This is a genomic window from Capnocytophaga catalasegens, from assembly GCF_026005215.1.
Lineage (GTDB): Bacteria > Bacteroidota > Bacteroidia > Flavobacteriales > Flavobacteriaceae > Capnocytophaga > Capnocytophaga catalasegens.
Map to the genome: position 1 here is coordinate 15295 of NZ_BPMA01000036.1, position 56002 is coordinate 71296.

At 34.5% G+C, this 56002-nt stretch carries 44 protein-coding genes and 1 tRNA gene; 14 read left to right on the forward strand and 31 right to left on the reverse strand.

Going from position 1 to position 56002, the window contains the following annotated elements:
• Nucleotides 1-31 precede the first annotated feature (31 nt).
• The 15 genes from OO775_RS09855 to sucC form a co-directional block, all read right to left on the reverse strand.
• Nucleotides 32-115: transfer RNA gene (locus tag OO775_RS09855), tRNA-Ser, on the reverse strand.
• A gap of 127 nt (nucleotides 116-242) precedes the next feature.
• The gene (locus OO775_RS09860) at nucleotides 243-2282 is read right to left on the reverse strand and encodes an HD family phosphohydrolase (RefSeq protein ID WP_264846913.1); all 2040 of its coding nucleotides are present in this window, start codon (nucleotides 2280-2282) and stop codon (nucleotides 243-245) included.
• Between the two features lie 11 nt (nucleotides 2283-2293).
• Complete coding sequence (locus tag OO775_RS09865) at nucleotides 2294-2680, reverse strand: methylglyoxal synthase (protein WP_264846914.1); 387 nt, start codon at nucleotides 2678-2680, stop codon at nucleotides 2294-2296.
• Nucleotides 2681-2718: 38 nt separating this feature from the next.
• Nucleotides 2719-3270 (reverse strand): DUF8465 domain-containing protein, encoded by a 552-nt coding sequence (locus tag OO775_RS09870; protein ID WP_373874569.1) that lies wholly within the window; start codon nucleotides 3268-3270, stop codon nucleotides 2719-2721.
• The gene (locus tag OO775_RS09875) at nucleotides 3270-3506 is read right to left on the reverse strand and encodes a hypothetical protein (RefSeq protein ID WP_264846916.1); all 237 of its coding nucleotides are present in this window, start codon (nucleotides 3504-3506) and stop codon (nucleotides 3270-3272) included. Before OO775_RS09875 ends, OO775_RS09870 begins: the two co-directional genes overlap by 1 nt.
• 29 nt (nucleotides 3507-3535) lie before the next feature.
• The gene (gene pncB, locus OO775_RS09880) at nucleotides 3536-4720 is read right to left on the reverse strand and encodes a nicotinate phosphoribosyltransferase (RefSeq protein ID WP_264846917.1); all 1185 of its coding nucleotides are present in this window, start codon (nucleotides 4718-4720) and stop codon (nucleotides 3536-3538) included.
• Nucleotides 4721-4845: 125 nt separating this feature from the next.
• Nucleotides 4846-7125, reverse strand: a complete 2280-nt coding sequence (gene bglX, locus OO775_RS09885; protein ID WP_264846918.1) for a beta-glucosidase BglX — start codon at nucleotides 7123-7125, stop codon at nucleotides 4846-4848.
• A gap of 497 nt (nucleotides 7126-7622) precedes the next feature.
• Nucleotides 7623-9032 (reverse strand): glucoamylase family protein, encoded by a 1410-nt coding sequence (locus OO775_RS09890; RefSeq protein ID WP_264846919.1) that lies wholly within the window; start codon nucleotides 9030-9032, stop codon nucleotides 7623-7625.
• A 96-nt stretch (nucleotides 9033-9128) separates the two neighbouring features.
• Complete coding sequence (locus OO775_RS09895; protein ID WP_264846920.1) at nucleotides 9129-9965, reverse strand: LamG-like jellyroll fold domain-containing protein; 837 nt, start codon at nucleotides 9963-9965, stop codon at nucleotides 9129-9131.
• Nucleotides 9966-9981: 16 nt separating this feature from the next.
• Complete coding sequence (locus OO775_RS09900; RefSeq protein ID WP_264846921.1) at nucleotides 9982-11514, reverse strand: RagB/SusD family nutrient uptake outer membrane protein; 1533 nt, start codon at nucleotides 11512-11514, stop codon at nucleotides 9982-9984.
• A gap of 11 nt (nucleotides 11515-11525) precedes the next feature.
• A complete protein-coding gene (locus OO775_RS09905; RefSeq protein ID WP_264846923.1) occupies nucleotides 11526-14561 on the reverse strand; it encodes a SusC/RagA family TonB-linked outer membrane protein in 3036 nt (1011 codons plus the stop codon).
• Between the two features lie 332 nt (nucleotides 14562-14893).
• Nucleotides 14894-17509 (reverse strand): alanine--tRNA ligase, encoded by a 2616-nt coding sequence (alaS, locus tag OO775_RS09910; RefSeq protein ID WP_264846924.1) that lies wholly within the window; start codon nucleotides 17507-17509, stop codon nucleotides 14894-14896.
• 95 nt (nucleotides 17510-17604) lie between these two features.
• Nucleotides 17605-18729, reverse strand: a complete 1125-nt coding sequence (locus tag OO775_RS09915) for an N-acetyltransferase (protein WP_264846925.1) — start codon at nucleotides 18727-18729, stop codon at nucleotides 17605-17607.
• Between the two features lie 26 nt (nucleotides 18730-18755).
• Entirely contained in the window at nucleotides 18756-19697 is a 942-nt protein-coding gene (locus OO775_RS09920) for a transporter (protein WP_264846926.1), read from the reverse strand.
• Between the two features lie 218 nt (nucleotides 19698-19915).
• Entirely contained in the window at nucleotides 19916-21106 is a 1191-nt protein-coding gene (gene sucC, locus OO775_RS09925) for an ADP-forming succinate--CoA ligase subunit beta (protein ID WP_264846927.1), read from the reverse strand.
• A 238-nt stretch (nucleotides 21107-21344) separates the two neighbouring features.
• Here sucC and OO775_RS09930 point away from each other — a divergent pair, with 238 nt between their 5' ends.
• The gene (locus OO775_RS09930) at nucleotides 21345-21794 is read left to right on the forward strand and encodes a hypothetical protein (RefSeq protein WP_264846929.1); all 450 of its coding nucleotides are present in this window, start codon (nucleotides 21345-21347) and stop codon (nucleotides 21792-21794) included.
• Nucleotides 21795-21805: 11 nt separating this feature from the next.
• Nucleotides 21806-22198 carry a hypothetical protein gene (locus tag OO775_RS09935; RefSeq protein WP_264846930.1) on the forward strand — a complete coding sequence of 131 codons (393 nt, stop codon included), beginning with the start codon at nucleotides 21806-21808 and terminating at the stop codon, nucleotides 22196-22198.
• A gap of 73 nt (nucleotides 22199-22271) precedes the next feature.
• Here OO775_RS09935 and OO775_RS09940 read toward each other — a convergent pair whose 3' ends face one another.
• Nucleotides 22272-23561: an acetyl-CoA hydrolase/transferase family protein gene (locus tag OO775_RS09940; RefSeq protein WP_264846931.1), complete on the reverse strand. Its 1290-nt coding sequence runs from the start codon at nucleotides 23559-23561 to the stop codon at nucleotides 22272-22274.
• A gap of 16 nt (nucleotides 23562-23577) precedes the next feature.
• The gene (hisS, locus tag OO775_RS09945) at nucleotides 23578-24948 is read right to left on the reverse strand and encodes a histidine--tRNA ligase (protein ID WP_264846932.1); all 1371 of its coding nucleotides are present in this window, start codon (nucleotides 24946-24948) and stop codon (nucleotides 23578-23580) included.
• A gap of 171 nt (nucleotides 24949-25119) precedes the next feature.
• On the opposite strand from hisS, the gene bioD reads away from it, so the two are divergent.
• The 5 genes from bioD (at nucleotide 25120) to rlmH (ending at nucleotide 29641) form a co-directional block, all read left to right on the forward strand.
• Nucleotides 25120-25755, forward strand: coding sequence for a dethiobiotin synthase (bioD, locus tag OO775_RS09950; RefSeq protein ID WP_264846933.1), 636 nt, complete (start codon nucleotides 25120-25122; stop codon nucleotides 25753-25755).
• Nucleotides 25756-25769: 14 nt separating this feature from the next.
• A complete protein-coding gene (kdsA, locus tag OO775_RS09955; RefSeq protein WP_264846934.1) occupies nucleotides 25770-26588 on the forward strand; it encodes a 3-deoxy-8-phosphooctulonate synthase in 819 nt (272 codons plus the stop codon).
• A 462-nt stretch (nucleotides 26589-27050) separates the two neighbouring features.
• The gene (locus OO775_RS09960; protein ID WP_264846936.1) at nucleotides 27051-28022 is read left to right on the forward strand and encodes a type I phosphomannose isomerase catalytic subunit; all 972 of its coding nucleotides are present in this window, start codon (nucleotides 27051-27053) and stop codon (nucleotides 28020-28022) included.
• Between the two features lie 96 nt (nucleotides 28023-28118).
• Entirely contained in the window at nucleotides 28119-29093 is a 975-nt protein-coding gene (locus OO775_RS09965; RefSeq protein ID WP_264846937.1) for a glycoside hydrolase family 130 protein, read from the forward strand.
• Between the two features lie 74 nt (nucleotides 29094-29167).
• The gene (rlmH, locus tag OO775_RS09970) at nucleotides 29168-29641 is read left to right on the forward strand and encodes a 23S rRNA (pseudouridine(1915)-N(3))-methyltransferase RlmH (protein WP_264846939.1); all 474 of its coding nucleotides are present in this window, start codon (nucleotides 29168-29170) and stop codon (nucleotides 29639-29641) included.
• 65 nt (nucleotides 29642-29706) lie between these two features.
• Here the strand turns inward: rlmH and purL are convergent, their stop codons facing one another.
• The 5 genes from purL to rplM form a co-directional block, all read right to left on the reverse strand.
• Nucleotides 29707-33369, reverse strand: coding sequence for a phosphoribosylformylglycinamidine synthase (gene purL, locus OO775_RS09975; protein WP_264846940.1), 3663 nt, complete (start codon nucleotides 33367-33369; stop codon nucleotides 29707-29709).
• A gap of 137 nt (nucleotides 33370-33506) precedes the next feature.
• A complete protein-coding gene (gene tsf / locus OO775_RS09980; protein ID WP_264846941.1) occupies nucleotides 33507-34478 on the reverse strand; it encodes a translation elongation factor Ts in 972 nt (323 codons plus the stop codon).
• Nucleotides 34479-34561: 83 nt separating this feature from the next.
• Nucleotides 34562-35284, reverse strand: coding sequence for a 30S ribosomal protein S2 (rpsB, locus tag OO775_RS09985; protein WP_264846943.1), 723 nt, complete (start codon nucleotides 35282-35284; stop codon nucleotides 34562-34564).
• A gap of 148 nt (nucleotides 35285-35432) precedes the next feature.
• Complete coding sequence (gene rpsI, locus OO775_RS09990; RefSeq protein ID WP_264846944.1) at nucleotides 35433-35819, reverse strand: 30S ribosomal protein S9; 387 nt, start codon at nucleotides 35817-35819, stop codon at nucleotides 35433-35435.
• Entirely contained in the window at nucleotides 35819-36274 is a 456-nt protein-coding gene (gene rplM, locus OO775_RS09995; RefSeq protein WP_264846945.1) for a 50S ribosomal protein L13, read from the reverse strand. Before rplM ends, rpsI begins: the two co-directional genes overlap by 1 nt.
• 244 nt (nucleotides 36275-36518) lie before the next feature.
• Here rplM and OO775_RS10000 point away from each other — a divergent pair, with 244 nt between their 5' ends.
• On the forward strand, nucleotides 36519-37037 hold the full coding sequence (locus tag OO775_RS10000) for a DUF7935 family protein (RefSeq protein ID WP_373874568.1): 519 nt from the start codon (nucleotides 36519-36521) through the stop codon (nucleotides 37035-37037).
• A gap of 77 nt (nucleotides 37038-37114) precedes the next feature.
• Here the strand turns inward: OO775_RS10000 and aroB are convergent, their stop codons facing one another.
• On the reverse strand, nucleotides 37115-38176 hold the full coding sequence (gene aroB, locus OO775_RS10005) for a 3-dehydroquinate synthase (RefSeq protein WP_264846946.1): 1062 nt from the start codon (nucleotides 38174-38176) through the stop codon (nucleotides 37115-37117).
• A gap of 209 nt (nucleotides 38177-38385) precedes the next feature.
• Between aroB and OO775_RS10010 the strand changes: the two genes are divergently transcribed.
• Genes OO775_RS10010 through OO775_RS10020 form a run of 3 tightly spaced genes read left to right on the forward strand, consistent with a single transcriptional unit; the run spans nucleotide 38386 to nucleotide 40369 of the window.
• Entirely contained in the window at nucleotides 38386-39081 is a 696-nt protein-coding gene (locus OO775_RS10010; protein ID WP_264846947.1) for a MotA/TolQ/ExbB proton channel family protein, read from the forward strand.
• Nucleotides 39082-39093: 12 nt separating this feature from the next.
• Nucleotides 39094-39486, forward strand: coding sequence for an ExbD/TolR family protein (locus OO775_RS10015; RefSeq protein WP_264846948.1), 393 nt, complete (start codon nucleotides 39094-39096; stop codon nucleotides 39484-39486).
• Nucleotides 39487-39526: 40 nt separating this feature from the next.
• Nucleotides 39527-40369 carry an energy transducer TonB gene (locus OO775_RS10020; protein WP_264846949.1) on the forward strand — a complete coding sequence of 281 codons (843 nt, stop codon included), beginning with the start codon at nucleotides 39527-39529 and terminating at the stop codon, nucleotides 40367-40369.
• A 37-nt stretch (nucleotides 40370-40406) separates the two neighbouring features.
• Here OO775_RS10020 and ligA read toward each other — a convergent pair whose 3' ends face one another.
• The 6 genes from ligA to OO775_RS10050 form a co-directional block, all read right to left on the reverse strand.
• Complete coding sequence (gene ligA / locus OO775_RS10025) at nucleotides 40407-42428, reverse strand: NAD-dependent DNA ligase LigA (RefSeq protein WP_264846950.1); 2022 nt, start codon at nucleotides 42426-42428, stop codon at nucleotides 40407-40409.
• An 83-nt stretch (nucleotides 42429-42511) separates the two neighbouring features.
• Nucleotides 42512-43486 (reverse strand): deoxyhypusine synthase family protein, encoded by a 975-nt coding sequence (locus OO775_RS10030; protein WP_264846951.1) that lies wholly within the window; start codon nucleotides 43484-43486, stop codon nucleotides 42512-42514.
• A gap of 344 nt (nucleotides 43487-43830) precedes the next feature.
• Nucleotides 43831-45600, reverse strand: a complete 1770-nt coding sequence (locus OO775_RS10035) for an aminopeptidase P family protein (protein ID WP_264846952.1) — start codon at nucleotides 45598-45600, stop codon at nucleotides 43831-43833.
• A gap of 38 nt (nucleotides 45601-45638) precedes the next feature.
• Nucleotides 45639-46409 carry a DUF6261 family protein gene (locus OO775_RS10040; RefSeq protein WP_264846953.1) on the reverse strand — a complete coding sequence of 257 codons (771 nt, stop codon included), beginning with the start codon at nucleotides 46407-46409 and terminating at the stop codon, nucleotides 45639-45641.
• A gap of 582 nt (nucleotides 46410-46991) precedes the next feature.
• The gene (locus OO775_RS10045; RefSeq protein WP_264846954.1) at nucleotides 46992-48887 is read right to left on the reverse strand and encodes a S9 family peptidase; all 1896 of its coding nucleotides are present in this window, start codon (nucleotides 48885-48887) and stop codon (nucleotides 46992-46994) included.
• A gap of 23 nt (nucleotides 48888-48910) precedes the next feature.
• The gene (locus OO775_RS10050) at nucleotides 48911-49405 is read right to left on the reverse strand and encodes a hydrolase (RefSeq protein ID WP_264846956.1); all 495 of its coding nucleotides are present in this window, start codon (nucleotides 49403-49405) and stop codon (nucleotides 48911-48913) included.
• A gap of 151 nt (nucleotides 49406-49556) precedes the next feature.
• On the opposite strand from OO775_RS10050, the gene brnQ reads away from it, so the two are divergent.
• Nucleotides 49557-50846, forward strand: coding sequence for a branched-chain amino acid transport system II carrier protein (gene brnQ, locus OO775_RS10055; RefSeq protein WP_264846957.1), 1290 nt, complete (start codon nucleotides 49557-49559; stop codon nucleotides 50844-50846).
• Nucleotides 50847-51992 (forward strand): aminotransferase class I/II-fold pyridoxal phosphate-dependent enzyme, encoded by a 1146-nt coding sequence (locus OO775_RS10060; RefSeq protein WP_264846959.1) that lies wholly within the window; start codon nucleotides 50847-50849, stop codon nucleotides 51990-51992. It begins immediately after the preceding gene.
• A gap of 42 nt (nucleotides 51993-52034) precedes the next feature.
• Here the strand turns inward: OO775_RS10060 and OO775_RS10065 are convergent, their stop codons facing one another.
• Nucleotides 52035-52406, reverse strand: a complete 372-nt coding sequence (locus OO775_RS10065) for a DUF4293 domain-containing protein (protein ID WP_264846960.1) — start codon at nucleotides 52404-52406, stop codon at nucleotides 52035-52037.
• Nucleotides 52407-52670: 264 nt separating this feature from the next.
• On the opposite strand from OO775_RS10065, the gene rho reads away from it, so the two are divergent.
• Nucleotides 52671-54425 carry a transcription termination factor Rho gene (rho, locus tag OO775_RS10070; protein ID WP_264846961.1) on the forward strand — a complete coding sequence of 585 codons (1755 nt, stop codon included), beginning with the start codon at nucleotides 52671-52673 and terminating at the stop codon, nucleotides 54423-54425.
• Nucleotides 54426-54494: 69 nt separating this feature from the next.
• On the opposite strand, the gene OO775_RS10075 is transcribed toward rho, so the two are convergent.
• Nucleotides 54495-55793, reverse strand: coding sequence for a hypothetical protein (locus tag OO775_RS10075; RefSeq protein WP_264846962.1), 1299 nt, complete (start codon nucleotides 55791-55793; stop codon nucleotides 54495-54497).
• Nucleotides 55794-56002: the final 209 nt, after the last annotated feature.

Here is a 56002-nt window from a genome sequence, read left to right on the forward strand (position 1 = left end):
CCGGGCTACGCTACACCCCGAATAAAAAAAGCGGAGAGACAGGGATTCGAACCCTGGCGACAGTTACCCGCCGACAGATTAGCAATCTGCTCCGTTACCACTCCGGCACCTCTCCTTAAAACTTTATTTCAATTGTATATGAACTTTCTTTTGCGAGTGCAAATTTACAACTCTTTTGCAAATACAGCAACTTTTTACAAAGTTTTTTTTTCTTTTTTTTTTAAATTAAATATAATTACCTGTTATTCAGGATATTCTATACGTAAATGATAAATATTGACTAATTTTTCTTTAAGAATTTTTTTTATTTTTTCTATTTCTTTAAGCGTAATATCTGTATTCATATATTGTTTTTCCTCGTATTGCTTTCTAATAATAGATTCTACAAAATTTTCAATAGCTTCGTATGTAGGATTTTTTAAACTTTTAGAAGCAGCTTCTATAGAGTCAGCCATCATTAGTATTACGGTTTCTTTTGAAAAAGGGATGGGACCTTTGTAATGAAAATCGGCTTCATCAAAAGGTTCTCCACTATCGAGTTGTTGTTTGTAAAAATAATAAACTAAACTATTTCCGTGATGTGTACGAATAAAATCAATTATCCTATCTGGTATATTGTTTTGTCGAGCCATTTCTATTCCTTCAATAACATGATTGATAATGATTTTAGCACTTTCTAACGGAGTAAGTTCATCATGTGGATTAACCGAAGTTTTCTGATTTTCAGTAAAATACATTGGATTATTCATTTTTCCTATATCATGATACAAAGCCCCGACTCGCACCAACATTGTATTGGCTCCTATTTCTGATGCAGCTGCTTCTGCTAAATTGGCAACTTGCAATGAATGATGAAAAGTACCTGGTGCTTTTTCTGAAAGTTCTCGAAGTAATTTAAAATTCGTATCCGAAAGTTCTAACAGAGAAACATTTGATACTAATCCGAAAAGTTTCTCATAAATATACGTAAGAGGTTGCACAAACAACGTTAGAAAACCATTGAGTATAAAAAAACCGATGATTTTTGTATCAAAACTTAGCCAACTACCTTCAGAAAGAGCGCTGTATATTATATAAGTAAGCACATAAACCAATGTGATGTGTCCAGCAGTCAGAAAAAGATTCACTCTGTAGTGTAATTCTCTGATATTGAGCATTGAAAAACTTCCTGCAACAATACTTATAAAAATAAATTGAAAACTATTAGGAACGACAAATCCTATAATAAGTACCGTCATCGTATAAATAAATATTCCCAATCGGATATCAAAAAAAGCTCTACAAAGCAATGGCAAAATACAAATAGGCGTTGCATACATATAATTTATATCTATTTTCAATGCCAAACTGGTCAAAACAACCATCAATAACACATTGGTCAAAATAAACGTTAGCGATGTATTATTGTGATATATTTCTGGATAGAAACGATTCAAATACAATACAATGATAAAAAGAGTGACTGCTACCAGTAGTAAATATCCTATATAAGTTGGTGTATTATCTTCTGTATTCCAATGCTCTGATTCGTATTCTGTTTGTAAGGATTGCAACATCTCTAATTTTTCTGCTTGTACAATTTCCCCCTTAGTTATTATAAGCTGATTCTTTTTAACAATTCCACGCGAATAAACAAGCTGATCTAAGTTTTGTTCAAGTGTTTTTTTGGTAAAATATTCATTAACAGCTATATTGGGTTTCATTACTTCAAAGAAAACAGCATGATATACATCAATATAATCCGAATAAGGTTTTGTTTTGAAATAGGCTAAAATTTCATTTTTAAGATTTCGAATTGAAAATAATTCATCTACTTTTTGTTCAACAATTTCATTTCCTTCAATCAAAGCCATATTCTTATTTTCTATTTCATCGGCTGATGTAATAACGCCTTTTTGATATGTATTAAACAAAAATTGCTTTCCTTTTTCTATCAAACGCGTTCGTAAATCGACAGGAAGTTCATTTACATACACAAGAATTTCTCGTTGGTAATTATCCAATACATTTTGATAAGCCGTAGTATCTTTGGAATAATATACCAACGATTGGTCTTTGATTGCTTGTTTTTCTTTGGCAATTTGTTCTGCTGATTTTTTGAGAGAAAACTCAAAAGGAGCATACAACGTTTCATATTGCCACAATTTGCCCTGTTGAAATTCGTATTTGAATTTAACACCTTTTGGAAAAAAATAGACAATCGAACACGTAATTGCTACACAAAGTAATATTTTATAGAAAAAAGATTGCTTTGCGTATAATTTATGCCAAAAATTTTTCATTATTTAAAATTTTATTTTTTTTCTACTTTCGAGAAAACCAAACCTTTCAGAACCAGTTCGGCAGTAGCACGATTGGTTGCGATTGGTACATTATGTACATCACAAATACGTAATAACATATTAATATCTGGTTCGTGAGGGTGTTTATCCATTGGATCTTTAAAGAAAAAAACTGCCTGTATTTTACCTTCTGCAACTTGCGCCGCAATCTGAGCATCACCTCCAAGAGGTCCAGAAAGTACTCTTTCTACTTGTAAACCAGCATCTTGTGCATGTTTTCCTGTTGTTCCTGTGGCAATAATTTGAATATTTGCCGAATGCAAAAACTCAATATGTTTATTGAGAAAAGATACCATTTCTGCTTTTTTTCCATCGTGTGCAATAACTGCTAATTTCATATGATATTGATTATTAAATAGTTTTATAAAATAATTTTTCAATCCTCTTTTAAAGTTTTGGATTGGTAAATATAAACTTCGGTTGCTCCAAATCCATATTTAGAATATTCTGCATCATAAAAGGTTACATTTTCGTATCTTCCGAACAAATATTCGAGTTCTGTTCGTAGTACCCCCTCACCTACTCCATGGATAAATACTATGCGTTGTATTCGGTTGGCTATGGCAAATTCCAATTGCTTACGAGCGGTTTCTATTTGTAGTGTAAGCATATCGTAATTAGTCATATTGTGCATACTATCAATTAGTTGCCCGATATGCAAATCTATTTCTAAACGAACTTGATTTTTTTCTTTACTCTTGGGAACTATTCGTCTTCTACGATGTTTTGTTTCTTTTTCTTTTATAGCTTGAAGCGAATCTTGATAATTCACACGTATTTCGTCAGAACTCACATTAACTACCTGATTTATAGGAAATTTCAACGAAAACCCATCTTCTGTTTGTAGGGTACAGTTCGTTTTATCTACTTGGATTACTTTTCCTTGCAAAGTCTCGTCAATTACTTCAACAATATCGCCTATTTGTATCATTTTTCGCTATCTTTTTTGGTACGTACCAAAGGCTCTTTGTAATCTTCGGCTCGTTTTGAAGACAGCTTTTTGGCTAATTGATAAATTCCTATAATCAAAAATGCCAATCCTGTAATAAGTACATACTGATTGTTATCTTCTTTCGTAATTTCAAACCAAAAAAGAAATAAAACTCCAATCATCATAAACAAATATGATATTAAATTCGTGCTTTTCAGAATATTTTTCAACATTTTTATTTAGATTTTTCTATTGAATATTTTTATTTTACTTGCAAAAGTTCTTTAGCAAGCTCTATCATTCGTAGATTTCCTGTATGTTTATTAGGTTCGTCAGAAAGTTTAACAGTAGGAATCCATTCATTATCACTGGTTAAAACTTCTGTTAGCTTCATTACAATATTCATCGGACGAAGCCCCACATCATTGGTCAAATTAGTACCAATACCAAAAGAAATTCCGATTCTCCCTTTGCAAGCCTCTGCGATAGATTTTACTTTTTCAGGATTTAGCCCATCTGAGAAAATAATATATTTTGATAACGGGTTGATACCAAATTTTTTATAATGTGTAATAGTTTTATTAGCAAAAACAATCGGGTCTCCGCTATCGTGCCGTACCCCGTCAAAAAGTTTGGCAAATTTCGTATCAAATTGCTTGAAAAACACATCAGTCGTATAAGTATCTGAAAGTGCCACGCCTAAGTCTCCTCGATAAACATCTACCCAGTGTTCAAGCGACATTGCGTTCGACATCTTAAATCCGTATTCAGCAGCGTGAAACATAAACCATTCGTGTGCGTGCGTACCAATAGGTTTTACCTGATACTTCATCGCCATATGTACATTGCTCGACCCCGAAAAATTATACTTTTGTGACTTGGTAAGAGTTCGCATTACTACATCATGTACATGATACGAATGGCGTCTTCGCGTACCAAATTCAGCAAAGACAACCCCTAACTCTTCATACATTTTTACTTTTTCTATCGTATTATCTACAATTTGGTCATCTGTCCATTGTTTGGCATTAGTAAGTCGATAATAAAGCTCACTAATCATCGCAAGTAAAGGGACTTCCCAAAGGATTGTTCGATACCAATATCCTTCTACCTCAACCTCCAAATCAGTTCCGTTTTGAGTAATTTTTACCTCCGAAGGGTCGTAACGATATCCTTCCAAAAAGTCAATATACGCAGGGTTCAGATACGGACAAGAACCTCTTAGAAATTGTTTTTCTTCTTTGGTTAATTTTAATTGTGCCATATCATCAACTGATTTTTTCATTACCTCGGCAAATCCTTGCGGAAATTCATGCTTACCTCGATTGATAAACTTATATCTTCCTTTTACATTAGGAAACAACTTAACTACTGCACACTGCATAGTGAATTTGTAGAAATCATTATCTAATATCGAATTAAACACATTATAATTATGTAACGCCATACTTTTCTATTTTTTGTAAAATCAATTTACGGCAAAGGTACAACATTTTTTAGTATAATCCTTTTTATATACTAAAAAAAGCACAAAGTCTCCTTTGTGCTTCTCAAACAAAATAACCCCAAATATTATTTCAACTCAAAATCCAGTTCGTTACTATTGTCGGCCGAGTGTTGGGCAATCCAAAGTTTGAATTTACCTGTTTCGGTTATTTTTTTCATTGTTTGCTGGTAGAAAGCAAGGTCATTTTCGGTAATTTCAAAGGAAATATCTTTGCTTTCTCCAGCTTTTAGAGCTATTTTTTGGAATTTTTTTAGCTCTTTTACAGGTCGAGTTACACTTCCTACCAAATCACGAACATAAACCTGTACGACAATCTCACCATCTGTACTTCCAGTATTGGTAACTTTGGCAGTGGCGGTTATTTTTTCGCCCTTAGAGAAGGTGTTTTTGTCTAATTTGGCATTGTTTATCGCAAATGTAGTATAGCTAAGCCCATAACCAAAAGGATAAAGAGCCGTGATAGGAGCATCTTCGTATTTGGTTCTGTAATCGCCTTGCGGATTGTCAGGCATTACGGGACGTCCTGTATTTTTTTGGTTATAATATACGGGAACTTGCCCCACATTTCGAGGGAAAGACATTACCAAACGCCCCGACGGATTATAATCTCCAGTGATGACATCAGCAAGACCGTATCCGGCTTGTGTGCCAGGGAACCACGCTTGTAAAATAGCATCAATGTTTTCGTCTTCCCAGCTTAAATCTAACGGGCGACCGCTGAAAATCACCAAGGCAATCGGTTTTCCAGTTTGTTTTAACGCTGCAAGTAATTCACGTTGAGCTTTGTGCAAACGAATGTCAGTCAGACAGGCCGCTTCCCCCGACCAATTAAAATCTTCGCCCAAAGCAAGTAATACCATATCTGCGTTTTTGGCTACTGAAACGGCTTGTTGTATGCCTTGCGAAGTAGTCTCAGTAAGTGAGCAACCTTGTGCGTAGGTAAATTGTACGTTGCTATCCTTGTAGGCTTCTTGCAATCCTTTGTAAAGTGATACGCTTTGGTTTCGGTTACCTCGTCCTTGCCATTCTCCGTTTAGGTTGATAGAATCTTTCATCATAGCACCAATTAGAGCTACTTTTTTGCTAACATCTCTTCGGATAGGAAATAAATTACTATTATTTTTTAACAAAACAACTGATTCAGCGACTGCTTTACGAGCGGTTTGCATAAATTCGGGTTTTTGAAGTGTAGATTTGGCTCTGTTTTCGTCCAGATAACGATACGGGTCGTCAAATAATCCGAGTAAGAATTTCATTTCCAATATTCTACGAGTAGCCGTGTCGATAGTAGCTTCGGATACTTTTCCTTCTTTTACCAATTCAGTCAGATATTTAATGAAAGTAGCTCCCGTCATATCCATATCAATTCCTGCATTGGCGGCTAACTCAGCGGCGTGTTTGTCATCGGAGGCAATTCCGTGTGGAACAAGTTCGTTAATGCCTGTGTAATCAGATACGACGAAGCCTTTAAAATCCCATTCCTCCCGCAGAATATCGGTCATAAGCCACTTGCTTGCCGTAGCAGGAATTCCATTTACTTCATTAAAAGAAGCCATAAAAGTGGCTACACCTGCTTCTTTGGCGGCTAAATACGGAGGCAGGTAGAAATTGCGAAGCGTATGCTCCGAAAGCTCGGCTGTATTGTAGTCTCGGCCTGATTCGGCAGCTCCGTAAGCGGCAAAATGTTTGGCACAAGCCAAAAGAGTATGTTTTTCTTTGAGTGATTTCCAGTCGGTTCCTCCTTGAAAGCCGATAACACGTGCTTTGGCGATTTCGCTACCCAAATAAGGGTCTTCGCCAGCACCTTCCATTACACGCCCCCAGCGAGGGTCTCTTGCGATGTCTACCATCGGAGCAAAAGTCCAATGTTGCCCATCGGCAGCGGCTTCTTCGGCTGCAATTTCGGCAGAACGCTTCATAAGTTCCAAGTTCCACGAGCAAGATTCTGCAAGAGGTATGGGGAAAATAGTTTCGTATCCGTGAATGACGTCGTAGCCAAATAAAATAGGAATCCCCAAACGCGTTTTTTCTACTGCGACTTTCTGCATATTGCGAAGCCCTTCCACCGTAGCGGCATTGAAGACACTTCCTACCAAGCCTTTTTTCAAATACGGCAGAAAATCATCTGCTACAGACGGTCCTGTGGTAGTCCAGCTGGAAGCAAATTGGGTCATTTGCCCGATTTTTTCTTCCAAAGTCATCAGTTTCAGAACAGAATCTACTTTCCGCTCAATAGTTTTGTCACCACTGAAACTTTTCCAGTTAGATGATGCTTGTCTGTTGGAAGTTGTACAACCTATCAAAAGGATTGTCGTACCTAAATAAATACTATTTTTTATTTTCATAAATTGTTATTTTTATTCAATATGTATTATTTTATAGATGTTTTTGTTAGAAAACATTTTTGAATGATTGTTTTTACATTTTTCTATATTGCTTAACAGAAAATTAGTTTTTTGTATAAATATGATTTTTTTTATTAAAAATATTTGCAAAAAAATTTAAAAATATTCCAATTACAAGACCAATTAAGATGTAAATCAATGTATTTTTGTTAAAAAAATGATTTGAAACTACATTACTAAATGTTTTTATTATAGATTCATCAGGAGGAGCTATGTCATTGTATGATACCAATCCTTCCCAGAATGAGAATGAAATGCCTACAAATACTCCTAAAAACAATAATATGTAATTTATTTTTATCATTATCTTGAAATAACGTACATTTATTGCAATTAAATCATAGATACAATTATAACCTCTCAAAAAATTTCGTTTATAGAGAAGGCTCCAGATTAAATTTTGTTCCTAGTAAATTGCTTTACAAAAGTACAAAAAACTATAAAGAGTTTGTATAAAAATTTAATTTTTTTAATCCGTTTTGCACTTCAGGACAACTCATAAAGAGCCTCCAAAGCAGTCCTGTACGGTGGTTTTCTATCATCGGAGCGATTGTAAGCTGGTCAATAGCTAAATAACGCTGAGGATACCATATATATTGCTCACTAAAAGCATCGTAAAAGCCATATTTCCCCCAAATAATATCACCCAAATCGTAATAAAAATGTTTTAGTGCTGTTATTGATTCGTTGGGAGTGTACGGAAAACTCGAAAGTGAGGCTGTTGGTACAATTACTCCGAAATCATTGGTTGGTGAATGTGCCGCATAACCTTTCACGGAATAACTTGCGGTAAGTCCCCAACTATTTGACCCATAACCTTTATAACCTTTGGGATTTTCTACGCAATATTTATAATTTATTAAGGTATGATTTTTATTCAATACCCAATAATCAGCATATTGATCTGTAAGTCCTTTAGGATTCAATCCAATGAACGAATAATGAGCCCAAAAAAGTGGCCCTCCATATCGTTCAGCTCCATTGTGTTTGAGAACAAGTGGCAATCCGTAAGTAACTTGACTACTTTTGATAGCTCCATTTCGTGCCCAACCCTTATGATATGCCGATGCAGGTATCGGGTGCGTAGGCGATGATGCTCCAAGAATATAAGCGATGAAACACTCATTATATCCTTCCAAAGGAAAATTCATCTGCCATTCATACTGCGGGCTCCAATGCCAATACAGTACATCTTGTCCATTTAAGTACCAATCCCACTCCATTTCTTTCCACAAATTATCAATGCGAGTGGCTATTTCCTTTTCTTTGGTGTCTCCATTTTGGAAGTATTGACGAGCGCAAAGTAGTCCTTGTATCAAAAAAGCACTCTCTACGATATCTCCTCCATTATCTTTCTGCCCAAAAGGCTTGGTTTTACCTGTTTTTCCATCAATCCAGTGCGACCACATTCCGTGATAACGATCAGCTTTTTCTAGAAATGTTATAATTTTTTCGAAGCGTGCTACAGCTTCTGTTCTATCTATAAAACCTCGTTCTATAGCTACAAGCAATCCAGCTATACCAAAACCACTTCCACCAGTAGTAATGATGTCTTGATCATTTAGTGGATAGTTTCCATCAATATGAATACGTTCACGCGCCAGTCCTGAATTAGATTCTGCTCCTTCCCACATATAATTAAAATGGGCTTTTTGAATAAAATCAAGAAACATATCATCATTATCAAAACTTGTAGGTCTGTTATGAAATGTTTGTATTGGTTTTTGTGGTGTAATAGGCGTTTTTTCTTGCGAATTTTTATCTTTCGAACATCCACAGGCGGTAAATGATAGTCCAATAAGAGTAACTACCAAAGTATACAGATTATGAATGATATTCTTATTCATTTTGATATTAATTTTATTGATTTTCTGATGTAAGGCTTCTATCTATAATGAAATCTCCCAAAATTTTTTACATTATTTTTTGTATGATAGCATTTTTTATTCGCCTCCGTTAGCAAGTTCTTTTATTTTTGCATTACTCAATGCTTTGTTATAAAAGAAAAATTGGTCTAACAATCCACTATAATTTGTTGCCCATGTCTGTGCTTTGGCACTAGCGGTAAGACTAGGCTGAGTCTGGAATTGTAATGCTCCGATAACAAACTGTCCCATATTGTCAAAACGAATATTATTATCAAAGTTTAACTCTTTGGAAACCACTTGTTCTCCTTCTCTGAGAATAGAGAATGTTTTGGTTGTAGCATCATAACGGAAAGCCATATGCACCCATAGGTCTATGGTATTAGGAATTTTTTCTTCTATCCAAATTTCTTTTGTTCCGTTATAAAGATGTACTTTGAAACGCCCTTCTCCAGCTACATTATGAGAATCTAAAAAAATATCTAGATTCCCCCAAAATTTCAATGTATTTGAAATGGAAAATATCCCTGTGGCTTTACTTGCCTGCTCTGATTTCATAAAGAAAGCCACGGTAAAACTGCCCAAGTTGGCAATAGTATCTTTTATTGAAACATCACCTGCAAATTCGGGTGTGGTAGGCGTAATAAGTATATACGATTTTTCACTACCTTTGTAAGCTTCCCCTACTTTACCTTCTTGATAAGTGATTGCCCCATTGGTAGTTACTAAAAATAAATAATCTGTTTTATTTCGTGGGTCATGTTCAAATGTAAAAGATAACTTCTTAGCGTTGTATTCTGGTGCTTTTGATTCAGGATAGTTAAAGCTGGGAGTATTATCTAAATCTTGATAGCAAGAAGATATAAGTAATACTCCTGCTAAGATTGTTCCATATTGTAAAAATATTTTTTTCATTGCTATTTGTTTTTTATTAGTAATCAGGATTTTGTTTTAACACACCATTAGAGTTATCAATAGCTGTTTGGGGCAAAGGCAAATACCGATGTCTATCTTGATAACCTGTTTTGCCTGCGGCGTGCAATACTTGTAGAGCAATTCCCCAGCGTACCAAATCATAAAATCGATCAAATTCCATAGCAAGTTCTATACGACGTTCGTGGCGAATAGCTGTTTGCAAATCGACAGGATTCGTAGTGGTTATTGTAGGTAAAGCGTTAGGTGCTTCACGTCGAGCTCTGGCACGTACTTGTTCTAAAAAATTAAGTGCATCATTTGAATTTCCAAGTTCATTAGCAGCTTCGGCTGCCATCAGAAGTACATCAGCATAACGAATCATTCGTACATTGTACCAATACCCTTGTCTATGCCCATATGAAGTTCTTAATGCAGGATTTGTATAGGCTTTTTTGTTATAATATACATTGACAACATTACTTTGAGCTATTGGCTTTTCATTATAAGGTTTGTTAGTAGGAGTAGCTGCAATAGTTGCTGCATCAGCTCCTTGTTTATAGAAATAAAGTAAGGTTTCATCTTTACGAGGATCATCTGCTTCAAAAGCATTTGCTAAAATTTGTGTAGGTGTATTCCAACCCCAACCTAAATCCCATTGCCCCGTACCACGAACTCCTTGTACTTGAGCATATTGACAACCTATATCAGTCGATGCATTTTGCGATTCTGTAGCCGTAGCTTGTAATTCCCATACAGATTCTGAGCTATTTTCACCATCTTCTCGGAATATTTTGGAGAAATCAGTATTAAGATTATAAAGTCCCGAGTTGATAACATCTGTGGTAGCTGTGTAAGTATTCATCCAATCGTTACGCATTAGATAAGTTTTGGCGTGCAAAGAACGAGCAGCTCCCCAAGTAAGACGCCCTACATAAGCACTTGCCCAAGTACGTGGTAAATTTTCTTCGGCTACCTTCAAGTCATCATCAATCAAAGTATAGATTTTATCAATGGTTGATTTTGGTACATTTGCTTGATCAGCAGTTTTGATAGGAAAGTTAATCAACGGAACTTCTCCAAAAGCCCGTACTAAATTAAAATAGGCATATGCTCTGAAAAAATGTGCTTCTCCTTTGTTGATTTTATCTCCGTCGGTTATGGCACTTCCCAGAGAATCTATCTTACTGATAGCCATGTTAGTCGTATGGATTATCTCATAATTTTTGTTGTAGTAAGACAATATCAATCCATTGGTAGCTACATAATTGAAATTATCAAACATATCAGCTTGAGAAGCACCATCTGAGGCATTCGATCCTTTTTCAGCGTCTTCGCTACGGAAGCTATGAATTGCCAATCCTGGTAGTGCTACAAGGTCATAGTGTCGAACTTTGGCATAAAGAGTTAATACATCACTCTCTACACTTCCAGAAGCTTGGTCTCCATCAACCCATTCTCCTTGAGGTTCTTGATCTAGAAATTTGGAACAACTCGTTGTAAATATTCCAAATGAAATTATGGTTGCGATGAGTAAAATATACTTTTTCATTATTTTAATTATTAAAAGGTTAAATTAACTCCATAAGTAAATATTGTAGGCATTGGGTATCCACCATTATCTATACCAAAACTGGTAGCTCCTCCACCTATTTCAGGGGTATATCCGCTGTTTTTACTCCAAGTTTTTAAATTTTGTACATTGGCATACAAACGTATTTTTTTCACTTTGAATCGATTAGTTACTTCTTCGGGGAAAGTGTAACCAAGTTGTACGTTTCGGATACGGAAGAAACTACCATCTTCTATATAATAAGAAGAGTTCATACGATTGATGGCTCTTGTTCCATCAAGGATTGGTTCCCAGTTCGATGTTCCTTCTCCGTTCCATCTTCCGATTCTGTCAGAAAGATAATTGAGCTGAGCGAAAGACCCTTCACCAAAATTTCTATAAACTTCATTTCCATACACTCCCATAAATTCGACTCCGATATCAACACCTCGGTAACCAAGATTGATATTAAATCCGTAAGTAACATCGGGGGTTGGATTCCCAATCATTTCGCGGTCATCAGTTGTGATTCTTCCATCATTATTTATATCAGCAAACTTCAAATCACCAGGTTTTACAGTAGTAAGTGTATTGAGTGGTGATTTGTTAATATCTCGATTATTTTGATAAACGCCAATTACTTTATATCCATAAAAATGCCCAATAGGATAACCTTCTAATGAGCGAGATACATTACCTGTTCCGGCATAAATAGCATCATTTTTTCCACGTCCAAGCGAAATTACTTCGTTATTTATAGTAGTCAAATTCGCTGAAATGCTGTAAGTAAAATCGGTATTTTTTACTTTGTCATTCCAACCTACTGAAAATTCCCAGCCTTTGTTTTGTATTTCACCCAAGTTTTCAAGGGCATTTTTTGCTCCCGAAATACCACTTAGTAATACAATAAGGTCTTTTGTGTTTTTGTGATAATAGGTAGGTTCAATACTCAGGCGATTATTTAAGAAACGGAACTCTGCACCTACTTCCCAGGCATAGGTTTTTTCCCAACCTAAGTTTTGAACCAAATACTTGGGAGCATATCCTGTAACAATTCTGTTACCAAATACCGCACTACCCGAACTTGCCAACAGTGGATAGGTGGGATAATTATAACCTCCTGTATTTTGACTACCTAACACACCATAGGAACCTTTTATTTTCAAGTAATCAATTATTTTTTGATTTTCTAAAAAAGCCTCTTCGGTAGCCACCCAAGCAGCACCTACAGAATAGAAATTATCCCAAGCATTACCTGAATTACGAAATACAGAAGCTCCATCTCTACGAAAAGAAGCATTGAATAAGTATCTTCCATCGTAGCCATACAAAGCACGCACTAAGTACGACATTGTAGCACGTTTATATTGACTTGAACCATTCGTTGTCTTTGTATCATCAATAGATGATATCCACCATTTATCACTATTATCATTAGGAATAGAAAATATAATATCTTCATATTTCTGCGAGCGTCCTGCTTCTAATGAAGAATACTCAATATAGTTGGTTGTCATACCTGCCATTGCCGTTAGATTATGTTTGTCAAAAGCTTTTTTAAAAGTCAAAATATAATCTGTTTGTGTTGAAACTGAAGTAGATTTCTTTTGAGAAATACTTTCAGCTTCATTGAGTTTTTGGTCATTTCCTTGTGTAGCAGGGTTAATATAATCTGGATTATAAACCCAAATGATAGGACTAAATTGGCGCGATTCATTTACAACATAATCCATAGAAAGCGTTGCTCTGAAATTAAAATTTTTCAAAAAATCAACCTCTCCATAAACATTCCCCATAATGCGATAATTGGTCGCTTTATTATGATTAGCCCGAGTTTCAACCTCAATCATCGGATTCCAAACTTGCGCACTCTGAAAGTCAGGCATTACATAATAGAGTCCTGTTGGCTGGTTCATTATAGGAGCAACTGGAGCAGCTCGCAGTGAAACACTTCCCCCCTTGGCATCAACTGGAAGCGTCCGTGCTCCATTGGTTTGAAATCCAAATCGAAGAAAATCCGTTACATTATAGTCACTACTAAGATTGAGCGTAATACGTGACATTTCTTCATTTTTGATAGAACCTTCTTCTTTGAGATAACCTGCCCCAATGTAAAATTTGTTTTTCTCTCCCGAACCTGTAATACTTATATTATGGTTTGAAATCCATGCATCTCGGAAGATTTCATCTTGCCAATCGGTATTAGCTGTCCAACGTGAAAAATCAAAAGGCGGAGCTCCTTGATTTTGCAATTGCTCAGCATACAATTCACGGAATTGGTCGCCATTGGTAACTGAAATTCTGTCGTTAATGGTTTTAAGCCCCAAAGACGAATTGATATTAACTGTTGTTTGTCCTTTTTTAGCTTTTTTAGTAGATATAATAATAACTCCATTTGCTCCACGTACCCCAAAGATAGCTAGCGAAGAAGGATCTTTAAGGATTTCCATTTGTTCAATATCAGCAGGATTTAAGTGATTGATATTGTCTGTAAATAGCCCATCAACTACATACAGTGGTTTATATCCATTGATAGAGTTCGTACCTCGCACCCGTATTTCGGGGTCTTGCCCTGCCCTACCAGTATTTACTACTTGTACACCTGCTATTTTCCCTTGTACCGAAGCCAACGGATTACTTGAAGGTTTATCAGCAATTTCTTCAGCCTTAATACTTACAATAGAGCCGGTAAGGTCTCGCTTTTGAGCAGCACCATAACCAATGACTACCACCTCTTTTAGTTCTTGGGTGTCTTCTTCCATCGTTATACTAATTTGAGAACGTCCACCAATGGCAACCTCTTGTGTTTTCATACCAATGTAACTGAAAACCAAAACCCCATTAGAAGGAATATTAGAAAGCGTATATCGTCCATCGATATCGGTCATTGCACCCGTAGTCGTCCCTTTGAGTACTACATTAACTCCAATAATAGGAGCTTTACTAGTCTGTTCAGAAACGATACCACTTACGTTAATTTGTCTTTGAGCCAAAAGACTCAATGAGAACAAATAAAAACATACACATATAAAATTTCTTAGTTTCATAAAATGTCTTTTTTGGTTTGAATTTTTAATAAATAGCTACTTTTGTAGGACAAAGTACGTAATTAACATTTTTTCTTCCAAAAAAAACTCCTCTATAAAACTACTTCATAATGAAAATATAATTTTCATACACTACGTCATTACTACTACAAAAAAAATTATTTTATTGATTATCAAATATTTAAAAATGGTATTTTTTGAAATATATTTTAATAAGTTAATCATTCTATTTGAAGATTTAGTCAAAATTAGTTTGTGCCAAAAATAAAATAGAGTCGTACTTATACGACTCTATCTAAGATATTTATTTTTATGAAATTATAACCAAATTATTATTTTACATATTCGATAGCTCTTTTCAAAGCCTCATCAATTCCGTCAGTATTTTTTCCTCCTGCGGTGGCAAAAAATGGCTGTCCTCCTCCGCCTCCTTGTATGTATTTACCTAATTCGCGAACTACTTTACCTGCATCATAGCCTTTTTCTTTAACCAATTCTTTGGAAATATAACACAGAAGCATTGCTTTATTGTCTTCGGTTTGTATTCCTATTACAACGAAAATATTTTTCATTTGTTCACCAAGTTCAAATGCTATATTCTTAGCTGTTGCCATATCTGTATTTAATTTTTTTGCCAGAAAATATACATTATTCACTTGTATTGCTTCATTTTTGAATGCTTCTATCAATCTACGAGCTTGTTCACGTTTGAGTTCTTCAATTTCTTTTGTCAAACGAGCATTTTCCAATTGCAAATTGATAATTGATTTTACAGGTTCTTGGGTATTTTTGAGTGTTTGTTTAATTTCAATCAGTGTCTGTTCTTGATTTTTAAAATATTGCAAAGCTGCCTCATTGGTAATTGCTTCTATACGGCGAATACCTGCTGCTACAGCACCTTCTGAAAGAATTTTAAAATACCAAATATCGCCTGTATTCTTAACGTGCGTTCCTCCGCAAAGTTCTTTGCTTTCACCAAACTGAATCATACGAACATTTTCACCATATTTTTCACCAAAAAGTGCCATAGCACCTGCCTCTATTGCTTTTTGAATAGGAATATTGCGATGTTCTTGCAGAGCAATACGTTCAACTATTTTTTTATTAACAAAATCTTCTACTTGCATGAGCTCTTCACTTGTCATTTTTCCAAAATGAGAAAAATCAAAACGCAAAGTTTCATTATCAACTCGTGAACCTTTCTGCTCTACATGCGTTCCCAAAACGCTTCTAAGCGCCTGATGTAACAAGTGTGTAGCGGAGTGATTACTTGATGTTTTTTCTCGCAGTTTGTCTCCTACAAAGGCTTTGAAAGTTCGGTCTAAATCCTCAGGGAGAGATTCTACAATATGAATAATAACATTATTTTCTTTTTTGGTATCAAGTATATATGTAGCTTCTCCATTTGGAGCTTGAATATATCCTTTATCTCCAACCTGCCCCCCTCCTTCGGGATAAAAAGGCGTCATATTGAATACTAATTGGTATAAAGTTCCATCTTTTTGGCTTTCAATTTTGCGATAACGTGTAATACGTACTAAAGCCTCCAAAGTATCATATCCGATAAATTCTTCCTCTTCATCTTCTTTAAGTATAACCCAGTCTCCTGCTTTTACTTGTGCAGCTGCTCTGGAACGTTCTTTTTGTTTTTGTAATTCTTTTTCAAATCCTTCTTCATCTAAAGTAAATCCTTTTTCAGCAAGAATTAAAGCCGTTAAATCAAACGGAAATCCATAAGTATCATACAATTCAAAGGCTTTGGCTCCCGAAATATGCTTATTGGGAGCATTATTCATCATTGCATCAAGTAGCAAAAGTCCTTGTTCGAGAATACCTAAAAATGAATTCTCTTCTTCACGGATAACTCCCTGAACAAGAGCTTGTTGTGTTCTTATTTCAGGAAAAAAATCTCCCATCTGATGTGAAAGTACTTCAACCAACTTGTAAATAAAGGCTTCTTTCTGATTCAAAAACGTAAATCCGTACCGAATAGCACGTCTCAAAATTCTACGAATAACATATCCAGCACCTGTATTACTTGGCAATTGTCCGTCAGCGATAGCAAATGATACAGCTCGCACGTGATCAGCGATAACTCGAATTGCAATATCTATTTTTTCATTTTTGCCATAAACAGAGTGTGTAATTTCTTGAATTTTAGTAATTAAAGGGGTGAAAATATCAGTATCATAATTCGATTTTTTATTCTGTAAAACCATGCACAAACGTTCAAATCCCATTCCTGTATCTACGTGTTTGGCTGATAAACGCTCCAAAGAACCATCAGCTTTTCGGTTGAATTGCATAAAAACCAAATTCCATATTTCAACTACTTGTGGGTGGTCTTTATTGATTAAATCACGTCCTGGAATCAATTTTTTTTCATCTTCGCTTCGCAAATCTACATGAATTTCTGTACAAGGTCCACAAGGTCCTTGGTCTCCCATTTCCCAAAAATTATCTTTTTTATTACCATTTAATATACGTTCTTGTGGAAGGTATTTTTTCCAAAAATTGAACGCTTCCAAATCACGTTCCAAATTTTCTTTTTCATCACCTTCAAAAATAGTTACATAGAGTATATTTTTATCAATTTTGTAAATTTCAGTCAAGAGTTCCCACGCCCAATCAATAGCTTCTTGTTTGAAATAGTCTCCAAAAGACCAATTACCAAGCATTTCAAACATCGTATGATGATACGTATCAAAACCTACATCGTCAAGGTCATTGTGTTTACCTGAAACACGCAAACACTTTTGTGTATCGGCAATACGCTTGCTTTTGGGAGTTGCATTTCCTAAAAAATATTCTTTAAATTGAGCCATTCCCGAATTGTTAAACATCAGTGTTGGGTCATTCTTCAAAACAATAGGTGCAGAAGGAACAATAAGATGTTTTTTCGACTCAAAAAAATCTAAAAATTTTTGACGAATTTCATTAGAAGTCATATTTATATCTGTAATTTTTATTTTTGATGGGCAAAAGTAGTAAAATAATTTCGGAAAAAAATGAAAAACATTTTTTTATTCCAAAATTTTTCAGATTATTCAACATCTTTTCGATACGTTACTCTACTTCCGTAATATTTTGGATTAAAATTTTTCCATAATTTTTGTACAGCAAGATTATCTTCAAGTTCGGGAGTAACGATACATTTTTCTATTCCTTTGCGCAATAAAAGTTCATAACAATCTCTAAAAAGCATAGCAGGAACACCTTTCGATTGATATTCGGGAGAAATTCCTATCAAATAAAATTCTAATATTTTCGGATTTCTCCGAGCTTTTAGTAAATGCCAAAATCCTAAAGGAAATAATCGCCCATTGGCTTTTTGTAAGGCTTCTGAAAAAGAAGGTAACATAATAGCAAAACATACTATTTTTCCATCTTTATCAAGCATAAATTTAATATACTGAGGGTCTATGAAAGGGATATATTTTTTTTTAAAAAATTGTTTTTGTTTTTCAGTAATAGGAATAAATGTTGACAAATTAGCATACGTTTTGTTGAATAAATCAAACATTTCATCAACATATGGAACAATATCTTTGGTCGATTTGAGTGATGCATACGTAAATCCGTATCGACGTTCTACAATGTCTCCCATTTTTTTTAACGTTACGGCATCTACGTCTTTTACCAAAAAAGAAATTTCTACATAACCTTTTTCTTTTTTCCAACCAAGAGTTTCAAAATGTTCTTTGTAATAAGGAAAATTTGTCCACGTTACCATATTTCCCATATGTTCAAAACCGCTGGTTTGTACACCAACTTTGTCCATATTGGAAAACCCCATAGGACCTTCCATATAGTCCAAGTTATGCTTCCGAGCCTTTTCTTCTACTTTTTGCAAAAGTGCTTTGGTTACTTGTAAATCGTCAATTATATCAAACCAACCAAAACGAACTTTTTTAACACCTTGTACTTCTACTTCATAATGGTTGATAATAACAGCTATACGCCCTACAATTTCTTTTTGCTCATTATAAGCCAAATAGAAATCAGCTTGAGCATTTTCAAAAACAGGATTTTTCTTAGAATCCAAATAATTTAATTCTTCTTCAATAATAGGAGGTATCCATGTTTTGCTATTTTTGTATAATTTGAAAGGAAATTTGACAAAATCAATCATTTCCTTACGTGTTGTCAATTTTTTAACAATAATCATTTATTATTTTTTTATAAATTCTTTCTTTAAAAACCAAAAAGTTCTGCATCTGCTTTATTTTCTTCTTCTCGTGCTTTTAGTTTTTCTTTGAATTCAATCTCACGATGCTTGTCGTAAAAGCGGTAAGAAACCCCAACAGCACCCATATATCTTGTGGGAGTTATCTTCCAAGTTGAGCCTATCCAAGCGTTTACTTGCAAATTATCATTTACCAAAAAAGAGGCTCCTCCTCGCAAAATAACATCTTTGTAATACGAGCTAGTAATTCCTTCATTTTCAAGAAAAATACTCCATCGTTCATTGTATAAATTATGGGTCAATGTTACAATATAACTCCATTGTGCATTTTTAGAAGCAAAATTATCTCCAATTAAATTAGCTACCAAAACTACACGTGCAATAGGATGGCTCTGCAACGAAACCATTGCTTTGGGAGTAACAACAGCAGGGTCTTCATTTAGTGCCTCGTATAAAAATCTATTTTTTGAAAACAAATTGGCTCCCAAATACACCGATACCGCAGGAATTAGATTACTCCAACGAAATTCGTTATTAACCTTCCAACTATATAAACTTGATTGTTGCTGAAACTCAGGATTATAAAGCAAGTATTTTGCTCCAAGTGTATTGCGATAAAACCCTAATTTTCTCTCATTTGTACTTAAAAAACGATATGTTTCGGTATCATTATAGAGCAATGTTCCATCAAAAATTGCTTCAAATTGTTCGCGCCAAACTCCATAACGAACCTCATAATTAACCCCAAAATTGTGTTGGCGCGTATAAAGTCCTCTGTGTTCACTTTTTTCGTAAAAAAACTCACTTTCTGCCTGAATTACTTTTCGCCCTACGCTATATGCTCCAATAGATTTTCCAGGATTATTAGAATTAACTACATCGGTATATTGTCCAATTGCTAATGAACTAATATTTAATAAAATAGTTGTTAGTAATATGTTTTTTTTCATCATTAAAAAATTTTCCAAAGATACATATAAAATCAAAAGCAACAAAATTTTATTATTTTTTTTTAATAATTTTTAATTATTTGTTTTTTTTTAAAATTTGTGCTAAAATAAAATAAATCTATCAACAAACTATATCTATATAATAATCAATTATTTATATTAAAAAAAGCAAGAATTTTTTAGTCCTTGCTTTTTTGAAATAATTATACAAAAAATTTCTATTGTAAAACTTGTTTTACTTTATCGGCAGCTTCCTGAAACTGAATAGCTGAATGTACTGCCAATCCCGATTTATCAATCATTTCTTTGGCTATTTCAGCATTTGTACCTTGTAGGCGAACAATAATAGGAACTTGGATATTTCCCATATTTTTGTAAGCGTCAATAATTCCTTGTGCTACGCGGTCGCAACGAACAATTCCTCCAAAAATATTGATTAAAATAGCCTTTACATTTGGATCTTTTAGAATAATACGAAAAGCTGTTTCTACACGCGAAGCATCAGCCGTTCCTCCTACATCAAGAAAATTGGCAGGCTCTCCTCCTGCTTGTTTTATCAAATCCATCGTAGCCATTGCGAGTCCAGCTCCATTAACCATACAACCTACATTTCCGTCCAAATCTACATAATTAAGTCCCACTGCTTTTGCTTCGACTTCAATGGGATTTTCTTCACGAATATCACGCATTTGAGTATAATCATTATGGCGAAAAAGAGCATTGTCATCAAGGGTTACTTTGGCATCAACTGCCAATATTTTATTATCAGAAGTTTTCAGTAATGGATTGATTTCAAACAAATTAGCATCAGAAGTGATATATGCTTTATACAACGAAGTTACAAACTTAACCATTTCTTTAAAAGCTTCTCCTGACAATCCTAAATTGAATGCTATATTACGAGCCTGAAAAGGTAAAAGTCCTAACATTGGATCTATTTCTTCTACAAAAATAAGATGTGGAGTCTTGTCTGCAACAGTTTCAATATCCATGCCTCCTTCTGTGGAATACATAATCATATTTTTTCCTGTAGAGCGATTCAAAAGTACTGACATATAATATTCCTTAGGTTCACTTTCTCCTGGATAAAAAACATCTTCTGCAATGAGTATTTGATGAACTTTTTTTCCTTCTTTGGGTGTTTGTGGGGTAATTAAATTCATACCTATCATCTGTTCAGCAATCTCTTTCACCTGGTCAAGGTTTTTGGCTAATTTAACTCCTCCACCTTTTCCACGCCCTCCTGCATGTATTTGAGCTTTGACTACAAACCATTGTGTGCCTGTTTGTTGGGACAATTTTTTGGCTGCCATAACAGCCTCATCGGGGCTTGTAGCTACAATACCTCGTTGAGTTTGTACCCCAAAACTTGCTAATATTTCTTTGCCTTGATATTCGTGTAAATTCATAGAACAATAATTTTAATAGGACAAAAATACATCTTTTTTTGAAAAAAAACTATTTTTCTTGAAAAAAAATGAAATTTTCATATTTAAAATAACTTCTTTGTCAAAATTTCTTTCTCTTTATTTAATTCTGATATTGAATTTCTGTTAATTTTTTAAAATTATCCTCTAAGAATTTTTTTTTTTTACCAAAAAAATATTTATCTTTGCCCAAATAAATCCAATAAAAAAATTACGATTTATGACACAGCAAAAATTTGATCAATATGCCACTCAAATGGGAAATAAACTCCACGGACTTTTGTCTGTGAATTTTATAAATATTGACAATGGCTCTCTTATTCACTCTGTTTCCTTTTCAGGAATAGATTATAAGGCTACGGCTAAATTTGAAGCTGAAATTGTTAAAAATTCATTGCGAGCTATTAAATTTACAGATAGTAGTGATGAGACTTTGCATGAAATTATCATAAGTAATGATGAGCATATTCATTTTCTATATGTTGCAACAAATGCTGATTTTTTAGTACATCTTATTACAAATGCACAAAGTATAAACTATGCTCTTTTGCATATGACTCACAATGAATGCTGGCAAAGTTTGATTGCAGAATCTTTTGAAAAAGACAATTCTACAACCGAAGTATCCCACAAGAAAGTAAAACAATTTAAACAATTATTTTTTAATTAAAAAGTAAAAAAATGGTTGATTATTTGAATCATTTTGTAGAGAAAATACAAGAAAATATACCCAGTTTTATTTCAGTCTCGCTCGTTAATACGAATGATGGTACAATTCTAGCATATAAAGCAAAAAACAACGAAGATAACAGTCCAGCAAGTTCATTTCAAATAGAAATTTTCAAGGATGCCATTCGCTCGTTTGAGAATACCGAAGGACTGACTGATAAGAGAGTAAAAGATGTTTCTATTATTTACAAAAATCAGGTACATGTTACATCTATTTCAGATAACAAACAATTATTAGTACATTTGGTTTTGGACAATACAGCCAATTTGGTTCTTGCCAAAATGATAATGATTCGTTTTCGTGAAGAACTGACAATAAAGTTGGAACAAGAAAATTTTTTTTAACAATATAGATTAAACATTGAATTATTAAATTAAAAATCCTGAAAAAAACAACTATTTTCAGGATTTTTTGTATCTATAAATTATCTTTTTTCCAAGTTTCGTAAAAAGTTCGCTCAATAGCTTCTTGATGTTTCGGATGAGCAATATTAACAAGTATTTTCTGACGTTGAGCTAATGTTTTTCCTCGCAAATCAGCAATACCATATTCGGTAACTACATACTGAATATGAAAACGAGTAGTTACAACTCCTGCTCCTAAACGTAAAAACGGAACAATACGACTTTCTCCATGTCTTGTCTCAGAAGGAAGAGCTATAATAGCCTTTCCTCCAACACTTTGTGAAGCTCCACGAACAAAATCAATCTGCCCACCAATTCCTGAATACATCTTTGTCCCAATAGAGTCAGCACAAACCTGACCTGTTATATCTACCTCAATAGCAGAATTAACCGAAATCATTTGTGTATTTTGAGCGATAATAGCGGGGGCATTTGTGTATTTGCTCTCACGAACTTCAATAATTGGATTGTCGTGAGCAAAATCATACAAGCGTTTTGAACCAAACATAAAAGTACAAACTACTTTGCCTGTATTTATTGTTTTTTTCTGTCCTGTAACAACACCTTTTTCAATCAAATCAACGACACCATCAGTTAATAATTCGGTATGTACTCCTAAGTGCTTTCTATTACTCAATTTTTTAAGAACTGCATCTGGCACAGACCCTATTCCCACCTGTATAGTCGAATTGTCTTCAATAAGTTGTGCTACATTTTCAGCTATCTTTTCCTCAACACCAGAGGTTCTCTCTGCATATTCCAGACCATACAAAGGACTATTATGAGGAACCAAATAGGTAATTTCACTTATATGAATTGATGTATCTCCAAAAGTACGAGGCATATTTTCATTAACTTGCGCGATAACATAACGAGCGTGTTTGATTGCTGCCCAACAAGCCTCTACAGAAACTCCCAAAGAACAATATCCGTGGCGATCAGGAGGCGAAACACTTATAAAAACACCATCAATCGGAACTATTTTCTCATAAAAAAAACGAGGTAATTCACTTAGGAAAACAGGCGTATAAGAACCATTTCCTTCTTTTATGATATGTCTTACATTGTTTGATAGAAAAAATGAATTCACATAAAAACTCTCACGAAGCGAAGGGTCAGCATAAGCCGCATAATCAGAAGTTAAAATATGAGAAACTTCTACTCCTCTTAGTTCAGTAGCTCTTTTCGCTAAAGCATCTGTCAGAATTTTGGGAGTTGCTGCTGCTGCTTGCACGTAAATTCTATCACCCGATTGTACTATTTTTACAGCTTCGTCGGCTGTTGTGTATATGCAATTTTTCATTTATTGTACTACGTTTTTAAAATTTAAATTGGTTAATGTCTGAAAAATTATATTCGGTTTGCTGTCCCGATACCATATTTTTTAAAATAAATTGTTGCTTTTTGAGTTCATTTTCACCTATAATAATTACATAATTAGCCCCTCGCTTGTCAGCATAAGCGAGTTGTTTTTTGAGTTTGGAAGTCTCGGGATATAATTCCGTTTTGTAGCCTTTTTGTCTTAGTTGATTGATAATTCTCAAACTTTCGATAGCTTCTTCATGACCAAAATTGATAAAAAGAATGTCCAAAGCTTGGTTAATTTCCTCGGGAAATAAACCAAGCTGTTCAAGTACTAAATAAATACGGTCTAATCCGAAAGAAATTCCTACGCCACTCATATTTTTCAATCCGAAAATTCCGGTTAGGTCATCATAACGTCCTCCGCCACCAATAGAACCTAATTGTATTTGTTGAGGTGCAACTACTTCAAAAATAGCCCCCGTGTAGTAGTTCAAACCACGAGCCAATGTTACATCAAGTTCCAATGAAGCTACGGATAACGGTAGCTGTGCTATTGCGTTGCAAATGAATTCTAATTCAGTTATTCCTTGCAATCCTACTTGGCTATCTACCAAAATTTCTCGTAATTGATTTATCTTTTCGAGGAAAGTTCCGTTTAATTCAAAAATAGGATTGATTGTTTGAACATCCACAGAAGAAATTCCTCGTGAGAGCATCTCTTGAATTACTTTTTCTTTTCCTATTTTATCAAGTTTGTCCAGAGCTGTGGTAAAATCAATAAGTTTATCGCTTTGTCCGATGATTTGAGCAAAACCACTCAATATTTTTCGGTGATTTATTTTGATAGTAACTCCTTTCATATTTAATGAATTGAATACAGAATCGTATAGCTGAATCAATTCAATTTCTTGCCACAGACTTTGGCTACCAACCACGTCTGCATCACACTGAAAGAATTCTCGATAGCGTCCTTTTTGGGGTCTATCGGCTCGCCAAACGGGTTGTATTTGATATCTTTTGAAGGGTAAAGTCAGTTCATTTTGATGTTGTACTACATAGCGTGCAAAAGGAACAGTCAGGTCATAACGGAGGGCTTTTTCGCTAATTTGGGGAGTCAGCCTCTGGCTATTTTTCTCGTTTAAAAACTCATCTGAAACGTTGGTGAGGAAATCGCCCGAATTTAATATTTTGAAAATCAATCGGTCGCCTTCTTCGCCATATTTGCCCATTAGCGTTTCATAATTTTCAAAACTAGGTGTTTCAATGGGTTGAAAACCAAATAGTTCAAATTTTTCTTTTATTTTATTTTGTATATAAATTCGCTTTTTCAGCTCAGTGGGCGAAAAATCGCGTGTCCCTTTAGGAATACTGGGTTTGTATATCATTGATAATTATTTTTTTCAAAAAACAAAGATATGAAAAAAACTAATATAAAAAAAATATTATTTTCGATAAAAATATTCATTTCTAAACCTTATATTTTGAAGATAAAAAAGTAATTTTATTCTCTAAATAATTTAGTATATTTGCAAATTGAAAATTAGAACAGAATTCAAATGACTTTTTTTATAACGGGGATTTCGACCGAAGTAGGAAAAACCATCGTTTCAGCCATTGTTGTACAAGCGCTCAAAGCAGATTATTGGAAACCAATACAGGCTGGCGAATTAGACAATTCGGACACTATGAAAGTTCAAGAGCTTGTCAGTTGTGAAACTACTACTTTTTTTCCGAATTCGTATGCATTGAAACACCCTGCCAGTCCGCATCTTTCTGCGCAGATGGAAAATATTGATATTAGTTTGGCACATATTATTCGCCCCAAGACAAACAAACCCTTAGTTATTGAAGGTGCGGGAGGATTATTAGTACCTATCAATTCGTATCAGACCATTGCCGATTTGATAGCTCCGACTGATAAGGTAATTATCGTCTCGCGACATTATTTGGGCAGTATCAACCACACAATGCTTACTATTGAAGCTCTAAAACGCCGTCATTTGTCTATTGCAGGAATAATTTTCAGCGGAAAAGAAAATACTGCCACCGAACAATGGCTCGCCGAAAATACACAAGTTCAGATACTTGGTCGCATTGATGAAGAAAAATATTTTGACAAAGAAATTATAAATAACTATGCAAAATCTTTTGCTTCGAAACTTCTTCATATACAAAATCAGGTTAATTCGTAAAAAAAATAATTCGCATGCAAATAGAACTTATCCCACAAATCAAAAATACGACGTATGGCAACTTTTTTCTCATAGCTGGACCTTGCGCTATTGAGGGAGAGGAAATGGCTCTTCAAATTGCTGAAAAAATAACTCGCATTACGGACAGATTACGTATTCCATATATATTTAAGGGTAGTTTTAAGAAAGCTAATCGTAGTCGTATTGATTCATTCACAGGAATTGGAGACGAAAAGGCACTTAAAATCTTACAGAAGGTATCGAGTACCTTTGCAGTACCTACCCTAACAGATATACACCAAGTGGGCGATGCTTTTATGGCATCCGAATATGTAGATGTATTGCAAATCCCCGCTTTTCTGGTACGTCAAACAGATTTGGTTGTGGCAGCCGCTCAAACAGGTAAAGTGGTTAACCTGAAAAAAGGTCAGTTTATGAGTCCTGAGAGTATGAAACATGCGGTGCAAAAAGTGCTCGATTGTGGCAATCCGCAGGCTATTATAACCGATAGAGGCACAATGTTTGGCTATCAGGATATGATTGTAGATTTTCGAGGCATTCCAACAATGAAAAAGTATGCACCGGTAGTCTTAGACGTTACTCATTCGCTTCAACAGCCCAATCAGGACAGCGGTGTAACGGGTGGTCGCCCCGAAATGATTGAAACTATCGCCCGAGCAGGGGTTGTTAATAATGTCGATGGTTTATTTATCGAAACTCACTTCGACCCTAAGAATGCTAAAAGTGATGGAGCTAATATGTTACACTTAGACCTATTAGACAAACTTCTGACACGTTTGACAGCTATAAGACAAACGATAAACCAATTTTAATCAAGATATAAAGCTGCTTTTTAATGATTTTTTATAAAAATTAACTTCAAAAAGATACCGAACAACATTTTATAAAAACAATCAACATAAAAAAGTTACCTTACTAATTTTTATAAAAATATTTTAGACTGAAAAGCCACTTGATTAGTATTTATAAAAATATTTTAGTCTAAAAAGCCACTTTATAAATTAGAATAAAAATATTTTAACCCAAAAAGCCGCTTGACAAGGTAAAATAAAAACATTTTATCCTGAAAAGTTACTAGATAAGGTAAAACAAAAATATTTTATCCTAAAAAGTCGCTTGACAAGGTAAAATAAAAACATTTTATCCAAAAAAGCAACCAAATAAGGTGAATTAAAAATATTTCAACTAAAAAAACCTCTTTTTAAAGATAAAAAATTAAAAAAATCACCAAATAGACACTATATTAGTTAATAATAAAAATAAAATTATAAAAAATGAAGCAATTATATCCATTCAAATTTCGTCCAATACTAAAAGAGCGTATTTGGGGCGGAACAAAATTAAGAGATGTTTTTTCAAAACCCATTCCAAATGAAATCACAGGAGAAAGCTGGGAAGTATCGACTGTAAAAGGCGATGTTTCTATAATTGATAACGGAAGTCTATCTGGCGAAAGCCTACAAAAACTACTTGATGAACAACCAGAGGCATTAGTAGGAAAACACATTTATGAGCGCTTCGGAAAGGAATTTCCTATTCTTATTAAGTTTATTGATGCCCGAGAAGACCTATCTATTCAGGTGCATCCGAATGATGAATTAGCAAAAAAGCGGCATAATTCCTTCGGAAAAACTGAAATGTGGTACGTTATGGACGCTGACAAAGACGCTCAACTTATTGTAGGGTTTAACAAATCAGTAACTAAGGAAGAATATCAGCAGCACTTAGAGAATGGTACCCTGACCGAGATACTGAATTATGAACCAGTAAGCGAGGGTAGTACTTTTTTTATAAATACAGGTAAAGTACACGCCATAGGTGCAGGAACATTGTTAGCTGAAATACAACAAACCAGTGATATTACTTATCGGGTGTATGATTTTAATCGCCGAGACAAAAATGGCAATTTGCGCGAACTCCACACAGAGCAAGCCCTCGATGCGATTGATTATCAGAAGAAAGATGATTTCAAGGTGCAATATAGCCACTCACTAAATGAGCATAATACTATGGTAAGCTGTCCGTACTTCATTACGAACTATCTGAAACTAAATCAAAATCTGCCAGTTGCTATTTCAGCCCGTGACTCTTTTCATATCTATATGTGTGTAAAAGGACAAGGTGCTATAACATACGGAGACCTTACAATGCCCATACAAAAGGGCGAAACGATTTTAGTTCCCGCAAGTTGTGAGCAGATTACCATTGAAACCAATGATATTGAGTTGTTAGAAGTATATTTGTAGCCAATTTTTTCAAAAAAAGATAGAAAATTCGCTCAATAGCATCTCTACAAAATACAAAACAAAAATAAAATACTTTTTAATTTAAAATAAAATATAATGAATACACAAATCCAAATTCCTTGGCAGGAACGCCCCGAAGGTTGTTCAGAAGTTATGTGGCGATACAGCCAAAATCCAATTATCGGACGATATGACATTCCTTCATCTAATAGTATTTTCAATAGCGCCGTAGTGCCGTTCAAAGAGGGCTTTGCAGGTGTTTTTCGCTGTGATAACAAAGCAGTTCAAATGAATATTTTTGCAGGATTCAGCAAAGACGGCATTCATTGGCAAATCAATCACAATCCAATCCAGATGAAGGCCGGTAATACGCAAATGATAGATTCAGATTACAAATACGACCCACGAGTTACGTGGATTGAAGACCGATATTGGATTACGTGGTGTAACGGATATCACGGACCTACAATCGGGATTGCTTACACCTTCGATTTTGAAGAATTTTTCCAATGTGAGAATGCTTTTCTACCATTTAATCGAAACGGAGTTCTTTTCCCTGAAAAAATTGACGGAAAATACGCAATGCTTTCGCGCCCAAGCGATAATGGACATACTCCTTTTGGCGATATTTATATTAGCTATAGTCCTGATATGAAATACTGGGGAGAGCATCGCTGTGTGATGAAAGTGGCGCCATTTATGGATAGCGCTTGGCAATGCACCAAAATCGGAGCCGGTGCTGTGCCTATCCGAACCAACGAGGGGTGGCTTATGTTCTATCACGGGGTTATCAATACTTGCAATGGTTTTAGATATTCAATGGGTGCTGCCATTTTAGATATAAACGACCCAAGTAAGGTCAAATATCGTACCAAACCTTATCTATTAGCCCCTGCCGAGCTATACGAACTAGCCGGTGATGTACCCAATGTTGTGTTTCCGTGTGCAGCTCTACATGATATCGAACAAGACAAAGTAGCTGTGTATTATGGCGCTGCCGATACTGTTGTAGGGGTGGCTTTTGGTCGAATTTCTGAAATAATTAAATTCACCAAAGAAAATAGTTTATAAAACTGATATCTATAAATAATTAAAACTGCATATTGTAAAAAAATATGCAGTTTTTTCAATACAAATAATTTCAAATGAATATAAAACTTTTAGTAATTGGAAAAACCGATAGCAATCTACTGCAACAACTAATAGAAGTATATCAAAATCGGCTTCAATTTTACACCAAATACCATGTAGAAATTATTCCCGAAGCAAAAAATACCAAGAATTTGACTTTTACACAACAAAAAGCAAAAGAAGGCGAATTACTTCTGAAAAATATCACTCCGTCTGAATATTTGATACTCTTAGATGAGCGAGGTAAAGAATATACTTCCGTTGATTTTTCTGTTTTTCTACAAAAGAAAATGAATACAGGTGTAAAGCAGATTACTTTTGTCATCGGTGGTGCATTTGGCTTTTGCGAAGAAGTTTATAAGCGTGCCAATGAAAAAATTTCGCTCTCCAAGATGACTTTTTCCCACCAAATGATTCGGCTTTTCTTCACCGAACAACTCTACCGAGCCTTTACCATACTTAACAATGAACCTTATCATCATCAATAATCAGTACGTTTTTATTTGCTGTAAAAAGTAACTTTTTTAGGTTCATTTACATCGTTTCAAACAAGCTATATGCTATTTTGTTCTATCCATTTTCTGGCATTGACAAACGCTTCAAGCCAAGGAGAAACTTCATCAAATCGACCCTCAGGATAGTCTGCCCAGTTCCATTGGAAAATAGACCTTTCAAAGTGTGGCATTGACACCAAGTGTCTGCCTGTATTATCGCAAAGCATTGCCGTATTATAATCCGACCCATTCGGATTGGCGGGATAATTCTCATATCCGTACTTCGCCACAATATTGTATTTATCCTCACTCTCAGGAAGATAGAATTTCCCTTCTCCGTGCGAAATCCAGATACCCAATACCGCTCCTTCCAAAGAAGAAAGCATTACCGAGTTATTTTTTTGTATCATTACGGAAGTGAAAGCGCTTTCATGCTTCTGAGATATATTATGCTTCATTTTTCCATGTGTAATATGCTCTGGATGAATAAGTTCTAATTCCATAAACAACTGACAACCATTGCATATACCTACCGAAAGTGTATCCTTTCGCTGAAAGAAACTCTCTAATGCTTGTTTAGCTTTTTCATTATAACGGAAACTTCCTGCCCAACCTTTGGCACTTCCCAGTACGTCAGAATTAGAAAATCCACCAACAGCTCCGATAAATTGTATATCTTCGAGCGTTTCTCTACCCAAAATAAGGTCTGTCATATGCACATCTTTCACGTCAAAACCTGCCAAAAACATAGCGTGAGCCATTTCTCGTTCTGAATTGCTTCCTTTCTCACGAATAATTGCCGCTTTGGGGCGTTTATGTGGCTTTTGAGGTAGTTTTCCCGTAAAAAATGAAGGAAATTGATACACCAATGGCTGATTTTTATAATTTTCGTATCGAGCCTTAGCCATTCCATTCTTCGATTGTTTGCTATCTAAAAGAAATGAGGTTTTGTACCAAATATCTCGATATTTTTCAATCTCAAAAGTAAAACTATCTTCTCCATTGGTTATTTTTAGGTCATTAGAAGACTTTGCTTCACCTATTTTGACAAAACGAACCTTATTTTCGGAAAGTAATTTTTCTAACAATTCATTGTTTGTTGCTTGAATAACTACCGAAATATTTTCATTGAAAAAGGTTTTCACACTATCTTTTTCTCCCAAATTAGTTAAATTAATTTCAGCTCCCAATTGATTTTCAGCAAAACACATTTCTAAAAGTGTAGTAATCAGTCCCCCACTACCTACATCGTGTCCTGCGGAAATAATTCCTTGATTGATAACTTCTTGCAAAGTATTAAAAGCCGTTTTAAAAGCTTTGGCATCTTGTACTGTAGGGGCTTTTTCTCCTATTTTATTACAAATTTGCGCAAATGAAGAACCTCCTAATTCTAATGTATCATGCGAAAAATCAATATAATATATAGACCCTTTGCCTACTTTTAGCACAGGTTCTATCACTTTGCGAATATCGGAGCAATGCCCCGCTGCCGAAATAATAACCGTACCAGGGGCAATTACATCTCCATCAGGATATTTCTGTTTCATTGAGAGCGAATCTTTCCCTGTTGGAATATTGATTCCCAACTCAATAGCAAAATCTGAACAACCTTTTACAGCTTCGTACAATCGAGCATCTTCTCCTTTATTATTACACGGCCACATCCAGTTTGCCGAAAGAGATACACTTTTTAATCCATCTTGTAAAGGAGCAAAAACAATATTGGTAAGTGCTTCACCCACTGCATTTTTACTTCCTGTGATGGGGTCTATTAAAGCCGTAAGTGGCGAATGTCCAATAGAAGTAGCTAAACCTTCTTTACCTTTAAAATCCAAAGCCATAACTCCTACATTATTAAGCGGAAGTTGTAAAGCTCCTACGCATTGTTGCTTAGCTACACGACCTCCTACACATCTATCAACTTTATTCGTAAGCCAATCTTTGCAAGCTACGGCTTCAAGCTGTAAAACTTGTTCCAAATAATATGGAATTTTACTGGTCGTATAAGTTATTTGTTCATATTTGACCGGTGAGGTTTCATCTTTCAAAATTGTTTTAGGCGAGCTTCCAAACATATCAGAAAGTGCCAAATCCATTGGTTTTTCTCCTTTTTTATACGAGACAAAAACAAAACGTTTATCAGCTGTAACCTCTCCTACTTCATACATTGGCGAACGTTCTCGCTCTGCAATTTTTTGTAGTTGAGAGATATTTTCTTTACCGATAACCAATCCTATGCGTTCCTGAGATTCATTTCCGATAATTTCTTTGGCAGAAAGCGTTGGGTCTCCAATAGGAAGTTTGTCAAGGTCTATTACTCCTCCTGTTTCTTCGACTAATTCGGAAAGGCAATTCAAGTGTCCTCCTGCTCCATGATCGTGAATAGATACAATTGGATTATTTTCACTTTCTACTAACCCTCGAATAGCATTAGCCGCTCGTTTTTGCATTTCTGGGTTGGAACGTTGGACAGCATTAAGCTCTATTCCAGAACCAAAAGCTCCTGTATCAGCAGAAGAAACCGCAGCTCCCCCCATTCCGATACGATAATTTTCACCTCCCAAAACAACAATTTTATCTCCTTGATTAGGAATTTCTTTCTTAGTCATTGTATCCTTCCCATAACCAATTCCGCCAGCAAGCATGATTACTTTATCAAAACCAAGTTTGCGCGCTTGTTCTTCGTGTTCAAAAGTAAAAACAGAACCTGCAATAAGTGGTTGTCCAAATTTATTTCCAAAATCAGAAGCTCCATTAGAAGCCTTGATAAGAATATCCATAGGTGTTTGATAAAGCCACTTACGTTCAGACATAGCTTGTTCCCAAATTCTATCAGTTTCCAAGCGAGAATAAGCTGTCATATAAACTGCTGTTCCTGCTAGAGGCAATGAGCCTTTTCCTCCTGCTAATCGGTCTCGGATTTCTCCCCCTGACCCTGTAGCAGCTCCATTAAAAGGCTCTACCGTTGTTGGAAAATTATGTGTTTCTGCCTTTACGGAAAGTACTGATTTGAAAGGAGTTTCTTTATAAAAATCAGGTTTATCCGCAGATTGTGGTGCAAATTGAACGATTTCAGGTCCCTCTAAAAAGGCCACATTATCTTTGTATGCTGAAACAATACTATTTGGATTTTCTTGTGAAGTTTTTTTAATCAATTTGAAAAGAGACAACTCTTTCTCTTGTTCATCAATAACAAATGTGCCATTGAAAATCTTGTGGCGACAATGTTCCGAATTAACTTGAGAGAATCCAAAAACTTCTGAATCAGTAAGTTTTCTACCTAATTTTTTAGACAAATTCTCTAAATAAACTACTTCATCTTTACTCAAAGCCAATCCTTCTTTTTCATTATAAGCGGAAATATCATCAATTTCTAAAATATGTTCAGGTTGTATGTTCGTTGTAAAAATATCTTGCCCTAGTGTGTCATATTTTTGCAATAACATCGGATCAAAATTGATAGAATTATCAGCATAAAAAAACTCTTCAATACGTGTAATACCTTCAATTCCCATATTTTGAGTTATTTCAACTGCATTAGTACTCCAAGGGGTTATCATCACAGCACGTGTTCCAACAAAGATTCCTTCAATATTTTTTTCAGTTAAATAAACTGCCTCACCAAAAAGCCAATTTAATTTCTCAATAGTTTCTATCGAAAGCTCCGACAAGGCTTGTACAGCATAAATAGTATTTGCTTTGTTTTTGAAAAAGTGTATCATAAAATCCTTAAAATAAGATGTGCCAAAAGTACAAAAATAAAGTTTCAACAACAAATTTTTGTACAAAAAGAATTTACAAAAATATAAAGAGTTGCTCTATTCGGGCAACTCTTTATATTTTTTATTTGAAAATAAATCTATGATAAAGAAACTCTTTTAAAACCTATAATTTCTAAATCTTTATTCACTGATTTAATGTAATCTGAAACCTTTTTAGAATCATCTTTGATATAAACTTGGTCTAACAAGGCTTTTTCTTGGTCTAATGTAGTATTATCACTTATAAAACGTTGTAGTTTCCCTGGTAAAATTTTATCCCAAATTTGCTCTGGTTTTCCTTCTGCTTTCAATTCCGCTTTGGCATCTTCCTCAGCTTGTTTTAGCACTTGGTCTGTTAATTGAGCATACGAAATATATTTAGGAACATTTTTTAGTGTTTTACCTAAACGAGCCAGTTCTTCATTTTCTTTCTGAATAATTGCAATACGAGCTTCTGTTTCATTTGCAATATATTCAGGAGAAAAATCTTTGTAAGACAAGGTTTGAGCTCCCATTGCAGCTACTTGCATACAGATATTCTTAGCAACCTCTTCTACACCATCAAATTTAGCAGAAAGTGCTACCAATGAAGCTATTTTGTTACCTGCATGAATATAAGAACCAACAAATGTTCCATCTAATACTTCGAATTGACCTACTTCTATTTTCTCTCCGATAACTCCTGTTTGTTCAGTAAGTTTTTCAGCAACAGAAATTCCTTTAAAATCAGCAGCTAAGAAGGCTTCTTTATTATCGAAATTAAGAGCCAATTCTGCCAATTCTTTTGCCAAAGTAACAAAAGATTCATTCTTAGCAACGAAATCAGTTTCACAATTAAGCGAAACGATAGCACCTTTGGTATTTGTTGCATTTACTTTGGCAATAACAGCTCCTTCGGCAGAATCTCTATCTGCACGTTTTTCAGCTACTTTTTGTCCTTTTTTACGAAGAATTTCGATAGCTTTATCAAAATCGCCTTCGGCTTCTACCAAAGCATTTTTACAATCCATCATACCTGCTCCGGTAGCTTGTCTTAGTTTATTTACTTCTGCGGCAGTAATCTGTGCCATATCTTTTATTATTTTTAAGAAAAAGTAATTATGTTTGATTGGGCAAACATAATCACTTTTGTTAGGGTTAGTAATAAATTAAATTATTTGTCTGTTTTTTCTTCTTTGCTTTCAGGTTTTTTCTCGTTAATACCTTCACTGATAGCCTCTGTTACATAAGAGAGTATTTTCTCGATTGATTTAGAAGCATCGTCATTAGAAGGGATTACGTAATCAATCAGTTTAGGGTCTGAATTGGTATCAACCATTGCAAAGACTGGAATGTTTAATTTTTGTGCTTCTTTGACAGCAATATGCTCACGCATAGTGTCCACTACAAAAAGAGCCGATGGAAGACGCGTCATATCAGCAATAGAACCTAAGTTCTTTTCCAACTTTTCTCTTAAACGAGTTACTTGCAACTTTTCTTTTTTAGAAAGAGTATCATATGTACCATCTTTCTTCATTTTGTCAATAGATGACATTTTTTTAACAGCCTTACGAATAGTAACGAAATTTGTTAGCATTCCCCCAGGCCATCTTTCGGTAATATAAGGCATTCCGATTGATTTTGCTTTTTCAGCAACAATATCTTTTGCTTGTTTTTTTGTAGCAACAAAAAGTATTTTCTTTCCTGATGCAGCAATTTTCTTCAAAGCCTCATTAGCCTCTTCTAACTTAGCGGCTGTTTTATATAGGTTAATAACGTGAATTCCATTACGTTCCATATAAATATAAGGAGCCATACTCGGATTCCACTTTCTTGTAAGGTGTCCGAAATGTACACCTGCTTCAAGTAAATCTTTTACTTCTATTGTATTTGCCATTTTTGTAATAGTTTACGTTCCGTTGAGTTAGCAATGTTGAAGTGGTTGCTCAAAAGCATGCCTACAACATTTGGATGCTAAACTAATTTTCTCTTTTGGAGAAACAACGACAACTGGATTTATACTTTTTAAAATTAAATAATAATGATTAACGTTTTGAGAATTGGAATCTCTTACGAGCTTTTTTCTGACCAAATTTCTTACGTTCAACCATACGTGGGTCACGAGTAAGAAGTCCTTCTGGTTTCAAAACGGCTCTATTTTCAACATCTATTTCGCACAAAGCACGAGAAACAGCCAAGCGAATAGCTTCGGCTTGTCCTGTAATACCTCCTCCATATACATTTACATTCAAGTCATAAGACTCTTCTGCGTTTAACAATGTAAAAGGTTGTTTCACTTTGTATTGAAGAATTGGTGTTGTAAAATATTCGTTCAAATCTCTTTTGTTCACCACAATTTTACCGCTTCCAGCTTTCATATATATACGAGCTACGGCAGTTTTTCTTCTTCCAATTTTGTGAATTACTTCCATTATTTTAGTTCGTTTAAGTTAATAAGTGTAGGTTTTTGTGCATCGTGATTATGCTCTGTTCCTACATACACTTTAAGATTACGGAATATTGCTGCGCCCAATTTGTTTTTAGGCAACATTCCTTTTATTGCTTTTTCCACAAGTCTTTCGGGGTGTTTTGCTAAAATCTGCTTGGCAGTTTGTGAGCGTTGTCCTCCTGGATAACCTGTGTGACGAATATATTCTTTCGTCTCCATCTTCAACCCACTGAGTTGGATTTTCTCTGCATTGATAACAATTACATTATCTCCACAATCCACGTGCGGGGTGTAACTTGGCTTGTACTTACCTCTTAAAAGTTTTGCTACTTTTGAAGCAAGACGCCCTAACATCTGTCCTTCGGCATCAACTACTACCCATTTTTTGTCGGCAGTGGTTTTATTAACCGAAATCGTTTTGTAGCTTAATGTGTCCACACTAAATTATTTTAAAAAATTAAACATTCCTTTTATTTAAGATTTTACTTAAAAATCTATACAGCGGGCAAAAGTACAACAATTTATTGAATTAGCAAATTTTATTTCAAAAATATTTAAAAAAACTTAGGTCTTACTATAAATAATCTGTTCGAAAAATCTATTTTTAATTTTCTCATCTTCAATTTATATTTATTTGAAAAAAAATTGTAATTTCGTCCCGAATTTTTGATACATAATTATTATGAATAAAATTATAGAAATCATTGCTTATTGTATTCCAGCTATTATAGTAGGAATTGTTGCATACTATTTCTTCTTTTTACATTACAAAAACGAAGAAAAACGTCGCAAATTTTATCTTTTAAAAGAAAATCAAAAACAAGCCTTGCCTCTTCGCTTACAGGCTTATGAACGAATAACGTTATTTTTGGATAGAATTAGTCCGCAAAAAATGCTTATGCGAGTAACTCCTCTCTCTCAGGATAAACGAGCTTATGAACTACTTCTCATTCAGCAAATTGACAGCGAATTTGACCATAATATTACACAACAAATTTACATCAGTGAAGCCACTTGGAATGTTGTCAAAGCTGCCAAAAGCGCTACAATTCAGATTATTCGTAAAGTAGCAACCAGTGAAAATATAACCGATGCCGATACGATGCGTACAGCTATTCTTTCGGAATTTATTGATAAACAAACGCCTTCTAATCAGGCACTTTCGCATATTGTCAATGAAGTAAAAGAATTTTTATATTAAATTTCGTTTAGAAAAATAAAAAATCCCCGAAAATCAAGTTTTGGGGATTTTTTTATACGACATATATATAATAAAATTTACACCACATAATATTCAAAAGCCTGATAAATCAAATCATTATCAACGTGACAATCTAACTTGGGGTTAGCTATATCCTCCAAAAGGACAAAGTTAATTGCTCCGTGTGAATTTTTCTTATCAAACTTCATCAGAGAAATTATTTCAGATATTTCATTTTTGGTAAAAGATTGTTGTTCAAAGTATTGTAATAAATTTTCTTTGATAAAATCACATTTTTTCTGAGGAAAACTTGTCTTTTTGACCGAAAGAAAACTTGCCAGAATGATACCTATTATAATAGCTTCGCCGTGCAAAAGTCGTCTTCTATGTTCATTTTGCAAGCAAAATGACTCAATCGCGTGCCCTAATGTATGTCCAAAATTAAGTATTTTCCGAAGTCCTTTTTCGGTAGGATCTTGCGTAACTATCTGATTTTTAATCTGTACAGAATCATATATAAGTCCTTGCAAGTCTTCTAATGAAAAATCTGACAAACGCGTCATTTGATTCCAATAATTTTCGTCATAAATAAGTCCATGTTTGAACATTTCAGCCAAACCGCTACGTAATTCTTCACTTGGTAAAGTCTGCAAATATTGTATATCAATACAGATTTGCTCAGGGGTATTGATAACTCCTATTTGATTTTTCAGCATGCCCAAATCAACTCCTGTTTTTCCGCCTACCGAAGCATCAACCATTGCTAAAAGAGATGTTGGAATATTGATAAAATCAATTCCACGCATATAGGTTGAAGCTACAAATCCTCCCAAATCAGTAACAACTCCACCTCCCAAATTGATAAGCAAACTTTTTCTATCTGCTCCCAACTCTGACATTGCACCCCATACTCCTAAGCAAGTTTCTATATTTTTATATTCTTCTCCAGTTTCTATTTCAATAACTTCTACCTCAAAAGGAAATTTTTGTAAAAAATACATCAAACAATATTCGTTCGTATGAGTATCTACCAAAATAAAAATTTTAGAATAATTTTTCTTTTCAACTAAATCAATTAAAGGTTGATATGTATCTTCTATAAAATAAATAGGATAATTTGATGTTTGTATTTTTTTCATCGAAGTTTATTAAAAATAAGTGCAAAGATACTGATTTTATTCACAACAATTTTATCTTTAGTACAAAAAATATTTCAATTTTGATTTTCTGTAAAAAAAATATTTTGATAAAAAGTGAATATTTTTTTAAAATAATAGGTTGTTTTGAAAAAAAAATGTAGTTTTGTGCCTTGAAAACAAAAAGTATAATTTTTAAATACACATAAACTATGTTATTTTTACAAACTGATTTAGCAACAGACCCCGTAATAGATACTGTTGCAAGCGAAGAAAAAACGCTTTCCATTATGAATCTAATTCTTGATGGAGGAACATCAAGTATAATTATCATTGGAGTGTTATTCCTAATGTTGGCAGTAGCTCTTTACATTTATTTTGAGCGTTCATTTGCTATTGCTGCTGCCTCTAAAATAGATTCAAATTTTATGAATATGATACGTGACAATATAGCTGCTGGACGATTAGAAGCTGCTAAAATGCTCTGTGCTCAATCCAATACTCCCGTATCACGATTAGTAGCCAAAGGGATTTCACGTATAGGAAAACCATTGACAGATATAAACAAAGCTATCGAAAATGCTGGAGCTTTGGAAATTTACAAGTTAGAAAAAAATTCAGCTATTTTGGCAACTATAGCAGGAGCAGGTCCTATGATTGGTTTCTTAGGAACAGTTGTTGGTATGATTATGGCTTTCCACGAAATGGCTACCAGCGGTGGTCAAGCTGAAATGGGAGTTTTGGCAGGAGGTATCTACACAGCAATGACAACTACTGTCGCTGGACTTATTGTAGGTATTGTAGCATATATGGGATACAATCACTTAGTGGTTCGTACCGATAAGGTAGTTCATAAAATGGAAGCTACCGCAGTAGAATTTTTAGACCTTTTGAATGAACCTATTTAATTCTGATTTAAAATGAATATCAAAGGAAGAAACAAGGTAAGCCCTGAATTTAGCATGTCGTCAATGACAGATATCGTATTCTTGTTGCTTGTCTTCTTTATGCTAACTGCTAATAGTCCAAATGCTTTAGATTTATTACTCCCTAAAGCTAAAGGAAAATCGACCAATACACAGAATGTTTCAGTAAGTATCAACAAAAATTTAAAATATTTTATTGATAAAAAAGAAATAGATCCTACCGATATTGAGAGCGAATTGCACCAAGTTTTACAAAGCAAAAATGTAGAAACTCCAACAATTATACTACGTGTTGAAGAAAGTGTTCCTATTGAGAATGCAGTAACTGTAATGGATATTGCAAACCGAAATCAATACAAACTAATTTTGGCTGTTCGTCCTAATTAGTAAAAAATAATCAATATTTTATTTAGTATTTTATATAAAAATGCTATTAGATACAGTACATAAACGAAAATCTTTTGCCTTAACAAGTGTCATACTTTGCCTACTTGTACTTCTGATGTTTCTCACGGGAATGAAATATTTAGACCCTCCCGAAGAGAAAGGTATCACTATTACCTTTGGTACAGATTCTCGTGGTATGGGCGAAATCAAACCGCCTGCTCCTGCTAAATCAGCACCGCAAGTACCTCAGACACCCCAAGAACCTATACCAACTCCTTCTGAACCTGTTGCTTCGCAAGAACAAGTTGTTACACAAGAAACTGATCAAGAAACAATTGTTGTCCCAGAAAAAAAGAAAAAAACAACTCCTAAACAAGAAATAAAACCCAAAGTAGCTGAAACACCCAAAGAACCTGAAAAGCCAAAACCATCTTCTGAAACAACCGATGCTTTGTCCAACATCTTAGGAGCTTCAAAAAAAACTGATGCAAACACTTCGGGAGGTGGACAAGGTAATGATAACGTTGCTGGACATAAGGGTAGTCCCAACGGCAATCCTTATTCAAGTAGTTTCTACGGAAGTGGTGGTAGTGGTGGTTCTGGAAGTGGTAAAGGATGGGGATTGAATGGACGCAACTTGGAAGATGGACAAAAAATACCACAAGATTGTAATGAATCGGGACGGGTTGTTGTTCAAATTGAAGTTGATCGAAGTGGTAAAGTAGTCAAAGCGACTCCAGGAGTAAAAGGTACAACCAATTCTGCGCAATGCTTGTTAGATGCTGCCCGAAAAACAGCACAAACATATCGTTGGAATGCAGATACAAAAGCTCCTGTACGACAAATCGGTTTTATTGAAATAAACTTCCGTTTAGGTGAATAAATTTGATTTTAAAAATCAAATTTATTCACTTTTCTTTTTAAATCATCTGCTCAAAATCTGATTCGGAAATGATAGGTATTCCTAATTTGGTTGCTTTTTCAAGTTTGCTCGGTCCCATATTAGCTCCTGCTATCACATAATTTGTTTTCGAAGAAATAGATGACCCTACTTTCGCACCATTTTTTTCTATCAGTTCTTTTAATTCATCACGTGAATATTTCTCAAAAACTCCCGAAACAACAAAAATCAATCCTTTCAATTTATCTGAATCATTTGCTAAGTCCTCTTCTTTAATAGTCATTTGTATTCCGTAGCTTTTCAATCGGGCGATTAAAACTCGATTAGTTTCATCTTGAAAGAAATCAACTACACTTTGAGCTATTCGTTCTCCGATTTCATCAATAAGCAAAAGTTCTTGATAAGTTGTTTTTTCTAATTTTTCGATAGAATGATATTCACGAGCCAATTTTTTAGCAACTGTTTCTCCTACATATCGTATTCCTAAGGCAAACAATACACGCTCAAACGGAATTTGCAATGATTTTTCAATACCTTGAATAATATTATTAGCACTTTTTTCTCCCATTCTCTCCAAATACTGCAAATTTTCAGGTTTCAATTCGTACAAATCTGCATAATTTTTTATAAGTTTCTCTTTGAAAAGAAGCTCTATCGTTTCAGCTCCCAGCCCTTCAATATCCATTGCTTTACGCGAAATAAAATGTTGAATACGCCCCGTTACCTGCGGAGGACACTCATAATTTGGACAAAAATGCTGTGCTTCGCCTTCTTTTCTAACTAATTCTGTATTACATTCTGGACAATTTGTAATATATTGTATAGGTTTAGAGTACAAAGGACGCTTTTGTATATCAACACCAACAATTTTGGGAATAATTTCCCCTCCTTTTTCAACAAAAACACTATCTTCCAAGCGAATGTCAAGTTTTGCAATTTGATCAGCATTATGAAGTGATGCTCGTTTTACAATAGTTCCTGCCAAGAGTACAGGCTCCAGATTGGCCACAGGAGTAATCGCTCCTGTTCTACCAACCTGATACGAAATACTATGTAACTGAGTTACAACTTGTTCAGCTTTAAATTTATAAGCCATTGCCCAACGTGGTGATTTTGCTGTAAATCCAAGCTCTTCTTGATAATGTACCTCATTGATTTTAACCACTACACCATCGGTTTCATACGGAAGCTCGTGTCGATGCGTATCCCAATAATTGATAAAATCCATTACTTCATCAGTTGTTTTGCAAAGTCTTGACTGATTAGGTACTTTAAATCCCCATTCTCTTGCTTTTTGTAAACTTTCAAATTGTGTTTTCAATGGCAAATTATTCCCTACGATAGTATAAAGCAAACAATCAAGAGGACGCTTAGCTACTTCGGAGCTATCTTGTAGTTTGAGGCTTCCACTTGCAGTATTTCGCGGATTCATATACGGATCTTCTCCTTCTGCTATTCGCTCCGCATTCATTTTGGTAAATCCTTCTTTGGTAAGAATTATTTCTCCGCGAATATGAAATTTCTCAGGATACTCACCTTGTAGTAACAAAGGAACACTTTTTATTGTACGTACATTGGCTGTTATGTCGTCGCCTTGTATACCATCTCCTCGTGTAAGCGCTTGTTTTAGTACTCCATTTTCATATGTTAAATCTACCGAAGCTCCATCGTATTTTAATTCACAAACAAATGTAAGATTATCTTGCCCAACGAGTTTGATAACTCTTTTTTCCCAATCTTCTAATTCTTCCTTAGAATACACATTATCAAGCGAATACATTCTATGTTCGTGCTGAATGGTCTGGAAATTTTTAACAACTTCCCCTCCTACTCGTACGCTGGGCGATTGAGCATCATAGAATTCAGGATATTGTCTCTCGAGTGATTGTAACTCTTTGAGTTTCATATCAAAATCATAATCAGAAATCGTAGGATTATCCAATACATAATATTTATAATTATGCTCAGTCAGTTCCTTACGCAAATTTTGTATTTTATCGAAAACTTCTGCTTTATTGCTTTCTAAACTAAATAAATCCATAGAAATTTGAGTATATTAAATTACAAAAAAGCTATCCAATCAAATTTATGAATAGCCTTTTTCAACTTACTTTGTAATAAATATTATTTTCCTAAAACATATGCAAAAATAAGTGGAGCTACAATTGTCGCGTCAGATTCTACGATAAACTTTGGAGTATTAACATCTAATTTACCCCAAGTAATTTTCTCGTTAGGCACTGCCCCCGAGTAAGAACCATAGCTGGTAGTTGAGTCTGAAATTTGGCAGAAATATGCCCAGAAAGGCACATCAGTCCATTCCAAATCTTGGTACATCATCGGTACGACACAAATTGGGAAATCACCTGCTATCCCTCCCCCTATTTGGAAGAAACCTACACCTTTCCCACCCGAATTGGCTCTATACCACTCAGTTAAATATACCATATATTCGATACCTGACTTCACTGTTGCGGCTTTTAATTTGCCTTTAATAACGTTTGAAGCGAAGATATTCCCCGTAGTAGAGTCTTCCCAACCAGGACAAACAATCGGTAAGTTACGCTCGGCAGCGGCTACAATCCACGAGTTTTTCGGATCGATTTCGTAATATTGCTCCAACACTCCCGAATTGACTACTTGGTATAGAAACTCGTGCGGAAAATAACGTTCTCCATTGGCTTCTGCCTTATGCCAAACAGCTTCCAAATGCTTTTGTAAACGACGAAAAGCTTCTTCTTCGGGAATGCACGTATCTGTTACTCTATTGTAGTGATTTTCAAGCAAATCCCACTCATCTTGTGGAGTCAAATCACGATAATTAGGAACACGTTTGTAGTGTGAGTGAGCCACCAGGTTCATTACATCTTCTTCGAGATTAGCTCCCGTGCAAGAAATGATATCTATTTTACCTTGGCGAATCATCTCGGCAAGCGAAATGCCAAGCTCGGCTGTACTCATTGCCCCGGCAAGCGAAACTAACATCTTTCCTCCTTCCAAAAGGTGTGTTTCGTATCCTTTGGCTGCATCTACCAATGCTGCAGCATTGAAATGCAAAAAATTCTGCTCAATAAATTGAGAAATTGCTCCTTTATTCATTTTTTTATATTTCAATTATTAGGGAGCAAAGATATAATTTATAATACAAAAAACCTATTTTAACCTCTATTAAATTTAAAAATAAAATAAATACTTGCATTCCTTTTCATTAGGGAAAATCTACAAAAGGAAATAGCTACTATTAGAATAAAACAGGAATAACCTTTTTATAATTTAGGGTAGTTATAGATAAATTAGATAACTATTTTTAATAGAATAAACTTATTTTAAATAATAAAAATAAATGTTTTATTACTAAAAATATAGACAAATATTATACTTATAGTAACTACAAAATAAAAAGGCTATTATTATGAATAGCCTTTTCTCTTCTTTTTTATTTATTAGATAGCTTTGCAAGCATTTGCAAGCCAATTTCGTTGCTCGGTAGGTAATAGTGGTGCAATTTCTTTCTCTACACGACTATGATAAGCATTAAGCCAATTTCGTTGTTCGGTGGTAAGGAGATGTACAAGTATTGGTCGTGTATCAATGGGACAAAGTGTTAAAGTCTCAAAGTGATAAAATTCGCCAAACTCAGAAGTTCCATCTTTTTGGACAGCTACTAAGTTTTCAATGCGAATACCATACATATTCTCTCGGTATAAACCTGGTTCATTGGAGCAAACCATACCTTCTAATAAGGGGATATCACGTAAGTCTTTACGAATGTTTTGAGGACCTTCATGTACATTTAGAAAGCTTCCTACACCGTGTCCTGTTCCGTGTCCATAATCGCGGTGCTGACGCCAAAGGGGCATACGAGCAAAAGCATCAAGTTGGACACCACGCGTACCCTTTATGAATTTTGTCATGCTCAAATCAATCATACCTTGAAGTACCAACGTATAATCATATTTAAAATCATCAGAGTACTTACCTAAGGGAATAACTCGTGTAATATCGGTCGTACCTTCTCGATACTGACCTCCTGAATCAATAAGTATTGTACCTTTATCAAGAACAGACTTTGCAGTTTCTTTATTAGCTGAATAATGTACAATAGCACCATTCCCTTCGTAGCCAACTATCTCTCCAAAGCTATTCCCTACAAAATTTTCTTGCTTTGCTCTAAATTCCTCTAAGGTACGACCTATGCTATACTCATCCATAGCCTCTTTCCCTACTTGCGTCTCTAACCAATATAAGAAATGAATCAATGCTACAGCATCTTTTTTCATAGCTATACGAAAGCCTTCTAGCTCTGTAGTATTCTTTATTGCCTTTTGAAGTTGTGAAGGAGGTTCAGCTTGTATAAATGTATTTGTACTTTTAAGTGCTTCATATACAGACTGATTTGCATTACCAGAGATTAAAACCTTTTGAGCTTCTATCTTAGCTAATTCATCAAAAAAGCTATTATAAGGTAGCAGGGTTATATTAGCTTCTGATAAGTGCTTTTGTACCGAAGCGTCACATTTATCTATATCGGTAAATAGCTTCACTTTGTTGGGGGTAATAATCAGATAACTTAAAAATACTGGATTATATGCTACATCACTACCACGCAAATTGGTTATCCATGCAATATCATCTAAGGTAGTTACAATGTGAATTGTAGCACCTTCTTTTACCATTTGGCTACGAATCGAAGTTATTTTATCCTGAACTGATTTGCCTGCATATTGTATTGGTTGTATAAAGATAGCATGTTTTTGGTCAATAGGCCGCTCTTTCCATACTGATTTTAGTAATGGATTATCTACTAAAGTAGCTTCTTTAGTTGCTAACTTATGAGTAAGTAGCTCCCAAGCTATGTGTGAGGTACAAAGGGCATTTACTGCTACTTTACCTGCTTGTGGTATTTCTTGTACGAGCCAATCTATATAGCTTGGTGTTCCTTCTACGCCATCTTTGAATAATACAAAACCAGAGTCTTGAAGCTGGTCAGCTGCTTGTACAAAGTAACGAGAATCTGTCCAAACACCTGCTTTATCTAACGTAATTACAGCTAAACCTGCCGAACCTGTAAATCCTGAAATCCAAGCACGTTCTAACCAAAACTCAGGGAGGTATTCACTGGCATGTGGGTCAGCGCTATATACTACAAAAGCATCTATCTGGTTTGCTTTCATTTCGGCTCGTAAATCCATTAGCCTTTCTCTTGTTTTCATACTTACTAATTTTTTTAATAAATAAGTTATATCTCTACTTATAGGTTTATAGAATCTTTATCTTCGGTCTTCATTCCATTTTTAGCAGAAGAAGATTGCGCTAATCGTTGTTTATTAGCATTCTTAGTATCTTCAATTAATTTATTAAGTAGGTTAATAAAAGATATACTTTCTTCTGACGGATTTATCAAATTCATCGCATAGGCATATCTTACTACTTCATAATAAAGCTCACGAGTTTCTTTACGAACTTTCTTTACATTAACTAATAAAACATTAACCTGATTTTCAGCACGTCCTTCTAAGAGCTTTTGATAGCGTTGGTTCAAATCTTCCAAAGCGGTTACGGACTTTTGAAGTCCTAATATATTCACGTATTGTTCTAACTGAGGTTTTTTAAGATCTTTGAGTAGTGCATCAATCGCTTGTGATTTTTGCCGAATAGGCAAGGTTTGTACTCCTTTGTAGTTTTTAAACTCTTTATAGAGTACAGTAGCTGCTTCTTTACGTGAAGTTACTACATTTTTGCGCTCTAAACTAAACGAAGATACAACAAACGATAGCAATTCGCTACGTTGTTTATCAAGTGATATTAGTTTTTCAGTCTCTTGGCTTAATCTACTTTGTCGAGAAGCCTCGGTAAGTAGTTCCAAATTTCGTTTTAGCTCATTGAAAACATCTTCTTTTACTGATAATTTTTCCAATGTTGCATTGGTTGCTAGATTGACAACCCCTTTCATAAATTGAGCAAACTCATCATTATTTAGCTTATCTAAGGCTAATGAGTTGATAGTTGTTAAATTTTTCATTTGAAAGCTATTTAATTGTTGCAAAGGTACTATATTTTATTTATATAAAGTTACTTTTTTTACTATTTTTTTTATTATTTTTTTCAATGAAGTAGTTTTTTTTATAAAAATATATAAGAAATGCTATTTTTTAGAAGCTAATAAATAAGATAGTTCTTATAAAATCTATTGGCTTAGCACTAATTTTTTTTCAGTGTACAACAAAATCTATTTTTTTATACCTAAAAAAAATAAAAAGTTATAGCAAATACATTTTCTTATAGCTAACAAACTACAAAACCTATTTCCAATACATTTTTTTATAGCTAACTAATTAAAAAATACTTTTCCAATCTATTTTCTTTTACCTACAAAATAAAAAATCTACTTTCCAACTTGTTTTCTTTTATCTAAAAAAAATAAGAGGTCATAGCAAATACATTTTTTTATAGCTAATATGTATAAAACTATATTTCTAATCAATTTTCTTTTACCTAAAAAATAAAAAATCTATTTTCAAATCTGATGAATAACTAATAAAAAATATAAAATCTATACTATTATATATAATAGGTATATCCCACTTGTTTTTTATCCTTATTCTTATAATGTTTCTTTAAGCCAACGATAAAAAGTTCTTTGCCAGAATATTCCGTTTTGGGGCTGTAATATCCAGTGGTTCTCATCAGGGAAGAAAAGCAGTTCGCTTTTTATACCTTTAAGCTGTGCCGCTGTAAAGGCTTGGAAGGCTTGTTCTTTGGGTACTCGGTAATCTTTTCCTCCTTGTATAATCAAAATAGGTGTTGTCCAGTTATTTACAAAATTGATAGGATTAAACTCACTATATGAGCGTACTGCCGTAGCATTTTTTTTCCAATACGCTCCTCCTTGTTCATTATTATTAAAGAATTTTTCTTCGGTTGTACCATACATACTACGAAGGTCAAATACACCACAATGGGTTATAAAGGTCTTAAATCGGTTTTGGTGAATACCTGCTAAGTAGAACACTGAGTATCCGCCATAGCTTGCCCCAACGGCTCCTATCCTATTAGCATCTACATACGATTCTTTTTTAATGTCATCAACTGCCGATAGGTAATCGCGCATTACCTGTCCACCCCAATCACCACTTATTTGTGCATTCCATTCGACACCGAATCCCGGCATACCCCGTCTATTGGGTGCTACCACAATATAACCATTCGATGCCATTAGCTGAAAATTCCATCGGAAGCTATAAAATTGACTTAATGGAGACTGCGGACCTCCTTGGCAATAAAGTAAGGTAGGATATTTCTTACTTGGGTCAAAATCGGGTGGATAGATAACCCACGTAAGCATCTTTTTATTATCTGTAGTAGTTACATAACGTTCTTCTACACGGCATTTTTTAATCGTTGTATATAAAGCATCATTCTCTTTGGTAAGCTGCATAAGCTGACCGCTCTTAATCGAATATGTATAAATATCACTTGCATGATTCATATCCATTTTCGTAACAAGTAGCTTATCACCACTTTGACCTACAATGCTACTAATGTCATACTTCCCGCGTGTTAGTTGTTTTATAGCTACTTTATTTTTATTAAATGGAAATAGCTCAAAGAGCTGCGTTGTACCCTGAGTAGCAATAATACAATAGATAGAATTGCCCGAATCATTCCACATAAAGCTCTCAATAGTAAGATCAAAGTCTTTGGTTAGGTTTATTTTTTTTCCTTTATAATCTATATACAAATCATTCTTATCAGCTTCATTACCATCAGTTGCCATACTAAGCCAAGCCAGTACACCTTGAGAGCTGAAAGCTGGATTTCTATCATATCCCATCATACCTTCAGTTAAGTTTTTAGTCTGCTTGGTTTGCAGGTCATATTCATAAATATCTGTATTGGTACTCACTACATAGTCAGTCCTACGCTTAGCTTTGGTTACATAGAGTACTTTACTACCTGACGGATGCCAAATATAGTCTTCACTACCTCCAAAAGGCTCTTGCGGACAATAGTAAGGTAGCCCTTCTAATAGATCTATTTCTTGGGAAGGGTTAGCTACGCTTTGCAAAAATACGTGTCGGTACGTGCCATCTGACCACTTATCCCAATGACGGTAGTCAAGATTTGTATAGAGTTTCCCAGAGGATTTTTTTAGGTCAGCGTATATCTCAGGGGCTAATACATTTTCTATGCGAACAGGTTTATCAATTAGTACCCACTTTCCGTCTTTTGATACCTTTTGCTGCAATTTTTGAGCGGTCTCTGCCGATATTTCTACAGAAGCCCCTCCTACAATAGGGCACTTATAATAGGTACGCTCAAAGGAGTTTTTTTCTACATCGGGTGTAGTAACCGAATAAATAATTTCGGTTTTATTATCACTTAGCCCAATAGGACTAATGCGTTTTATCTGCCACAATTTCTCAATGGTCAATGCCTCTTGGGCAAAAGAATACCCCCCTACAAGGAGCGCTCCTAATAGTACAATTTTCTTTATCATATTAAAACAATTTACATATTTCACTAAGGTTTTATATCACTCACGTATAAGATTTGGTCAAGTGTTTTGAATGATAAACTCTTATCATCATTCAAGTCGAAGCGAACCAATAAGTGTCCCCAATCAAGTCCGTCCGAAAAGTCACATATCGCCCACTTTTGGTTTAGGACTTTAATTTTATTTATCTGGAATTTTTTCCCACGTCTTGGGCGATATTCAATAAGTGGGTGATGCTCATCTTTGGTGATATTCGTCTCCAAAAGTTTTGAGATAATATAATTCTCAGCATCTTCTATTCCATTTTGCTCAAAGAAGTAAAGCGCATCTTCATTACTCTTAATATCGAAGTACTGGAAGTCATATCGCTCATCTTGTAGTTTAAGTAGCGAATCTTTAAGTTGCTCTAAGGTAAGTTCTTCTACATGATCCAACGAATTTTGTTTCGTTAAAACCTTGTCTTTACAGGCATATATAGCATAAAAGCTAATTGCCAATGCAGTTAAAATAATCTTTTTCATTCGTTAGTGTTTGATAGTTCGCACAAAAGTAAACTTTTTTTTCAAAAATGATACAATTTTTCTAATTTTTTATACAAAAAATAGTTTTTAGCTCCTTTCTTATTGTTTTTTTAGAAAACTTTTGTACTTTTGTGCGATAAGAAGTTAGTATATGAAACAAGCCAATAATTCTTCAAGCAATCAATTTACTAAAAAAATATGGATTACTGCCTTTGCTATGTTCTCTATGTTCTTCGGGGGTGGAAACTTTATTCTTCCTCCGCAGTTAGGAAGCAAAGCTGAAAGCCAATGGTTGATTGTTGCATTAGGTTTCTGTCTTTCTGCAGTAGCAATTCCACTATTGGGAGTACTTGCACAAGCTAAATTACAAGGGACAATGCTCGATTTTGGTAAAAAAGTATATCCTAAGTTTGGGCTTATTATTGGCGCAGTTATGTATATAATCTGTCTTACGCTACCTATACCTCGTACAGCCTCTGTAGTGTATGAACTCTCAGTAGCTCCAGTGTTTTCTATCAATCCGCTACTATTCAATAGTCTATATTTTGCCCTTGTGGGCTACTTGTGTTTCAATCGGAATAAGATTATAGGTATCTTAGGAAAGTATCTAACGCCTCTTATGTTAGTTATTATTCTTTTTATGATAGGTAAAGCAATTTTCTTTATAGATAACCAAATCCCAACCTCACAAGCAACTAATCTGTTTGCAACTGGATTGCTCGAAGGGTATCAAACCTTTGACGGAATAGCCTCTATTATTATTGGGGGCGTAATTACCATATCACTCAATATGGACTCTTCACTTTCCTTTTCACAGAAAAAAAGAATTACTATATATGCTGGAATTATAAGTGGTATTTCCCTATTTATCATTTATATAGGTTTTATATATACAGGTACTATTCTTAGTAGCCAGTTTCCTGAACAAGCAACTCGTTCGCAGATACTCAGTGGAGTAAGTCAGCATACCTTAGGACAAATGGGGTATCTATTGCTAACAACAGCTGTAACTATTGTTTGTTTTACCACTGCCGTGGGAATTATTACTGGGGCTGGAGATTTCTTTAAGACCATTAGTGGAGGAACAAATAAGAACTACAACATCATAGTGATACTCTCTTGTATCGTAGGTATATTATTAGGAAAAACCGGAGTTGAGTACATTATCAAAATAGCAATACCTATTTTAGTACTTATCTATCCAATGGTCATTATGCTAATATTCTTAAATTTAGTATCAGACAAATGGACATCTACATTCATATTCCGATTAGTTATTAGCATTACCTTCCTATTTTCATTACCTGACTTTATCAGTGCATTAGGTATTACGCTACCAAGTTGGTTTAGTACTATTCCATTATCAAGGTATAATCTGGCATGGGTATTACCTGCTTTTGCAAGTTGGGGAATAGGTATTTTAATACAAAAAAGAAGCTAAATGAAAATTCCAAAGTCTATTTATGACAAATTAAACCAGCGAAAAGAAGAAAATGCCCTTAGAGAACTCTCCTCAGAAGCATTTCCGATTGATTTTTGGTCAAATGATTACTTAGGATTTGCCCGAAGTGAAGTTATTCAGATAGAAGCTGAGGCTATTTTAAAGAAGCTACCTCTGCAAAATGGAGCTACCGGCTCTCGACTTATATCAGGAAATCACCCTTTATATACCCAAGCAGAATCCTTTTTAAGTAGCTTTCATAAGTCAGAAGGCGTTTTGATATTTAACTCCGGATACGATGCAAATTTAGGAGTATTTAGCAGTATTCCTCAGCGAAATGATTTGATACTCTATGACCAATATATACACACTTCTATCCGTGATGGAATTTCACTTAGCCATGCAAAAGCTTTAAAGTTTAAACACAACGATTTATCACATCTTGAAGAATTATTAAGCCGATATACTCCATCATACAATGCAGTATATGTAGCTACCGAATCCGTATTCTCTATGGATGGCGATAGCCCCAATTTGGAACAAATGGTTCTACTCTGCAAAAAATACAAAGCATTTCTCATCGTTGATGAAGCACACGCCATAGGTATTTATGGTAAAAACGGAGAAGGACTTGTACAGCATCTATCCCTCCAAGATAGTATCTTTATCCGATTAGTTACCTTCGGAAAAGCATTAGGTAGTCACGGAGCAGCTATCTTAGCCCACAAAGAAGTAATTAGCTATCTTACAAACTTCGCACGTTCATTTATTTATACTACGGGCTTACCTCCACAGGCTATTGCATATACCTTAGCAAGCTATAAGCTCCTTACAGATAGCTCATGCAGAGACTTATTACATGCCAACATACATTTATTTCAAACCGAAATTACCCAACTCGGTTTATCGCACCTATTTATCTCATCTGAATCCCCTATTCAAGCTATGAAGCTCTCTTCTACTAATCTGGCAAAGAGCTATGCTACTAATTTGCAACAACAAGGTATCGGTATAAAACCCATTCTTGCTCCCACAGTCCCCAAAAACGAAGAACGATTACGCATATGCCTACACGCATTCAATACCAAGCACGAAATAAACCAGCTACTGACTCAAATAGCCCAAATAAAAAAATCCTACGCATAGCATAGGATTTTTTACGCACTAAAACTACTAAGATGATAGGTATTAGCGTAATCGGTCAGCTGATTTTACAAGTTGCTCGTCTCTGCGAATGGCTCTATTAGCCATAAATAAGAATACGATAGAAATGAGCGGAACAAGCACCAGAACACCTTTCTCAGAAATTTCCACCTCTCCAGATGAATTTAGCTTCCAATACACCAATACTCCCAGTATGATAAGGTTACAAAGTATGTTTATTCTATTGAAAACAAACTGCTTTTTTCTATTTTTGAACAAGAAAATACTAATAAGTGCCAATGTAGCAACAATTCCCATTCCGATATTTGTTATAAAATCTATCGGAAAAAGAAAAAGAACTATACTATTTATAAGTACAATTATTAGTAAATAAATAGTTTGTATGCGTTGTATCATTATATCAATATTATCAAGGGCAAAGGTAATAAAAAAAAATTGAGTAAAAAAATTGTTTTTTATAAAAAAATGTTGCAACTTTGCACCTCACTTCGGGTAGATACTTCATAATAAATACCCAAAAGATTAAAAAAACCTCATTATAGTTTATTATCTAAACAATATATTCTATTTTTACAACAAAATGAATTTAATTCTTTTGAGAATCAGTTCATTGATTTTACTTTAAGTTACGTATTTAATTATTAAATTTATTCATAACAAATGTTTGACATTTCAGATTTAAAGGAAAAGAAACTCCCTGAGCTTCAAGAACTTGCCAAAACGATGGGCATACCCAAATTTAAGAGCTTCAAAAAAGAAGAACTCATTTACCAAATTATTGATTTTCAGGCAGAAAATCCTAAAACAATAGAGATTTTTGCTCCAAAAAATCAGAAAACAAATTCAGCAAAAAAGAACGAAAAGAAACAAACAGCCAAAAAAGCTACACAAACTAAACAACTCAAAACCATAGAAACTTCTACTAAACCTACTATTGAAAAATCTTTGGAAGAAAAAACTCAAAAAGACGAAATAAAACCCAAAGAAACTTCTTCTGAAAAACCACAAATAGCTAAGAAACAAAATAAAAAAACTCAGAAAACCAATCAAAAAGTTGAAAATTCTTCACAACAAACACCAGCTACAAAAGAACCACAAAAAGTAGTGTCTCTGCAAACGAACACACAGCCTGCTCAAAGTATTCAAAATACTCAAAATCATAATAATAAACAAGTTTCTCAAAATCATAATAATAATATAAAACCAGAAAATGGTACAAAACAACCCAAAAATTCTTCGGGAAATAATGAAAATTTTGACAAAGAAAAACGCAATCGCTATCGCTCACCCGATTTTGAATTTGAGGGTATTGTAGAGTGTGAAGGTGTTCTTGATATTGTTCAAGATGGATACGGATTTTTGCGTTCTTCGGACTATAATTACCTATCGTCTCCTGATGATATTTATGTTTCTCAATCGCAAATTCGCCTTTTTGGACTTCGTACAGGAGATACTGTTTTTGGAACTGTACGCCCACCGAAAGAAGGAGAAAAATATTTTCCTTTAATCAAAGTTGTAAAAGTAAATGGTTGCGACCCACAAGAAATTCGTGATAGAGTGTCTTTCGATCATTTGACACCACTTTTTCCAATGGAACGCTTCAAAATAGCTGACAAAAATGCTACTATCTCAACTCGAATAATGGATTTATTTACTCCTATAGGTAAAGGACAACGCGGTATGATTGTAGCACAGCCAAAAACTGGTAAAACAATGTTACTCAAGAATATAGCTAATGCTATCGCTATCAATCACCCAGAGGTTTATCTAATGGTTTTGCTTATTGATGAACGCCCCGAAGAAGTTACCGATATGCAACAAAGTGTAAAGGGAGAAATTATTGCATCAACATTTGACAAAGAAGCTTCAGAACATGTAAAAATTGCGAATATTGTACTTGAAAAAGCAAAACGCCTTGTAGAATGTGGGCACGATGTTGTTATTTTACTTGACTCCATCACTCGATTAGCACGAGCTTATAACACTGTGCAACCGGCTTCGGGCAAAGTACTTACAGGGGGAGTTGATGCCAATGCTTTGCACAAGCCAAAACGTTTTTTCGGAGCTGCACGCAATATCGAAAATGGAGGATCTCTTTCTATCATAGCTACAGCACTTACCGAAACGGGGTCAAAAATGGACGAAGTTATCTTTGAAGAATTCAAAGGAACTGGTAATATGGAGCTACAACTTGACCGCCGTATTGCCAATCGCCGTATTTTCCCTGCTATTGACCTTGTTGCTTCTTCTACCCGTCGTGATGACCTATTGCTCGAAGAAAAAACACTTCAACGAATGTGGCTTATTCGTAAATATTTAGCTGATATGAACCCTATTGAAGCTATGGAATTTATGGAAGATAGAATTAGAAAAACACGTGATAATGAAGAATTCTTATTGACAATGAATGAATAAATTTAAAATAAAATAGAAAAAAGCTACCATTTAGGTAGCTTTTTTCTATGCTTATAATAATTTTACCCATTATTCAGGAAAACTTACTTTACGTGTTTTGTTAGTACTTGATAAAGTTGTTTCGTATGTTTCTATTGTTGGATTAAAAATATATCCTCTAATTTGAGTAACTTTTATTGTGTAAGTACCATACTCCAAAGAATATTGTTTAGACGATTTTCCTTCCATTCGTACATTAACGACCTCTTTCCCTGTACTATTGGTAATAACTACCTGATACGGATTTTTTGAGGTACATTCCAAAGTAAGTGTTCCTTTTTCGACAGGCGGTTTTACTGCACCAACATCAACAGTTCGGTTTTGAGCTGTTCTATCCACAGTTAGAGCAACACCTGCATATTTAGGTTTTGCAATTCCTGTTGTAGTAACAAATACATATTGTGATTTTTTTAAATTATCAAAAACAGCAACTCCTTCTGCATTAGTTTCTGCAACTGTTGATAAATGTGTATTTTTTATTGCAAGATCTATTGCTCTCTCAGAAGTTTCATCTTCTACTATTTTTTTGTAAAAATCATCATCTTTTCCAGAAATCCAATAACTTGCTTCAATAGCATAAACCTTTTGTAATGCAACTTTTTTACCATTTTTAGTAATTGTAATTTTCACAGGTTGTTCTGAAACAATATTGATAGTAGCTTGTTTCAAAGTTTTTTTATCTACATCTACATCAACTGCTTGGTATTCATTTTTCCCGAAGATTACAAATTTATATTTGCCAGAATATGTCAAATTATCAAAGGTTACAACACCCTCATTGTCAGTAGTTTTTTTAGTATTGAATGTTTCCTTCATCGTTTCTCTATATCCTGTAGTCTTTACTAATGTTTCAAAAGATTGAATTTCAAAACTACTTAATGCATACACTTCTTCATTAGCCGAAGGTTTCCCATCTCTTATTACTTTTATTTTTGCCCCAACTTGTTTCTTTTCAGCAGAAAGCGATATAGCATTATCTCCCTCTACAATAGTATGTTTTACCTCAGAAGAGATAAATTCATTTGTAGCTTTAACACTAATAATAAAATACAAATCTTTTCCTATGTAGTTTGCTACATCAAATGATGCTTTCCCATCAGTAGAAAGGTTTCTTTCTTGTTTATTAGTAACATATATATCTCCATTACTATCTGGTGTAAAAGTAGTTTCAGAAAGAATTACGCTTACTTCTGACATAGAAATACCTTTTACTGTCGCTGTAACCACTACTGTTGCTTTTTTATTTGTAGGTGGCGTTGGAGTTGGGTTAGGTGCTGGTGTTGGTTCATTACTATCTTTTGAACAACTTAATACACATAATGTTAGCAAACTGATTGCTACTAATGAATAGATTTTTTTGATAATAAAAAAATTAATAATTAAATTCCTCTTAATTCGATTTAGTTACATCTTGATAATTTACTTTTGTATATCCGTAATTAAAAATAATTTTGTATATTTGCCTCAAAATCAATAGTTATGAATATTTTCAGTTTCATGGCGCATTTCGGTACAGAAGCAGATTGTCGCAATCATTT

Bases quoted from the DNA above. Each gene is read 5' to 3' on its own strand.
- OO775_RS09860 (WP_264846913.1), bottom strand. From the start codon at position 2,282: ATGAAAAATTTTTGGCATAAATTATACGCAAAGCAATCTTTTTTCTAT.
- OO775_RS09865 (WP_264846914.1), bottom strand. From the start codon at position 2,680: ATGAAATTAGCAGTTATTGCACACGATGGAAAAAAAGCAGAAATGGTA.
- OO775_RS09875 (WP_264846916.1), bottom strand. From the start codon at position 3,506: ATGTTGAAAAATATTCTGAAAAGCACGAATTTAATATCATATTTGTTT.
- pncB (WP_264846917.1), bottom strand. From the start codon at position 4,720: ATGGCGTTACATAATTATAATGTGTTTAATTCGATATTAGATAATGAT.
- bglX (WP_264846918.1), bottom strand. From the start codon at position 7,125: ATGAAAATAAAAAATAGTATTTATTTAGGTACGACAATCCTTTTGATA.
- OO775_RS09890 (WP_264846919.1), bottom strand. From the start codon at position 9,032: ATGAATAAGAATATCATTCATAATCTGTATACTTTGGTAGTTACTCTT.
- OO775_RS09895 (WP_264846920.1), bottom strand. From the start codon at position 9,965: ATGAAAAAAATATTTTTACAATATGGAACAATCTTAGCAGGAGTATTA.
- OO775_RS09900 (WP_264846921.1), bottom strand. From the start codon at position 11,514: ATGAAAAAGTATATTTTACTCATCGCAACCATAATTTCATTTGGAATA.
- OO775_RS09905 (WP_264846923.1), bottom strand. From the start codon at position 14,561: ATGAAACTAAGAAATTTTATATGTGTATGTTTTTATTTGTTCTCATTG.
- alaS (WP_264846924.1), bottom strand. From the start codon at position 17,509: ATGACTTCTAATGAAATTCGTCAAAAATTTTTAGATTTTTTTGAGTCG.
- OO775_RS09915 (WP_264846925.1), bottom strand. From the start codon at position 18,729: ATGATTATTGTTAAAAAATTGACAACACGTAAGGAAATGATTGATTTT.
- OO775_RS09920 (WP_264846926.1), bottom strand. From the start codon at position 19,697: ATGAAAAAAAACATATTACTAACAACTATTTTATTAAATATTAGTTCA.
- sucC (WP_264846927.1), bottom strand. From the start codon at position 21,106: ATGAATTTACACGAATATCAAGGCAAAGAAATATTAGCAAGTTTTGGG.
- OO775_RS09930 (WP_264846929.1), top strand. From the start codon at position 21,345: ATGACACAGCAAAAATTTGATCAATATGCCACTCAAATGGGAAATAAA.
- OO775_RS09935 (WP_264846930.1), top strand. From the start codon at position 21,806: ATGGTTGATTATTTGAATCATTTTGTAGAGAAAATACAAGAAAATATA.
- OO775_RS09940 (WP_264846931.1), bottom strand. From the start codon at position 23,561: ATGAAAAATTGCATATACACAACAGCCGACGAAGCTGTAAAAATAGTA.
- hisS (WP_264846932.1), bottom strand. From the start codon at position 24,948: ATGATATACAAACCCAGTATTCCTAAAGGGACACGCGATTTTTCGCCC.
- bioD (WP_264846933.1), top strand. From the start codon at position 25,120: ATGACTTTTTTTATAACGGGGATTTCGACCGAAGTAGGAAAAACCATC.
- kdsA (WP_264846934.1), top strand. From the start codon at position 25,770: ATGCAAATAGAACTTATCCCACAAATCAAAAATACGACGTATGGCAAC.
- OO775_RS09960 (WP_264846936.1), top strand. From the start codon at position 27,051: ATGAAGCAATTATATCCATTCAAATTTCGTCCAATACTAAAAGAGCGT.
- OO775_RS09965 (WP_264846937.1), top strand. From the start codon at position 28,119: ATGAATACACAAATCCAAATTCCTTGGCAGGAACGCCCCGAAGGTTGT.
- rlmH (WP_264846939.1), top strand. From the start codon at position 29,168: ATGAATATAAAACTTTTAGTAATTGGAAAAACCGATAGCAATCTACTG.
- purL (WP_264846940.1), bottom strand. From the start codon at position 33,369: ATGATACACTTTTTCAAAAACAAAGCAAATACTATTTATGCTGTACAA.
- tsf (WP_264846941.1), bottom strand. From the start codon at position 34,478: ATGGCACAGATTACTGCCGCAGAAGTAAATAAACTAAGACAAGCTACC.
- rpsB (WP_264846943.1), bottom strand. From the start codon at position 35,284: ATGGCAAATACAATAGAAGTAAAAGATTTACTTGAAGCAGGTGTACAT.
- rpsI (WP_264846944.1), bottom strand. From the start codon at position 35,819: ATGGAAGTAATTCACAAAATTGGAAGAAGAAAAACTGCCGTAGCTCGT.
- OO775_RS10000 (WP_373874568.1), top strand. From the start codon at position 36,519: ATGAATAAAATTATAGAAATCATTGCTTATTGTATTCCAGCTATTATA.
- aroB (WP_264846946.1), bottom strand. From the start codon at position 38,176: ATGAAAAAAATACAAACATCAAATTATCCTATTTATTTTATAGAAGAT.
- OO775_RS10010 (WP_264846947.1), top strand. From the start codon at position 38,386: ATGTTATTTTTACAAACTGATTTAGCAACAGACCCCGTAATAGATACT.
- OO775_RS10015 (WP_264846948.1), top strand. From the start codon at position 39,094: ATGAATATCAAAGGAAGAAACAAGGTAAGCCCTGAATTTAGCATGTCG.
- OO775_RS10020 (WP_264846949.1), top strand. From the start codon at position 39,527: ATGCTATTAGATACAGTACATAAACGAAAATCTTTTGCCTTAACAAGT.
- ligA (WP_264846950.1), bottom strand. From the start codon at position 42,428: ATGGATTTATTTAGTTTAGAAAGCAATAAAGCAGAAGTTTTCGATAAA.
- OO775_RS10030 (WP_264846951.1), bottom strand. From the start codon at position 43,486: ATGAATAAAGGAGCAATTTCTCAATTTATTGAGCAGAATTTTTTGCAT.
- OO775_RS10035 (WP_264846952.1), bottom strand. From the start codon at position 45,600: ATGAAAACAAGAGAAAGGCTAATGGATTTACGAGCCGAAATGAAAGCA.
- OO775_RS10040 (WP_264846953.1), bottom strand. From the start codon at position 46,409: ATGAAAAATTTAACAACTATCAACTCATTAGCCTTAGATAAGCTAAAT.
- OO775_RS10045 (WP_264846954.1), bottom strand. From the start codon at position 48,887: ATGATAAAGAAAATTGTACTATTAGGAGCGCTCCTTGTAGGGGGGTAT.
- OO775_RS10050 (WP_264846956.1), bottom strand. From the start codon at position 49,405: ATGAAAAAGATTATTTTAACTGCATTGGCAATTAGCTTTTATGCTATA.
- brnQ (WP_264846957.1), top strand. From the start codon at position 49,557: ATGAAACAAGCCAATAATTCTTCAAGCAATCAATTTACTAAAAAAATA.
- OO775_RS10060 (WP_264846959.1), top strand. From the start codon at position 50,847: ATGAAAATTCCAAAGTCTATTTATGACAAATTAAACCAGCGAAAAGAA.
- OO775_RS10065 (WP_264846960.1), bottom strand. From the start codon at position 52,406: ATGATACAACGCATACAAACTATTTATTTACTAATAATTGTACTTATA.
- rho (WP_264846961.1), top strand. From the start codon at position 52,671: ATGTTTGACATTTCAGATTTAAAGGAAAAGAAACTCCCTGAGCTTCAA.